Source organism: Lysinibacillus sp. FSL K6-0102 (assembly GCF_038003545.1).
Classification (GTDB): Bacteria; Bacillota; Bacilli; order Bacillales_A; family Planococcaceae; genus Lysinibacillus; species Lysinibacillus capsici.
Genome location: NZ_JBBOPH010000001.1, coordinates 1,729,301 through 1,786,971 on the forward strand (window position 1 = coordinate 1,729,301; position 57,671 = coordinate 1,786,971).

59 protein-coding genes (2 of these 59 running past the window's edge) are annotated in these 57,671 nt (G+C 34.4%); 53 read left to right on the forward strand and 6 right to left on the reverse strand.

Annotation, left to right across the window (positions count from 1 at the left end; genetic code table 11):
• The 50 genes from NYE73_RS08585 to NYE73_RS08830 form a co-directional block, all read left to right on the forward strand.
• A protein-coding gene (locus NYE73_RS08585; protein WP_315054450.1) for a hypothetical protein crosses the window boundary here: on the forward strand, positions 1-128 show its final stretch. The gene continues 277 nt to the left of window position 1, outside the view; 128 of the gene's 405 nt are visible here — the last part of the coding sequence; the start codon falls outside the window, past its left edge; the stop codon is at positions 126-128.
• Between the two features lie 16 nt (positions 129-144).
• Positions 145-516 carry a DMP19 family protein gene (locus NYE73_RS08590; RefSeq protein ID WP_315054448.1) on the forward strand — a complete coding sequence of 124 codons (372 nt, stop codon included), beginning with the start codon at positions 145-147 and terminating at the stop codon, positions 514-516.
• Between the two features lie 43 nt (positions 517-559).
• Positions 560-1,615: a hypothetical protein gene (locus NYE73_RS08595; protein ID WP_315054447.1), complete on the forward strand. Its 1,056-nt coding sequence runs from the start codon at positions 560-562 to the stop codon at positions 1,613-1,615.
• Between the two features lie 748 nt (positions 1,616-2,363).
• On the forward strand, positions 2,364-2,900 hold the full coding sequence (locus NYE73_RS08600; RefSeq protein ID WP_315054445.1) for a hypothetical protein: 537 nt from the start codon (positions 2,364-2,366) through the stop codon (positions 2,898-2,900).
• 25 nt (positions 2,901-2,925) lie between these two features.
• Positions 2,926-3,165, forward strand: a complete 240-nt coding sequence (locus NYE73_RS08605) for a hypothetical protein (protein WP_004224260.1) — start codon at positions 2,926-2,928, stop codon at positions 3,163-3,165.
• A gap of 239 nt (positions 3,166-3,404) precedes the next feature.
• Positions 3,405-3,620, forward strand: coding sequence for a helix-turn-helix domain-containing protein (locus NYE73_RS08610; protein ID WP_340815441.1), 216 nt, complete (start codon positions 3,405-3,407; stop codon positions 3,618-3,620).
• A 264-nt stretch (positions 3,621-3,884) separates the two neighbouring features.
• Entirely contained in the window at positions 3,885-4,772 is an 888-nt protein-coding gene (locus tag NYE73_RS08615; protein ID WP_315063150.1) for a hypothetical protein, read from the forward strand.
• A 69-nt stretch (positions 4,773-4,841) separates the two neighbouring features.
• The gene (locus NYE73_RS08620; RefSeq protein ID WP_315063152.1) at positions 4,842-5,630 is read left to right on the forward strand and encodes a hypothetical protein; all 789 of its coding nucleotides are present in this window, start codon (positions 4,842-4,844) and stop codon (positions 5,628-5,630) included.
• Positions 5,631-5,752: 122 nt separating this feature from the next.
• Positions 5,753-5,914, forward strand: coding sequence for a hypothetical protein (locus tag NYE73_RS08625; protein WP_004224145.1), 162 nt, complete (start codon positions 5,753-5,755; stop codon positions 5,912-5,914).
• Positions 5,915-5,993: 79 nt separating this feature from the next.
• Positions 5,994-6,155: a hypothetical protein gene (locus NYE73_RS08630; protein WP_004224145.1), complete on the forward strand. Its 162-nt coding sequence runs from the start codon at positions 5,994-5,996 to the stop codon at positions 6,153-6,155.
• A gap of 80 nt (positions 6,156-6,235) precedes the next feature.
• Positions 6,236-6,397 carry a hypothetical protein gene (locus NYE73_RS08635; RefSeq protein ID WP_004230910.1) on the forward strand — a complete coding sequence of 54 codons (162 nt, stop codon included), beginning with the start codon at positions 6,236-6,238 and terminating at the stop codon, positions 6,395-6,397.
• Between the two features lie 96 nt (positions 6,398-6,493).
• A complete protein-coding gene (locus tag NYE73_RS08640) occupies positions 6,494-6,697 on the forward strand; it encodes a hypothetical protein (RefSeq protein ID WP_340815442.1) in 204 nt (67 codons plus the stop codon).
• 3 nt (positions 6,698-6,700) lie between these two features.
• Positions 6,701-6,934 carry a pilin gene (locus NYE73_RS08645; protein ID WP_004230916.1) on the forward strand — a complete coding sequence of 78 codons (234 nt, stop codon included), beginning with the start codon at positions 6,701-6,703 and terminating at the stop codon, positions 6,932-6,934.
• 43 nt (positions 6,935-6,977) lie between these two features.
• Positions 6,978-7,955 carry a hypothetical protein gene (locus NYE73_RS08650; protein WP_340815443.1) on the forward strand — a complete coding sequence of 326 codons (978 nt, stop codon included), beginning with the start codon at positions 6,978-6,980 and terminating at the stop codon, positions 7,953-7,955.
• Positions 7,942-9,342 carry a toprim domain-containing protein gene (locus NYE73_RS08655; protein WP_340815444.1) on the forward strand — a complete coding sequence of 467 codons (1,401 nt, stop codon included), beginning with the start codon at positions 7,942-7,944 and terminating at the stop codon, positions 9,340-9,342. The genes NYE73_RS08650 and NYE73_RS08655 overlap by 14 nt, the downstream gene beginning before the upstream one ends.
• Positions 9,343-9,362: 20 nt before the next feature.
• A complete protein-coding gene (locus NYE73_RS08660) occupies positions 9,363-9,788 on the forward strand; it encodes a hypothetical protein (RefSeq protein WP_004230920.1) in 426 nt (141 codons plus the stop codon).
• 59 nt (positions 9,789-9,847) lie between these two features.
• Positions 9,848-11,047 (forward strand): hypothetical protein, encoded by a 1,200-nt coding sequence (locus NYE73_RS08665; RefSeq protein WP_340815445.1) that lies wholly within the window; start codon positions 9,848-9,850, stop codon positions 11,045-11,047.
• A gap of 91 nt (positions 11,048-11,138) precedes the next feature.
• The gene (locus NYE73_RS08670) at positions 11,139-12,965 is read left to right on the forward strand and encodes a hypothetical protein (protein WP_340815446.1); all 1,827 of its coding nucleotides are present in this window, start codon (positions 11,139-11,141) and stop codon (positions 12,963-12,965) included.
• A 200-nt stretch (positions 12,966-13,165) separates the two neighbouring features.
• Positions 13,166-15,388: a VirD4-like conjugal transfer protein, CD1115 family gene (locus NYE73_RS08675; RefSeq protein ID WP_340815447.1), complete on the forward strand. Its 2,223-nt coding sequence runs from the start codon at positions 13,166-13,168 to the stop codon at positions 15,386-15,388.
• A gap of 1 nt (position 15,389) precedes the next feature.
• Positions 15,390-16,097 (forward strand): flagellar assembly protein FlaJ, encoded by a 708-nt coding sequence (locus NYE73_RS08680; protein WP_340815448.1) that lies wholly within the window; start codon positions 15,390-15,392, stop codon positions 16,095-16,097.
• 35 nt (positions 16,098-16,132) lie between these two features.
• On the forward strand, positions 16,133-16,372 hold the full coding sequence (locus NYE73_RS08685) for a YdbC family protein (RefSeq protein ID WP_004230933.1): 240 nt from the start codon (positions 16,133-16,135) through the stop codon (positions 16,370-16,372).
• Between the two features lie 3 nt (positions 16,373-16,375).
• On the forward strand, positions 16,376-17,512 hold the full coding sequence (locus tag NYE73_RS08690) for an ATPase, T2SS/T4P/T4SS family (protein ID WP_340815450.1): 1,137 nt from the start codon (positions 16,376-16,378) through the stop codon (positions 17,510-17,512).
• Entirely contained in the window at positions 17,509-18,249 is a 741-nt protein-coding gene (locus NYE73_RS08695) for a hypothetical protein (RefSeq protein ID WP_305193291.1), read from the forward strand. The genes NYE73_RS08690 and NYE73_RS08695 overlap by 4 nt, the downstream gene beginning before the upstream one ends.
• Positions 18,250-18,309: 60 nt before the next feature.
• The gene (locus tag NYE73_RS08700) at positions 18,310-18,609 is read left to right on the forward strand and encodes a hypothetical protein (RefSeq protein ID WP_004230937.1); all 300 of its coding nucleotides are present in this window, start codon (positions 18,310-18,312) and stop codon (positions 18,607-18,609) included.
• Between the two features lie 99 nt (positions 18,610-18,708).
• Positions 18,709-18,984 (forward strand): hypothetical protein, encoded by a 276-nt coding sequence (locus NYE73_RS08705; protein WP_004230939.1) that lies wholly within the window; start codon positions 18,709-18,711, stop codon positions 18,982-18,984.
• Complete coding sequence (locus NYE73_RS08710) at positions 18,981-19,880, forward strand: zeta toxin family protein (RefSeq protein WP_202341713.1); 900 nt, start codon at positions 18,981-18,983, stop codon at positions 19,878-19,880. The genes NYE73_RS08705 and NYE73_RS08710 overlap by 4 nt, the downstream gene beginning before the upstream one ends.
• 13 nt (positions 19,881-19,893) lie before the next feature.
• Positions 19,894-20,127 (forward strand): hypothetical protein, encoded by a 234-nt coding sequence (locus NYE73_RS08715; RefSeq protein ID WP_202341714.1) that lies wholly within the window; start codon positions 19,894-19,896, stop codon positions 20,125-20,127.
• A gap of 16 nt (positions 20,128-20,143) precedes the next feature.
• Positions 20,144-20,377 carry an antitoxin VbhA family protein gene (locus tag NYE73_RS08720; protein WP_315063176.1) on the forward strand — a complete coding sequence of 78 codons (234 nt, stop codon included), beginning with the start codon at positions 20,144-20,146 and terminating at the stop codon, positions 20,375-20,377.
• Between the two features lie 162 nt (positions 20,378-20,539).
• Positions 20,540-21,658: an S-layer homology domain-containing protein gene (locus NYE73_RS08725; RefSeq protein ID WP_340815453.1), complete on the forward strand. Its 1,119-nt coding sequence runs from the start codon at positions 20,540-20,542 to the stop codon at positions 21,656-21,658.
• A gap of 77 nt (positions 21,659-21,735) precedes the next feature.
• Positions 21,736-23,784, forward strand: a complete 2,049-nt coding sequence (locus NYE73_RS08730) for a hypothetical protein (RefSeq protein ID WP_340815454.1) — start codon at positions 21,736-21,738, stop codon at positions 23,782-23,784.
• A 186-nt stretch (positions 23,785-23,970) separates the two neighbouring features.
• Positions 23,971-26,736 carry a pLS20_p028 family conjugation system transmembrane protein gene (locus NYE73_RS08735; protein ID WP_340815455.1) on the forward strand — a complete coding sequence of 922 codons (2,766 nt, stop codon included), beginning with the start codon at positions 23,971-23,973 and terminating at the stop codon, positions 26,734-26,736.
• Positions 26,736-27,059, forward strand: coding sequence for a DUF5592 family protein (locus NYE73_RS08740; protein WP_340815456.1), 324 nt, complete (start codon positions 26,736-26,738; stop codon positions 27,057-27,059). The genes NYE73_RS08735 and NYE73_RS08740 overlap by 1 nt, the downstream gene beginning before the upstream one ends.
• Positions 27,052-27,693, forward strand: coding sequence for a hypothetical protein (locus NYE73_RS08745; protein WP_340815457.1), 642 nt, complete (start codon positions 27,052-27,054; stop codon positions 27,691-27,693). The genes NYE73_RS08740 and NYE73_RS08745 overlap by 8 nt, the downstream gene beginning before the upstream one ends.
• Positions 27,694-27,715: 22 nt before the next feature.
• The gene (locus tag NYE73_RS08750; protein ID WP_340815459.1) at positions 27,716-29,671 is read left to right on the forward strand and encodes a VirB4 family type IV secretion system protein; all 1,956 of its coding nucleotides are present in this window, start codon (positions 27,716-27,718) and stop codon (positions 29,669-29,671) included.
• A gap of 1 nt (position 29,672) precedes the next feature.
• Complete coding sequence (locus NYE73_RS08755; RefSeq protein ID WP_340815460.1) at positions 29,673-30,278, forward strand: hypothetical protein; 606 nt, start codon at positions 29,673-29,675, stop codon at positions 30,276-30,278.
• Positions 30,275-31,315, forward strand: a complete 1,041-nt coding sequence (locus NYE73_RS08760) for a C40 family peptidase (RefSeq protein ID WP_326141757.1) — start codon at positions 30,275-30,277, stop codon at positions 31,313-31,315. The genes NYE73_RS08755 and NYE73_RS08760 overlap by 4 nt, the downstream gene beginning before the upstream one ends.
• Before the next feature lie 16 nt (positions 31,316-31,331).
• Positions 31,332-32,255: a hypothetical protein gene (locus tag NYE73_RS08765; protein ID WP_340815461.1), complete on the forward strand. Its 924-nt coding sequence runs from the start codon at positions 31,332-31,334 to the stop codon at positions 32,253-32,255.
• Positions 32,256-32,556: 301 nt separating this feature from the next.
• Complete coding sequence (locus tag NYE73_RS08770) at positions 32,557-32,850, forward strand: hypothetical protein (RefSeq protein ID WP_004233224.1); 294 nt, start codon at positions 32,557-32,559, stop codon at positions 32,848-32,850.
• Entirely contained in the window at positions 32,850-33,185 is a 336-nt protein-coding gene (locus NYE73_RS08775) for a hypothetical protein (protein WP_004233226.1), read from the forward strand. The genes NYE73_RS08770 and NYE73_RS08775 overlap by 1 nt, the downstream gene beginning before the upstream one ends.
• Positions 33,178-33,648 carry a hypothetical protein gene (locus NYE73_RS08780; protein WP_340815463.1) on the forward strand — a complete coding sequence of 157 codons (471 nt, stop codon included), beginning with the start codon at positions 33,178-33,180 and terminating at the stop codon, positions 33,646-33,648. Before NYE73_RS08775 ends, NYE73_RS08780 begins: the two co-directional genes overlap by 8 nt.
• A gap of 19 nt (positions 33,649-33,667) precedes the next feature.
• On the forward strand, positions 33,668-34,900 hold the full coding sequence (gene mobP2, locus NYE73_RS08785; RefSeq protein ID WP_340815464.1) for a MobP2 family relaxase: 1,233 nt from the start codon (positions 33,668-33,670) through the stop codon (positions 34,898-34,900).
• Between the two features lie 13 nt (positions 34,901-34,913).
• Complete coding sequence (locus NYE73_RS08790) at positions 34,914-35,345, forward strand: hypothetical protein (RefSeq protein ID WP_004233234.1); 432 nt, start codon at positions 34,914-34,916, stop codon at positions 35,343-35,345.
• The gene (locus NYE73_RS08795) at positions 35,317-35,577 is read left to right on the forward strand and encodes a hypothetical protein (RefSeq protein WP_004233235.1); all 261 of its coding nucleotides are present in this window, start codon (positions 35,317-35,319) and stop codon (positions 35,575-35,577) included. Before NYE73_RS08790 ends, NYE73_RS08795 begins: the two co-directional genes overlap by 29 nt.
• 13 nt (positions 35,578-35,590) lie before the next feature.
• Positions 35,591-37,294 (forward strand): LPD25 domain-containing protein, encoded by a 1,704-nt coding sequence (locus NYE73_RS08800; RefSeq protein WP_340815465.1) that lies wholly within the window; start codon positions 35,591-35,593, stop codon positions 37,292-37,294.
• 165 nt (positions 37,295-37,459) lie between these two features.
• Positions 37,460-38,206, forward strand: coding sequence for a DNA-methyltransferase (locus NYE73_RS08805; RefSeq protein ID WP_340815466.1), 747 nt, complete (start codon positions 37,460-37,462; stop codon positions 38,204-38,206).
• A 101-nt stretch (positions 38,207-38,307) separates the two neighbouring features.
• Entirely contained in the window at positions 38,308-38,544 is a 237-nt protein-coding gene (locus NYE73_RS08810; RefSeq protein WP_340815468.1) for a hypothetical protein, read from the forward strand.
• A 136-nt stretch (positions 38,545-38,680) separates the two neighbouring features.
• Positions 38,681-39,085: a hypothetical protein gene (locus NYE73_RS08815; protein ID WP_340815469.1), complete on the forward strand. Its 405-nt coding sequence runs from the start codon at positions 38,681-38,683 to the stop codon at positions 39,083-39,085.
• Between the two features lie 107 nt (positions 39,086-39,192).
• Positions 39,193-41,328 (forward strand): type IA DNA topoisomerase, encoded by a 2,136-nt coding sequence (gene topB / locus NYE73_RS08820; RefSeq protein WP_340815470.1) that lies wholly within the window; start codon positions 39,193-39,195, stop codon positions 41,326-41,328.
• 122 nt (positions 41,329-41,450) lie between these two features.
• Complete coding sequence (locus NYE73_RS08825; RefSeq protein ID WP_315057152.1) at positions 41,451-41,867, forward strand: hypothetical protein; 417 nt, start codon at positions 41,451-41,453, stop codon at positions 41,865-41,867.
• 188 nt (positions 41,868-42,055) lie between these two features.
• Positions 42,056-42,292, forward strand: coding sequence for a hypothetical protein (locus tag NYE73_RS08830; RefSeq protein WP_315057153.1), 237 nt, complete (start codon positions 42,056-42,058; stop codon positions 42,290-42,292).
• A 394-nt stretch (positions 42,293-42,686) separates the two neighbouring features.
• Here NYE73_RS08830 and NYE73_RS08835 read toward each other — a convergent pair whose 3' ends face one another.
• Together NYE73_RS08835 and NYE73_RS08840 are read right to left on the reverse strand one after the other, a co-directional pair.
• Positions 42,687-43,256: a TIR domain-containing protein gene (locus NYE73_RS08835; RefSeq protein ID WP_315057154.1), complete on the reverse strand. Its 570-nt coding sequence runs from the start codon at positions 43,254-43,256 to the stop codon at positions 42,687-42,689.
• Positions 43,246-44,094: a macro domain-containing protein gene (locus tag NYE73_RS08840; protein WP_315057156.1), complete on the reverse strand. Its 849-nt coding sequence runs from the start codon at positions 44,092-44,094 to the stop codon at positions 43,246-43,248. The genes NYE73_RS08835 and NYE73_RS08840 overlap by 11 nt, the downstream gene beginning before the upstream one ends.
• Before the next feature lie 387 nt (positions 44,095-44,481).
• Here NYE73_RS08840 and NYE73_RS08845 point away from each other — a divergent pair, with 387 nt between their 5' ends.
• Positions 44,482-49,428, forward strand: coding sequence for a hypothetical protein (locus NYE73_RS08845; RefSeq protein WP_340815471.1), 4,947 nt, complete (start codon positions 44,482-44,484; stop codon positions 49,426-49,428).
• A 614-nt stretch (positions 49,429-50,042) separates the two neighbouring features.
• Here the strand turns inward: NYE73_RS08845 and NYE73_RS08850 are convergent.
• Positions 50,043-52,991, reverse strand: a complete 2,949-nt coding sequence (locus tag NYE73_RS08850; RefSeq protein WP_340815472.1) for a Tn3 family transposase — start codon at positions 52,989-52,991, stop codon at positions 50,043-50,045.
• Between the two features lies 1 nt (position 52,992).
• Positions 52,993-53,562 (reverse strand): recombinase family protein, encoded by a 570-nt coding sequence (locus NYE73_RS08855; protein ID WP_076315855.1) that lies wholly within the window; start codon positions 53,560-53,562, stop codon positions 52,993-52,995.
• 644 nt (positions 53,563-54,206) lie between these two features.
• On the opposite strand from NYE73_RS08855, the gene NYE73_RS08860 reads away from it, so the two are divergent.
• Both NYE73_RS08860 and NYE73_RS08865 read left to right on the forward strand, forming a co-directional pair.
• Positions 54,207-55,208 (forward strand): SMODS domain-containing nucleotidyltransferase, encoded by a 1,002-nt coding sequence (locus tag NYE73_RS08860; protein WP_315054443.1) that lies wholly within the window; start codon positions 54,207-54,209, stop codon positions 55,206-55,208.
• On the forward strand, positions 55,201-56,082 hold the full coding sequence (locus NYE73_RS08865) for an S-4TM family putative pore-forming effector (RefSeq protein WP_315054440.1): 882 nt from the start codon (positions 55,201-55,203) through the stop codon (positions 56,080-56,082). Before NYE73_RS08860 ends, NYE73_RS08865 begins: the two co-directional genes overlap by 8 nt.
• A gap of 622 nt (positions 56,083-56,704) precedes the next feature.
• On the opposite strand, the gene NYE73_RS08870 is transcribed toward NYE73_RS08865, so the two are convergent.
• Both NYE73_RS08870 and NYE73_RS08875 read right to left on the reverse strand, forming a co-directional pair.
• Positions 56,705-57,517, reverse strand: coding sequence for an AAA family ATPase (locus NYE73_RS08870; RefSeq protein WP_315054438.1), 813 nt, complete (start codon positions 57,515-57,517; stop codon positions 56,705-56,707).
• Positions 57,510-57,671: the 3' portion of a Mu transposase C-terminal domain-containing protein gene (locus NYE73_RS08875; protein WP_315054436.1), read on the reverse strand. Its footprint extends 1,287 nt past the window's final position; only the last 162 of its 1,449 coding nucleotides appear in the window; its start codon lies off the right edge, out of view — the gene reads right to left on this strand; it ends in the stop codon at positions 57,510-57,512. Before NYE73_RS08875 ends, NYE73_RS08870 begins: the two co-directional genes overlap by 8 nt.

Below are 57,671 nucleotides of genomic sequence, written 5' to 3' on the forward strand. Positions count from 1 at the left end.
AAACAAGATATGCCAATAGCTCTATTGTTAAATGGAATGAAAAAGAATACGTCTTTACAAGACCTGATAAAAGATTTGTTATTACTGATGCCAATGTTAGCACACTATTAAAAGAAAATCGTAATTAGATGGGAGAAGAACGATATGTTAACGGAAAAGGATATTCAATTACTAGAGTATATGGATTATCAAGTTATGAATAATGGGTTCGATGGCTGGTTTGGTAATCGAGCTTATGACAAAATGTTTGAGTTCCTTGAATTATTACATAAAAGAAATTCTGAATTGGATCAGACAGTAGCAGCCATATTTATCAAAGTGACTGTATCAGGATTAGGTTATTACCAACATCAACATTCTACTTTTATTCCTGAAATTAAAGAAATATACAACGAGTATAACGAGGCAATTGAAGAATGCAATAACCAGTATAAACAAGTTGCTAAAGAATTTATGAATAGCTATGGATTGGAAGACTGGGGTACTAAATTTATAGACCAATTCGATACTAAATAGCTGTTTTAGCATTAAGATTAAGAATGGAAGGAGGAGCAGGAAGATGAGTGAAAGAGTAGTAGATGGAATGCAGTTTTTCGATGAAGAATTAAAGTATTTAAAACGTTATGAACATGAGTATGTATATGGCGCAGAAAAAAAACTGACTGCTTCTTCCTTAGTTACTTACATATTACTACGCTCGCTTTGTGATGAGGTAGGGCTTATCTTGGAGCAAGATTTAAATTTAAAGGAAGAATGCGAAAAACATAATCTTCCTTATAGCTCAATACATAATGGTTATCACCGCCTTTTTGACATTGGTTTATTACATATTGACCGTATAAATGGTCGTACATATATTCAATTGCCAGTAGTAGCTGCTTATGTGCCAACTGCAGTAAATACTAGGATACCTGGGTATTTTCTTGTACCCAAAGCAATTTTTAAAAGTGGCTTTTTAAGAGGTTTTATTAAAGGCCGTGATGTACGTGGTTTATTAGGCTTATTGGACCTTATAAATGGCCTGTATAGGGAATCTAAACGTAAGAGTAAACAATGGTTAAAACGTAAGAAAATCACGTTATTCAATAAATTAAAACAGTCTAAGCATGTGTTTAATAAGTGGTTAAAACGTGTATTCTATGGCAAGAATAGTTTGATCCAGGTTAAACAAGAAATAGAAGGTCTATTTGAATTGGCGTTTGTAGAAAACGTCTACAGAGAAAGGAAGCATGATGCCAAGTTCGACCAATTCCAGGCATCTGCACACAATACATTATCTTCTTTATTAAGATCCAGCAGTGTACGTTATACAAGCGATGAGTTACAGGATATGCAGTATGCTTGCAAGCAAGAAATCATTACGCCAATGTATTATGCGGTGGAAGCGAATGAAAACGCAATGTCTACGGTGAAAGCTGTTATGGCCGATATTTTAAGCGCAAGTGTGCGAGAGCTTGAACGTCAAACTTGTAATATTCAAGTTCTAGGGGCGTACTTCCGCAAGACCCTAAGACTTCAGACAAAACGTATTTTCCAAGAGGAGCAGCCGTTACGCTATCTCATCGCCAGCTCGTACAAAGATGCAAATTGGGATGTACCCGAGCAATTTCAATAAGAGCCTTTTCTGAAAAAAGTATTCAGAAAGGGCTATTTGTCATGCAGGCATACATGTATCTTTACCATGTATATCTTTAAAAAATAGAAGAATATAAAATTTGTTGGTAGGACCAGGAGAATATCCAGGAGCCTACCTTTTTTGATGGCATTTCAATCCAATTCGAGCTGTGGAATAGTCGCCTTTTAAAATTTAAATCCATTTAGGAATGTGGATGACTTATCTTGAAGATTGCTCATTTCGTGGATAATTGAAGTGATTATGTGAATAAACCATCCCTTTTCGTCATTTTTAGAGGATAAACCATTTCCAAAAATTAATAAGTCGTCAAGGCCTTGCTATCATTGGCTTTGCAAGCTTAATGATTGCTCTCTATTAATATATGAATACTATTTTGATTACTATGTGCTGTTTTTTCTCTATTATTTTTTCTATTATACTTTCCTCATGGATGACGAGGTTGAAGTTGGTTATGTTTTTCTTTCTATCAAAGAAAGAATGAAAACCTTTAAGTTATAAATAATGACCATAATATCTTATAAGATATTCAAAAAAACTAAACAAAAAAATTCAGATTCTTCTTCTGAAACGATAGAACAAATAAAGTATCTGTACTTTATTTTGGAAGAAATTTTACATACATAATTGTTAATAAAAGTAAAAGTGATAATCACTTAGTGCGGAATTTTGAATTTTTATATAAATATACTAAATAAATGATATAATGTTAAAAAAAGGAGGTAATTATATGAAAAAACTTTTATTTTCTATTTTTTCACTCGTATTAATATTATCACTTGCGCCTCTTAAGCAAGAAAATGTTTCAGCTACTGAGTTGGAACAGGAAACGGAAGATATAAATATAGAACCTCTTGGTATTGATGGTCCAGGGGATGGGATTCCTTATTGCAACCAAACCTTTACTAGTTTTAATAATGATGATTCTTATGTAACAATACAGACAAATACCCAATCAGCTGATCGTTCAATACAGTGGGGTTTTCACATAAGATCATCAGCTTATTCTAAATATAGTCCTACAACAACGGTAGGTATCGGTACTGCAACTGTAAATGGTGTTATGATTAATTCGCCATATTCAAATCACACAGCAGCACCAGATTATAATTTTCATGGTAGTTTGAAAAATTATCAAATTATGTTAACAGGCAAAAGCCAACCTCTTAAAGCCAACGATATTGTAACTCTATTCTTTAGAGCACATTCATCTAACGGTGCAAATAGTAGTGCTACTTCGGTTGACCTGAAATGTAGAGTATCATAAACTTTCCATATAGGGGGTTAAATAGATGGCTCTTAGATGGAATAAGGAAAATATTATTTTCGATAGCTTACATGAAGCAGATGTATGGGCCGACTCAATAGGAAATGAGATTTATGCAAGACTATATGATGGTTATGATACACCAGATTATAAAATAGCTTATTCCTTAGCTTTTAGACTTGCTGAAATGAAAGAATTCAGAGTAATTACTGAGATTTCAATAGATAAGGAAACGAGATATAAAGTCTGGGTAATATCTGCTTAGAATTGATTACACTTATTTAAAAATAATTCCTTAAATACATCTTGAAGCCCCGAATTGTAGACACTTAAAAGTGAAAACTATTCGGGGCTTTTTGTTTTATAGCGAAACACTTTAAATATCTATGGGAATAAATCTGTGATTGGATTCATCTGTTCAATATTAAATTTAAAGCCTATTAATAAATGTTCATTTTAAGTAGACTCTAGCTGAACAAAATAGATTGTAGTAATATCAATGTTGTGACTTTAAGAGATAAATTGCACAAAGGGAAGCCTAGAAAATATCATGCTGAAGCAAAGGGAAAGGATCGTCTTATCTATAATGTAGTGGTCCAATTATTAAAACAAAATGAATCAGTAGTGAATATTCATCGAGAAACAGGTCTTGCTAGGAATACTATTTATTCTATTAAGAAGCAATTAGAATTTGAAAAAAACACATCCCAGTCAAAGTGACTCTAGCCTTTGAATGACTGCTTGGACTTTTTCTGGACTTTTTCTGGACTTTTTCTGGACTTTCTTTGGACTTTTCTTGGACTTTTTCTGGACTTTTCTTGGACTTTTTTTCGGAAAATCTGTGCTAAAGTATTAGTATCAGAAGATTATGTCCTGAAGAAAGAAAAAATTTTGACAGGATACATAAAGGGTCTTTCCTATTTATAGGAGAGATCCTTTTCGCTTTTGAAATATTAATATTTTTGATGGGAGGGAAAAGAGAAAATGGAAGAACGTTCAAAGCAACAAATCTATGGGTATGAACTTGAGCCAGTGGACATTTCAGATATGTTGTCTTTTGTAGAAAGTAGGCAGGAAGTACACGGCAATAAACCAAAAGTTACTTTGAGCATGTACGGAGATGATGGGAAATGGCATGTTGACGCAGCTGTACGCTACAAAGGTCGTGAAGGAAAGGATGAGTTTCAACCTTTCTTATTAAAATCCTATAAACAACTGTGGCGTGCGGAAAAATATGCGAGGGAAATTGCTGAAGAACATGGCTTTTCATATGAAGGACTTAATCCTTCATTAACTAATTCAGATATGTTCTTACAATATCAAAAACGAAAGCATGTAAAGGATACATTCACAAAAGACATGCAAAATGAAATTGAACAACATGGTACTGAATTAATGAAGGTTGTCGAAACACAGGCAGTTGGTGATGAAAATGACCAATCTTTCTTAACTAAGAAAGAGGTGGAACATTTAATAAGTGAGCAATTTAATCGTATTGAAATAGGTATCGAACAAATGCTCAATTCTGTGGATCAACAATCAAAGAAGAAGACATTCGCTGACTATCGTGATGAAATGAAAAATCTTCTAAAGGAATGTCGCCAGCATTTCAAAGATTCTATTATTGAACGTACATTAACATCCAAACAAAAAATGGATGACAAGGTAATTGGGCTACGGAATGGTGTTCGCGATAGTATTTCCGAAGTAAAAGATTCAGCTAAATCAAAGTTGATGCAGAGCATTCTTTATATGAACGAACGCTTAAAGGACTTTACAACTGTTATCGATCAAAAGTTGTACGAGCATGAGCCAGTACAACTTGATCGAAAGCAAAACAAAGCTATGGCTGCACAAGCTCATGAACGATAGGGATTCCCCAAATTTGGGGAGTCCTTTCTATTTTTAAAAACTAAGATACTAAAAAAGGATGGGATTATAGTGAAAATGACAAAAAACCTTAAACGTAAAGTGATGGCTGTGCCATTCGCTGCTGTGGCATCTATGATGCTAATGACATCAGCATTTGCTGCCGAAACAGAAACAAAACCAGTTAACCAGGTAGAACCAATTGTAGAAGTAGCACCAGTAAAAACAACAACTCAGCAAAAACTACAATCAAACAATGATAGTGAGCGTCGACAAGCATTAGAAGAAACGTTTAACGTGAAGCTTTCTGACACAGATATTTGGGCAGATAAAGCAGGTGAGTATACTTATGATATGTATGGAAATAAGCATGAGTATACACCACACGAAGCACTTAAAGCATTAAATGTTTATGCAACAAATGCAAATCGCCAAGAGTTAATTCAATACGGCATTCGAGAAAATGACTGGCAACCATATCGTGCATTTGAAGCTGAAAAAACACCAGCGTACTTTGAACTTGTCGATGGTAAATACGAGTACAATAAAATTTTCTGGGGAAATTTAATTGAACATGATCTTACAAATTTTAAAACAAAATTGGCCGATAACTGGAATGACCTTGAAAAGCGCGCTGTAATTGAGGCTGAAATGAAAGCCTACATTAAAAAGCAGGCTGCTATTTTTAATGAAGCTCCTGGAATCGTTCCTTACGTAATTGGACTTAATCACACTGTAACTTTGGCGAAAGAAAATGGTGTTTCTGAAGTAGCTAAAGATTACTTTGACAGTAAATATAATCATCCTGATGTTATGGCAAAAGGTATCTTTAAAGATGGTTCTAATCCATTTAAAAAATAATGTGTTTGATAGTTTATTAATGTTCGACAGGCAGCTTGGGGCTGGAACTAAATATTAATGCATTCAAGAGAGGGGGCGTTGGCCACTCTTTTTTTATTGCCCTTGAAGGGAGGTGGAGAATTTTGAATAACTACAAAGCAGAGATCACTCTAGCTATTATCGTTTTAGTTTTATTTGGTGGGATGGTAGCCTTTGCTACTGGTGTAGTCGATCCTTTAATGGCGAAAATCGGTGCAGGATGGACGAAAATGGTAGACAACGTATTTGGCGGAATTGGCGTTTAAAAATACAGCCTTTTAGAAGAGAGCGTGAGAGACTCTTCTTTTTTTATTGCTCTAATTCAATTGAAGGGAGGTATAGGAATTGAATAACTACAAAGCAGAGATCACATTAGCCATCATCGTTTTAGTTTTATTCGGTGGAATGGTAGCCTTTGCTACTGGTGTAGTCGATCCTCTAATGGCGAAAATCGGTGCAGGATGGACGAAAATGGTAGACAACGTATTTGGCGGAATTGGCGTTTAAAAATACAGCCTTTTAGAAGAGAACGTGAGAGACTCTTCTTTTTTTTATTGCTCTAATTCAATTGAAGGGAGGTATAGGAATTGAATAACTATAAAGCAGAGATCACATTAGCCATCATCGTTTTAGTTTTATTCGGTGGAATGGTAGCCTTTGCCACTGGCGTAATCGATCCTTTAATGGCGAAAATCGGTGCAGGATGGACGAAAATGGTAGACAACGTATTTAGTGGAATTGGCGTATGATAAAGGCTTAATTCAGCCCTGTAGGGCATCGCAGTCATGAGGAGCAGAAGATAACGATCTTCTGCTTTTTTATTTTATCGAAAGGAGAATTACAAATTGACACCATCAGAAAGAAAACGACAAAGCAAAGTAAAGCCAGAAGGTTTTGCTGAAACTGAGGCCTTAGTAAAGGAAATATTTGAGGTACAGGGACAGTCTTATTTTGATTGGCTACATCAGCAACATCAAGCTCTAATTCTTGAATTTAGCTTAGAAAATAAAGGAATGATAGCTTCTCTAGCTAAGGAAAAGGAGGTATAAAGCATGGATAATGCCATTACACTTATAAATGAGATTGCAAATGACGTACAAAAATTTGCGCCTGCAGTAGCTGGCTTGGTTTTAATTATTATTGGCCTTGTTTGGATGTTTGCAAAAGATCCTCAAAAGAAAGAAAGTGCGCAGTCTTGGATGATGAACGTATTTATCGGATTCGCCATTGTTTATCTAGCTGCATCTTTCGTTGCTTGGATGACAGGAAAAGTATCTGGATTCTGATCTAATATTTTACTGAGGGAAAGCAAGGGAAGGAGAAAACAATGTGTTACGAAAATTATTGATTCGTTTCAAGGATGACGGTGATTACTTTCGAGAAATTGATGAAGAACGGAATTATTTTTTTACCGAAGCAGAAGGAATTATTGATAGGATTCGTGACAGAATTGCAAAAGAAAAAAGGGCAGCCTCTACCAAGTCTTTTGAATTTTGGATTGATGGCCAATGTTTAGTTATCAGCCAAGTTCATTTTGACAAAAAAGATAGCCTCCAAAAACAGCTTGAGCATACAATTCTAACATTTGATAGTTGGGAAGAAGATATACGACATAAGTATGTCAACACCCTGAAGGAGTATGTTGAGGAGGAAAAGCAGCTGTTTATTAATAAAGAGTTTGCGACATTTGCGATTCGCTTTGATCAATTATTCGGTGTTTCTGCTTTTGAACCATTCCCTATTTACTTAGATGGTTCACAACTAAATGAAGTGTATGGAACCATGCAACCACTTGTTAGAACAGGCTTTTATGCAGAACTTGAGCAAATGATGGCAGCTATAAAAACTGCTTTAGAAAAGTTAGTCCTCGATGTTCAAAAGACTTTGCAAGGTGAGCAAACAGACTTTCTTCAACAGCAGAAACTGTTAGAGGAAAAGGTAAATTTGATATTGCAAGAGGATACAGCTTTCAAACAATTTACTCAATATGCTGGTGCAAGTTTTCAGTCTGTAGGAAAACATCGAATTGAGGCTTTATGTCCCAATTTCAAACTATATCAGTCTGTTCAGCTGATCCTTTTCTCTACTTTTGTAGAACAATATAGTTTTGCTGAAGCTTACGAAATTCATTTAACACTGGTTACGGCTTTAAAAGAAAAATATGATGCTATTTTATCGCAAGGCTTCTCGCTTGCTAATGATGAAATGATTGAATCTCTTGTTTTAAGTCCAATTCTACAACAATTTAAGTTGGATATTGAAAAGCAATTACAGAGAGACGAGGTGAAGGAGGATGAGCCACAATAAATTACTTTATCAAGATATAAATGAGATGTTGGCCGAATTAAATGCAAAGGATCGAGGCAGATATTTCATTTGTACGTGTCCAGAGTGCCAGCAACAGGAAGCGTTTATTTATAAAAACAATATGAATTTCATTCAATGCAATCGAGAAAATAGTTGTGGTGAGCGTTTTATTTTATCCTACGAAGAAAAAGAGGCTGAAATCTCTTACTCTACTGATCAAGATAAAAGAAAGGGACTTAGCGTTAAGGAGTCTAAGCAGCTGGCCGACTTTACAAAATTAATGAATCATGTCCTACAAAATATCGAAAGTGACACCTTAGACAAGGGTTATCGAGGACTTTCACGTGCAACTACTTCCCCGTTCATTGCTGATTTTTCTAATCCAGAAGGCGTGAAATTTATGTTTGAATATGCGAATGGATTATTACCGAAAAATTATGCGGATAATCATTGGATGTGTCAAAGAAACCTTGTCTTTCCGTTATTTAGTGAGGATGGTCGTATAGATCGAATTTTGTTACGTTCATCCATTAATCCAAATATTGAACCTAAAGAAATACAACTAGTTGTGAATCCCTCAAATGAAGCGAGGGATTTTTTTGTTGATATTCCTGAAGAGGCAAAAACCGTTGTTATTGGTGAAGCTATTTTGGACAGTTTATCATTCCGTGAAATCGATAAAACGCTTGGAATTATGGCATTAACAGGTTCTCGGAAATACCGAACTCTCTGCAACTATATAAAAGAAAATCCAGAAAAATTTAAGAATAAGCGATTTCTTATTGCTATGGACGATGATGTTGCTGGCTATAAAGCTTCCAAAGAAATCGCTAGTTGTCTGGAAGAAATACATGCTGATTATCAAATTTTTATATATCCTGAAACGTGTAAAGATGGAAATGACTTTTTAGTAAAGGAAAAGGAAAAATTTCAGCGATATGTTCAGTTTTTTGATAAGAAATTTGAGTCAAACAGCAGAAATTATATTGATATTAAAAAATCCATGCAACATGTAGTAATATGCAATTCGAGAATGGATGCTTTATCGTTCCGAAGTGTTGATGCAGAATGTGGCGTATTAGTTTTACAGGGAGAGGGCAATGTTGATTTTAAAGAACCTATCCAGAAACTAATGTTAAACAGGGATTTACAGCGTAAAACATTTATTCTAGCTATGCCACATACAGCTGAAGGTCAGAACAAAACACATGAGTTGATTGGATTTTTTGAGAAAATGAATTTAGAGTACAAAGTTTTTGAATATCCTGATGATGCCTTATCGCCAATAAAATTTTCTCTGGATGATCATAAGTCTTTTGAGAAATGTGTTAATCAACAACTTTTCAAAAAAGAAAATCAAATGCGGAAACTTCAATATGAACGATAAGACACAAGGAAGGAGATATTATGACGACTTTTTTGAAATGGTTTGTACCACTACTAGCGTTCGTAGCTTTTATAGGGTTTATTGCCTACGGGGCATCAGTTCAGAATATAACGACACGTACAATGGCCGAAACTGAAGTGGTTTTGGAAACTGCTCATGTAGGAGCCATTCGAACAGGCTTAAATGAGCAGGGACGATCAGAGAAGGACGCTTTGTATATAGACAAAAAGGAATTAGTAGAAAATTTGTTGACTGAAATTGCAGCAACTCAAAAAAATCTTACCTACAAGCTCCAAGTAAATTATGCATTTGTAGATGCAGGAGGAAAAGTAACATCCATTGATAAAGATATTCGCGGTATCCAATACCGTATTCGATATATTGATGAAAAGGGTAAAGTGAAGGGTACTGCTGAACGACACTTAACACTGAATGAATTAGAGTAGGTACTCACCAAATTTGGTGAGTGCCTTTTACTTTAAGGGGAGGGTGGTGAAGCACAGGCATGTCAAATCTAAAAGGTGCGATTTTGGCGATGGCACTATGGGTTGGTGTAGTGTTTCCTTTCTTATTAAGTTTTGGAATCGACTCTTTGCAACAGCGTGCTTATCTCAGTACAACAGAAAAAATAGCAGAGCTTATTAAACAAGAAGGTGGCGTTTCCGAACAAGTACAACAGGTAGCGAATAATTTAAAGAGCAAAGGCTACATAGTGACTTTTTCTAAACCTAGTTTAGTTCAGTTTGGAGAAGAAATTGTTATTAATTATCAATATGAGTATCAAAATGTACGTGGTAAACAAAAGTTAGCTACACAAAATAAAGTGGTAATAGACAAACGTATATTCGCAGGTGGCGGTAATCCTACCACGCCAAAGGAACCTCAAACATATTCTGTGACAACGCCTGAATCGTTAAATGCCAATGGTGAATTTACGTTTAACATACCAAGATTAAAAAATATACTAAATGTAACTTCCAATACTGGAAATGTTGAAATTGTGCGTGTTAACGGTGAAGAAGTAACAGCGAGAGTTTCTAATGGAGCCATCTCAAAGAAAGTTCAAACAGGTGGAGCATTTATTCCAGCTGATACGAAATTTGTTCGAGTTACAGAAAAACGAAGTAGTCCTAGAGTAGCGAAATACTTGAATTATAACCAAGATGGGTATGTAGGTAAGTTACAATACGTTGGATATTCAGGAACAGCACCAAGTAAACAAGTAACAGGTGATAATTTGTGTATACATTTGGTAGATGGAAGCTCTTCATTTTATGTTTATAAAGATGGAGATTGGACTCGTACTAGCGGAACAACAGGTTGTAGTAACACTGTTTTCAAGTACAAAGAAACAGATCCAAATGGTGTAACTTGGGTAGGCGATTTAATTGATTATGTGGATACTTTCTTTGATGAACCTAAGTATGTCTATAGAGCTGGGGAATCATCACTAGAATTATTAAACAGTGTCGAATATCCAAATAAACCCGATCTTAATTCCATTGTCCCTAACCCTAAAAATGGAGATACCCTTGAAATTTTAGCTACTAAGGGTATTCGTAAATTTACTGGTATAGCTTATGACAATTCTAAAGGTAATCCAAGTTGGGATTACGAAGGATACGTCACAAGATCAGAATCAGATACACGTACTTACGCCAACTACTATCAATATCAACTACAATTTGAGTACATGAGTAATTGAGGACTATAAAACATTCTAACTTTAAATGCTAGAACCGAAAGGTTTAGCAGAGTGGTGAGTCATTTTACAAGAAGGGAGTGAGAGATTCCGTATGTCTAATCTAAAAGGTGCTATTCTGGCCACAGCGTTGTTTGCAGCTGTGGTTTTTCCTTTTCTTCTCATGATGTCTATCGATGCTTTCCATCAACATGCCTTTTTAAAGATGACAGAAGAGGTTACAGAGCTTGTCAAAGAAGAAGGCGGTGTATCTGAACATGTTTCACAAGTAGCTGAAAGATTAAAGAAAAAGGATTTAACGGTGACTTTCTCTAAGCCAGGACTTGTTAAATTTGGAGAAGATATTGTTATTGGGTATGAATACAACTACCAAAATGTGCGTGGTAAGAAAACGCTAGATGGTCAAGATAAAATCGTGATTATGAAGCGTTCCATAGGGAAAAACTGGAATAATTCGAATGAAACCAATCCCCCAACTGTGATCACAAAATCATATTTTGCAAGAACGCCTGAATCATTGCAGCCAGATAAAGAGTACACATTTACGGTACCAGGATTAAAAAATCTGCTGGGTGTATCTTCAGATATGGGGAAAGTAGAAGTTGTACGTGTTGAAGGGGAGAAAGTGACCGTTAAAGTATCAGGTGGAAAAGTAGTAAAGACAGTACAAACAGGTGGAACAAATTCGCTGGCAGATGAAAAATATGTGACAGGTGAAGATACAGCTGCGTATAACCAAAATGGTTATACAGGCACACTAGAACGCTATCTTTATAGTGGAAAACTTATGCCAGCTGATAGTAAGGTGATCACGACAACCAAAACAGCGTTATTTACTAGCATTTTCCCAGGTTCTATTGATTATGGATCAGATGGCTATCATGGCACTTTGTTGAAGAATGGAAATCCAGTTAAAACAATCTTTAGTGGTGAATACACACCTTCAGATACAAAATGGATAGAGGGTGCTACAGCCGAAAAATACAACCATGATGGTTATGTAGGAACATTAGAACGCTATACGGTAAGTGAGGAGTATATTCCAGAAAAAAATATCACTGATTCATTGACAAGTATTACAAATACATTTCCTGACACCATTGTAAAAGATGGGGTTACTTTGTATAGAACAGGTGATTCTAAGAAAAGTATATTAACAGATCAAGAAACTAAAATTATATCTATTGAGGTAGGTGGTCCTAGATGGCATTGGGCAAAAGAAACACCTTCTTCGACTTATAATTATTCAAAAGATGGATATATAGGTACATTACAGGCAATTGGGAACCCAACTTATTCAACAAAACATAGCTCAGAATGGACTCCTGCTATAATAGGAATTCATAATACTAACTATTACTCTAACAATTTAAGTGAATTAAACGGCCAGGTTAAAGATATAAATATCAATCCTAATGGGAGGCTAAATGGTGAAAGCGCAATAGAGTATATTGTTAGAACAAATGAAGCTACTTTAAGAGCACTAGGGAGAGTAAACCCTAAAATAATCGAAAATAGTATACGCTGGAAAAGTAGTATAGAATACGGAAACTTCTTGTATAATGGCATTTATTATCCATATAAGAGGGTAATCACAGCAGATTATACGTTTGATGTTTTCCGATGGTTTCAAGTCTACGGTGGAAACGTAACAAAAGATGCTGTATATCAATATACACAAGAATACAGTGCAGTATTACCAGCATCAGATTCACGTGTATATGCTTATAAGGGAACAGTAACAAAGCCAGCTACTGATACACGAATATATGAATATGTACAGGATTACACTGGTACGGTTACAAGACCTGAAATGGATACGCGTATTTATAAGTACCGAGGAAAAGTGGTAAGACCAGCCTCTGATACGCGTACTTATGAGGATTATTACCAGTATGAATTGAATTTCCAATACAATTAAGGTGAGATATATGAAAAAATTTCTCAAAAAGTCAATTTGGTTTTTGTTTTTTGTATTTGTAGCTGCTATAGCTTATATAAATACGGACTATGGGAATATTGCCCCTCAAAAAGAGCAACAAGAAATCAAACACGTTCAGATGTAACTACTACATCCAGAGCGTGTTTTTTGTTGGAATCTGAAAGAAAGGAGTAAGGTCTATGAATGAAACAAAATATTTACAACGTTTAGCACAACCTAAAGGGCTTCTTGTTTTCTCAATAGTTTTTTGGTCACTCATGTTTTTTGTTTCGAATTTTGTGCTTGCATTCCTTCAATCTATACTGGCATCGTTCCATCAATTCCAGGCAGATCCCAAGAGTGTATCTTTTTCGATTGATTGGCGAAGCTTTTTAGATTTTCAGTCAACTTGGATTCCGTTTTATATAGGGTTTGCAATTCTAAGCACAATAGGATTTGTGAAATTTATCTATAAAATTCGTTTGAATTTTGTGGATTTGAATAAAGGGCAGCACGGCACTAGTGAATTTGAACAGGTGCGTGAATTAAAAAAGCAATACAAAATTATACCTGCTGCAGAAAAAGAATATGACGGTGATGGTGGCGTCATTATTTCAGCTTTACAGGAAAAAGGGCGTCCGTACCGTCTATTAATCGATGAAGGACCCATTCATACGATGGTTATTGGGATTACGAGATCAGGTAAAGGGGAAACTTTTGTATTTCCTCAGATAGATGTACTGAGTCGAGCCAAAAATAAGCCCTCCTTAGTTGTCAACGATCCAAAAGGGGAACTTGCAGCTGCTAGTTATGACACGCTAATTGCTCGTGGTTACGAAGTGCATGTATTTAATTTAATACAACAATACATGGGAATGGGATTTAATCCATTACAAGTAGTTATCGATGCGTGGAAATCAGGAAATACGAGTTTAGCGCAACAGTATGCGAATAGCGTAGGGTTTATGCTATACAATGATCCATCAGCAAAAGATAAGTTTTGGTCCAACTCAGCTCAATCTTTGGTGACAGCAATCATTTTAGCTTTGACTGAGGATGCGTTACTGACTGGTAAAGAAGATACGATTAACTTATATTCTGTGGCTAATTTCCTGTCTACACTTGGAAGTGATACTAACGCAGAAACAGGTGAAAACGCATTAGATTTATTTTTCCAAGCCAGAGATGAGGTCAACCCAGCTCGTATGATGTATTCAACAAGTAACTTTGCTGCTGGTAATACACGCGCAGGAATTTTCTCATCAGCGATGGATAAATTGCAAATTTTCACATTAGAACCCAATGCAAAACTTACAAGTTACAACAGTTTAGATTTAACAGAAGTCGGATTTGGCGACAAGCCAATCGCGATTTTTATGGTAACGCCTGACTATGATAAATCGAACCACGTTTTGGCCAGTATTTTTGTGAGTCAATTATATCGAGTAAATGCTGAGAAGGCTACGATGAGTCCTAGTGGCAAAATGAAACGCCATGTACATGCTTTACTTGATGAATTTGGGAATATGCCAGTAGTGGATGGTATGGACGGTATGGTTACTGTAGGGGCTGGCCGAGGGTTTAGGTTTCATTTAATTATACAAGCTTATTCTCAAATGAAATCCCTATATGGTGATGACGCAGATACAATCATTGGTAACTGCTCTAACCAAATATATATTTTAACGAAAGATAAAGCGACAGCAGAACAGTTCTCCGCGCTCATTGGTACAAAAACAATTACAGATGTGAGTCGTAGTGGAAAATTACTGTCTACAGATAAGTCGCATAGTGAATCCGTGAAAGAACGTGCTTTACTTATGCCAGATGAATTAATGCAGTTAAAAGAAGGGGAATCTGTAGTCGTTCGTGCTAATAAGCGTCAAGATAATGAGCGTAGAAAAATTGTGCCTAAGCCTATTTTTAATACGAGCGTTACAGCTGCTAAGTTCCGTTGGGAGTATCTAGCAGAGGACTTTGATAATAGTAAGTCCATATTATCTCTACCCATTATGTCCACTAAGTATCACAATTTAAAGATGTCTGAAATGGTCTTCACTTCAAAAAGTGAAAGAGACCTTTTTGTATGTATGTCTTCAGCAATGAGTACAGCAGAGTTTTCTAATTTGACAAGTACCTTGTATCAGCTATTACAATCAACGGATGATTATTTAGATGAAATCCCTACCTGGTCATTTTTACAGCTCTTTAGTTATCTTACTTATGGATCAACGATTGAATCAATACCTATTGAACGTAGAATTTTCAAGGAGTTAAAAAAATACTTACCAGATAAAGTTTTGAGGGAATGGACAAGTATTTTACGAGAACAACGTGAAAAAACGATGCAAAATAAAATGTCTTCAGCTCAAGATGAAAAGATAACAACTATTCAAAAATTGATTATGGAAGGGAGTCAATAAGATGTTTAACGAATTGTTAAAGGAACGGTTGCTTGACGCTCATTTGGAGTTTTTCGGAAAAGATAAAAAGAAATTTCTAATCCATCGTATTTTATACGCTGTGGTTGTAACCATGCTGTATACAATGATTATTATGGTGATTAAAAAACCAATATTGTTAATTGGTTTACCAGCTGGCTTTTATCTAGGATGGAAATTTGCTTATATAAAATTGCTGGCAACCAAGAAAAATATTGATGTAAAAAATTCCTTTTTATTTCCGCAATTTTTGCAGAGCTTCATAGCATTACTACCGAGTTCAGGAAATGTCTATCAAACATTGAAAGTAGCGTTGAAATATACGCCTGATCCATTGGATAAAGAATTGATCAAACTTATACAGAAAATCGAGAATGGAAATGATCGAAATGCCTATTTAGAATTTGCGAATTATATAGGTTCTAGTGAGGCTTACATGGTTATGAATATGATTTACCAATTTAGTGAACAAGGTGTAGAAAAGGAATCTATACAGGAATTAGAACGATATATCCAAAACCTTCAGGAAAATAAGGTCGATGAATTGATACAACATAAGATGAATGCTAGCGATAAGTTTGGTTTATTTCCAATTCTAATATCGCTTTTTTTAGTGGGTGGATTTGCTGGTGTCATTTTCTTGCACTACATGACGAATGTGACAGATGCATTAAATACCATGCCTAAATAGATTTTAAACAATTTGACAAAGGAGGATGGTGGTGAATGTCTAAGGAAACGTTTGAAATTATTGAAAATGTTGCCCTTTTGAGAACTGCTGATACGGGATGGACAAGGGAATTATCAAAAGTAAGTTGGTATCATAAACCAACTACGATTGATATACGTTGGTGGTCTCCTCAAAAAGAAAAAGCAGGAAAAGGCGTATCACTTACGATGGAAGAAGCCCAACTATTGTTGGAAGGATTACAAAAATGTTTGTCTATTGAACAAATGGAGGTATAAAAAATGAACGTATTGAGCGATCAGGAACGTCTAGAAAAAAGAATTAATGAAATATTGGAGCAAAGTTTTTTAGGGCCTTACTTGAAACAATTAACTATCACAGATATTAGATATAATGGTACACAATTGAGGATACAAGATAATGAAAAAGGACGATACTTAGCGCCAGACCAGCCAAGTAAAGAAGACGTGCAAAAGCTCGTGAAACAAATATCTGATATTCAAAAAAGGAATTTTTCACATTCTGAACCACAATTAGATACGGAAATTGGAATTTTGCGTATTAGTGCAACACACCAACGTATTAGTCCTGACGGTATTAATTTAGCAATCCGTATCTCTCGTCCTCATTTAGCGATTAGTTCAATTGCTGATTTAGTGACAGGAGATCATGAACCACTTGAGCAATTATTTAAAGTATTAATGCTCTCTGAAAATAACCTAGTAATTTGTGGACGGACAGGCTCGGGAAAAACTGAATTTCAAAAGCTATTAGTAGGATATACAGAAGAGGATTCAAATATTTTCTTAATTGAAGATACACGTGATAGTCATATTAAAGCATTGTATCCTGAAAAGGATATTACGAGTTTAAAGACAATACCAGGAGTATTTGAAATGAGTGATGGAGTAAAGACAGCACTTCGAAATAATCCTGATTGGACTATTATTGCTGAAACACGTGGAGCAGTTTCAGCAGATGTGTTAGATAGTGCTAAAACAGATCACGCCATTATTACAACACTTCATGCCAAAGGAGCACAGAATATTCCATCCCGTTTTATCCCAATGATTCGACAATCCCCAGCATATGCGATTATTGATGATCAACTAATTGGGAATGAAATTGTAGAATTTTTACGTTGGGGTTGTTATTTACAAGGGACAAGAAAGAAAGGAGGTAAAACTGTCCGAAGGGTCAAAGAATTGATGGAATATACAGATTTTACTTCTAAGGGTGCAGTGGGAAATTATGTGTATAGAGAAGTAAAAGTAAGGGACCAAGAGACAGGCGAATATCGTATCGAACAACGTTATCAACCTTTATCAGAAAAGACATTGGCAGAACTAGAAGATAAAGAATTGATTCATTTAGTTCCAGACCAATTTTTACCAAAAGGAGGTAGTAAACAGTCATGAAACAAGTATTAAAAGAAGCACGTGTTTTGTTCTATGGCTGGGAAATCGCATTTTATTTATTAATATGGTTCTTGGCCAATTATCAGTTTTTCTATCTCATTTCAAAAGAGCGCACCATTAGTATTATTGTTGGTTGCATAGGTGCTCTCTTTTTCTTTTTTGTCTTTACGGTACAAAATCGCCAATTAAAAAAGTACCAAATGCATTTAAGTGAGTTATTAAAGTATGTCACAAACATGATTTTCTTTCTACAAACGGGTGAAAATGTGCTTCATGCATTCAAGGAAACGAAAGAAACTGTTCATCCAGACATACAAAAAGCAATTGAAGTCAGTATACAACAGTTAGAAAAAGACGCCCAATTAAATACAAAGCAGTTTGAAAAGTATGATTTTCCAACCTTAGATCAGTTTCATCAAAATTTAAAGATTCAATACGAGCATGGCGGTAATCCAGGTGACTTATTTAGCCAAATACATAAAAACATGATATTTGAGCTAAAGAAACGTGATGAATTATACCGTAAACGTAGAGGTTTCGCGATGGCTGTGTACATGTTGCTAGGCATGGTAATGGGGATCTCATTAATGCTGCGTTTTATCGTTGGAGAACTATGGGACACGTTTTTAAACGTTGGTTATGCTGGTCTAGGCGTGTTACTAATAACACAAGTATTTGCTTTTTTAAACCTATACTTTTTACAGAAAAGAAGTATGGATATATCGATTCGCTACTAAATATATAAAACAAAGGGATTCGCCAATTTTGGGGAATCCTTTTAAAAAGGGGATTATACAATGGTATTGCCGTTTGATACACATGAAATTTATATTTCAATTGACCGTTTTGATGAAGAAGGAGGTTACGCTGATTATTATAAGTTGAAAAGTGATTTTACTAAAATAAGTGTTGAAAAAATACCTATGACAACAAGGGATAAACCTTTAATAGTATTAAACGAGTCGCAATTCCTTTCAGCAAAGTCATTTTTAATGAATAAGCAAAACCCATTTCAAATGAGTAAAGATGAAGCGATTATTTATTATAAAATTGGGTTTATTACTAAAGATGAGCTAGACAACTTCATTCATACCTAGTCATTTACTTTAATTATAAAATTAGTTTTGTTGTAATTAGCAACAAATTAGGTTATACTAATACTATCAAATGAAGTATATACAAAGGGGTGTAAAACGATGGAGAAATCTTTAAATTACGAACAAACTTTCAAAATCGAAGTATTAAACGAATTTTCTAATGGTGTCTATGCACGATTACTAAATTTTATCTTGAAAAATGGTGTTGATAAAAACGATAGTAATAACTTTTATGTTAGTCTGTTACAACAGTTCTCAGAAATGCTTAATGTAGACTTATTTAAAATGTCAAATGTTGAATTAGATAATGTTAAGTCTTATTGGGAGAATATGAACGATTACATTAAAGGAATCACAAAGGAAAAATCAGCATGAATAAGTTTGATCTCGCTTATTTTTCAGAAGATGAGTTCCAGGAACGTTTGCAATTTACCATAGATAGATTAAGTAAAAAAAAGAAGCCTTTTCAAAAGCCAGTTGCTTATCTTTTAGGGGGACAAGCAGGTGCAGGGAAAACTACATTACATGCTATTATAAAGGATAAATTGAACAACGATGTTATAACCATCGATAATGATACCTTTAAACAAATGCATCCTAATTTTGATTTACTGGTTGAAAAATACGGTAAAGATTATGTGGCACATGTTACGCCCTTTTCTAACAAAATGACTGAAGCCTTGATTGAACATTTTAGTAGCCAGGGTTTCAATTTAACTATTGAAGGCACTTTACGAACAATTGAAACGCCTATGCAGACTGCTACATCTTTAAAAGAAAAAGGCTATGAAGTCAACCTTTATGCAATGGCAGTATCAAAAGATTTGTCTTATCTAGGTACAATAGAGAGATATGAATCAATGTATTTGATCGATCCACAAACAGCAAGATCAACTGATAAGGTTATCCATGACACAATAGTTTCAAATTTGCCTGATAACCTCGATATGCTTTTTAATAGTGGTTACTTCGCTGAAATTAGTCTTTTCACAAGAGAAGGAACCAAAGTATATTCTAGTGTTGATACGCCTTCAATTAGTCCAAAACAGATTATTTATGAAGCTTTAAATCAAGAAATACCCAAAGATGTGTTGATTAATAAAATTGATCATATTATCCATTTGACTAAACACAACAATCATCAAGTGCCAGATTTGTTAAATTGGCGAAAAGAACTGATACGACAATCTATTTCTCCTTTCCAAGACAATGAGAAGAAGCAAGACAAAGTATTTAATAAAGTAAATAAAAATAAGGTTTTTGAACGTTAAGGAAGCGATGGCATTGGAGAAAGTATATTTAAGTCAAACCGATATAGGGAAGATGACTGAGAAGGTTGGATGGGGAGATCGTCGGAAAATTGCTGTTCTAATAGGCAGAAATCAATTTCCTCCACATGATGTACGAATTGGGAGTACAAAAGGTTGGAAAAAGGAAACGATTAACCAGTGGTTCGAAGACGTAGTGGAGAAAGATTTAAAGAAAAAGCCAAAAATGCCTCTAAAGCCACAAGTCTAAGGTAGCCTAAAAAACTATGAGAAAAAAAACGCATGAAGAAAATATGGAAGAAGTAAAAGCTGTTTTAGCTTTCGAAGGCTTAGAATTATCACCAGAGTTTGAAGAATTAATTCTAATGGAGGCCAAAGGAGAAATTACAACTTCGCAGATGCATCAAAAGGCAATGGCAATTTTGGAGTTGGATAATGGAAATGTTCAATCAACAATTAAAATAAAAGCCAAATTAAAAAAACACAATCAAGAGTTTTAAATCAAGGATTCACCAAAAATGGTGAGTCTTTTTTCATGGAAATAAATTGATTATTTTAACAGATATGTTATAATATAGTTATAGAAACTTCCTATTTAATAGTTATTGGTTTGAAATATAGATTGAGCAAAAAAATACCATTTGTTGAAGGAGGAAAACGAAATGAGAAACAAATTATTTATGGCGACATTAGCAGCTGCTATTGCTGTTCCAGTGATGGTGGCACCTATTCCGACTCATTATGCTGAGGCTGCAGGAACAAAAGGAACTGTAGTATTGGCCAATAATCCTTTCAAAGATGTAAAAGTAAATTCTCCATACTATAAAATTATTCATGAAATGCGAGATGCTGGGATCATTCAAGGCTATGAAGACGGTACTTTCCGTCCAGATACAACAATCAGCCGTCAACACGCTGCTGCATTAGTTAGCCGTGCGCTGAAAATCAATGATTTAACACTTGAAAAAACAAAGGAATTTAAGCAGCCAAAGGATCTACGTACAGATAGTCCTTTTTACAATGACATCAAGGACTTAGTAGAGGCAGGGCTTTTAGAATTAGACAGCCAGGGCAATGTAAACCCGAATAAGCCTTTGACACGTGGGGAAATGGCGAAAATTATTGCTGTAGCTTTCAATCTTGAAGTGAAGGCAGATTATGTGTTTGGGGATGTAAAAGGTTCAAAATATGAGGAATACGTGAAAGCATTATATTCAAATGGCGTAACGACAGGTTATGAGGACTATACGTTTAAATTGAATGGTTCTTTAACGCGTGTTCACTATGTCCTTTTCATGCACCGTGCTATGAATATAGATGTTGATTTTGTAGCAGAGCCAATTCCAACACCAACACCGCAACCAACGCCAGAACCAAAGCCAGATCCTGCACCAACGAGTAAGAGTCCAGTTAAGTATAGCGATTGGAGCTATCAGGATATTAAAACAAAAATCCCACGTCCAGCTGGCTATGTAGCAGGTGAACATGAGAAGAAGAATGCTGAATCTTTGTCAGAAATTGTGAAAGAGAATGGGCATGGTTTCAGGACTAGTTTTGATATAGAAGCAAATTCTCCAACAAGGACTTCTTCTACATTTTTTAAAGGTTTTGAAGATGAACTGCGTTACAGTGCTGAACAAGTCGGTGTGACTTATGAGGAATATGTCAAGATTATTAATCGAGTGATTGAAACAGGAGAAGTCTATAGTAGTGATACGTTTGCTATGTACTTTAATTACCAGAACGGAAGGATATATCAGTCTGGTGTTCGTAACAACTAATGTATAAATAATAATATTAAAAAGACCTTTTCAATTTGAAAGGTCTTTTTTGTATGAGGAAAGGGAGAATTTTCATGTTGAAAAAGGCATTTTCTTTACTTTGCTTGGTTGTATTATTATTATCAACTTTTAGCTTTGATAATAGTACGACAATTAAAGTAGAAGCAGCTACTACTGTGCCTATTAAAGATACCATTACTCTTACGGTGAAGTTTCCTGATACTGTAGGGGAAGGTTTTGGTGTGGAACCGACTAATCCAGAAGATATTCACATGATGGTAGATAGTCAAGGGCGAAGTCACCCCCACCGTACAGGATGGGGGGCTATTCAGTATTCTTGTGTACGTACTGATACTGAATATATTGCTGGGTATGATAGCTATGGAAATCCTATATGGGATGTTCATACGGTATCAGGTTGGAGACAAGGGAGAGACTACAGCACAGAAGATAGCCATGTTCCCCATCAACCTTCCGAAGTTAAAAAAGAGATCGTTGAAAAGTATGGACAAGAGATGTACGAACTAGCAGAAGCTGCAGGCGCTGTATTCTATTATGACGACACAACACCCATTCCTGCTCGTTTCCTTACAGGAGATATAGGGGACTATAACCGACGAGTAAACGGTACAACAGGTCGCTATTCGATTTATTATAAAGACACTACCTATACTGATAGTCATTGCCAGAATGGAGAAAAGGCTTATTTTTATCGAAATAATGATTTCTTTGTCACAACAACTTTTGATGTTGAGTGGAAGGAGCCAGAAGATAAGCAAGGAACAGGTTTAGGGAGAGCATATTGGGAATTAGAAAGAACGGATAAAAATGACCTCAGTGAAGTAGCTGTCTATAGTAGCTTTAAGGGAGAATACGATAAACATGTTGCAGTTCGAAACATTAAACATACAGTAAATCTTGATACGAAACATGTTGAACAAGAAGGACCGATTGAATTTACGATAAACGCAAAACAAGTCCAAAATAAGGACATGCAGTATGGCTTTGAATATGAGTATACCAACAAAGAAATTGGGTGGGTTTGCACAGGGAAAGGCGAAGATCAAGAATGTCATTGGGATGATCGTCCCGATTGGCGAGCTGTCCAAAAATTTGAGTTGAACGGTTCTATACCAGTTGACCATCAACAAAAGAAAGCTGAAAAATCGGATAAACTAGATAGCATTTTAGTAAAAAAATGGGTCGTTGGTAGAGAAGATAAGTATGGTCCATCGAAAGAATCAAAAGCGTATTATGAACAATATCATCGTGCTGAAGGGAATGAATGGCAGGATGAGATAAATTTAAAAACACAAACTACTTTGCCTATGACACCGGGAAAATTATTGTATAGCGTAGAGCTACCTTCAGGTAAACATAAAGACGGTGACTTTTATCCACTTATGAAAACACAAAGTTCGGGTACTTATAAAGCAGCTGAATTAGACGAAAGCCTACAATCTGAGTTTGAGGATGGAGTACAGCTTCAACAAAAAGTAATGAAAGATATGGGGATGAAAGGTGATCAACGGCAGTTCGAAGGGGAATTTGTTTCTGATTTGTTTTTCACGGCCTCTGGAACAGGCTTTATGTCGGGCTATAACTATGCGGAAAAGGTGAAGCAAGCGATTAATAATGATCAAGCACTACCGAGTTTCGCGCAAGTAATACAAGAGGGTGCAGCTAAAGGGGAAGCAGACTTTGTTCAATATACAAACGTGCCATTTGAGGATGAATGGGTCTTTACAAGTTCAGAAGAGGATCTTCCTCACTTACAACGTTATTCTTTACCAATTACACCGTATTCTCAATTAATGCCGAATGAAACGTACAAAAATCAATTAGAGTTAGTGGATATGGGATTAAGCGATCTGAGCTTTACATTTGATCAATCCTTTAGCTTTGAACATTTCTTATTTGGTTCGGGGTATGATGATGCCTGGATTATTGAGCAGCCAGAATCAAGAGTGCCTGTGACTGAATTTGAGACGGTGGAGTTAACGCATGAACAAGTGAAAAAACTTGCTAAAGCTGAAAGACAACACTCTAATAACAAAATTCATAACTTCCGATTTGTGGATCGGACTTTCCCTGATAAAGTAAGAGAAATCCGAGGCGCGCGATAAAATGACTATGATTTATCTGATAATTACTCCTATCCTAGTCTTTGTTATTTCATATTTTTGCGCAAGATATGTCGTATGGCCAATTTTTAAGATAATTAGTCAAATAGATAAGGATTCACCAAAAATGGTGAGTCCTTTTTCTATTAAAAAGTTTGAATGTAGAAAATAAGAAGGGAGGATTCGTTCATGGAAGATAATGAAATTATCGAGAAACATAAGATACTGGAATCCATTTTGCATGTGAGTGATGGTTTTCTTTGGCAAGATGTGTTTAGGGCGCTTGGAAGTGGCATTATCTACACATTAAGCTGGTTGAATCAATTATTAGAAGACATAGTGACCAAAATTATTACATTGAATGACTTTTATGCTACGGGCGCAATGGGAGAGTTTATGGATAAAGCAAGACCATTAATATGGATTGTATTCTTTATAGCTCTTGTGGTCCTGGGCTTTCAATTTATGTTAAATAAAGTGGAAAAACGGAATGAAATTCTCTTGAATATTGTGATGGCCGTATGTTTTATCGTCATCATTCCAGATTTAATGTCTAATATGCAGAAGATTATTGGTGTCGGAATTGAACAAATGAATCCTGAAAATGAGACGCTTGCTAGTAATATGATCAAAAGTAATGTGGCTGACGTTTTGTATTATGCCGAACATGATTTTCAATTTGCTAGTAGTACACGTGGGGATGAAAGTTCACCTCCACGACCAGCGAGCAAAGAAAATAGTTCAGTAGGAACTACAGATTATACTTATGCAAATCGTTTTTCTGATTCATCAGCCTTGCACATCCCCTTTTTACAAAAGCTTGACTTGCACGAAGATGATGGCTGGCTTTTTAAAGAAGATTGGGTAAAGCAATTAAGTGATGAGTCAAAAGAGGTTTTAAAAACGAAATCAGTTCCGACAGGTGTTGGCGACAGTTATCAAGTCGAAGAATTACAAGATAATGCCGTCCCTATGACGAAAATAGGTCGAGAAACTTATTATCGTTATCATGTCAATTGGCTGTCTTTAATTGTGTCCTTACTGGTAACGTCTATTGCGTTAGGTATCACAGTTTTAAAAATTGGCCGTGCAATTTTTGATCTAGCGTTCCATCAAATTTTTGGTATGTTCATTGCAGCTAGTGACCTTACAGGTGGACAACGGACAAAAAAAGTATTGGTGGAAATGGTCAATACTTTTGTCGTGATCTTTATAATGACGGGCCTCCTCCAACTATTCGTTTTGTTTGTTAATTGGGCAAACGGATTAAAGACGGATATTGGGATGTTTGGTGTCGTCATACTCATGATTGCTGGTGCTTGGGCATTGATTGATGCTCCTGATATTGTTCAACGTATGCTTGGTATTGACGCAGGTTTACGCAATGGATGGCAAGCGATGATGGGAGCTTATGCAGGAGGTAAAGCATTGACAGCTGGCGCACAGGCTCTTAAAAACGTAGCTCAAAAAGGTGCTGCTACTGTAGCAGGTGGCGCAAATATGGCGAAGAGAACTGTCGAAGGAATGCGTACAGAAACACCGTCAGAGGTAGGAAAACGTACTTCTGTGCCAGCGATACCTGGAAGTGGCGATGTAAAAACTATGCCAAAATCAGATGAACAGCATTCAAATTCTACTATGGGGGGTACTTCAGATTCTATACCGTCATCAGGTGAAAGTGATGGATTGAATGCACATGATCAGATAGCTGCAACTTCACAAGATTATGAGCCAATTCCGTCTAGTGATAACAGTAACCAGGTGGGTATGCCAGGCAGTATGGGAAGTGTTCAACCTGGTCAAATACCAAGTCAAGGTGGAAAGGAAAAAGGAAGTCCATCAATCCAACCAAAGACAGTAACAACACCAGCTAAACCACCAACAAATACAAGCACAAGTGATGTTTCACAACGGGGTGCTATGCAACGTCAAGAAAGTCAACCTATATCAGGAAGTCCTAGTGTTGATTCTTCAATACAAAGTGTAACTGGTCATGATGGCGACATGCACCAGGGACCAATTCAGCGACAAGAACATGTGCCAATTCCATCTAGTGAAGCAATCCCGTCTGAAGGGATCTCACCACAGCCAAGTACACCAGGCGTGACAAGACAAGTAGATACAGCAGCAACTATTCCAACAGGAGGTCCAAACGTTCGTCAAACAAGTGAGGCAATCCCGTCTGAAGGGATCTCACCACAGCCAAGTACACCAGGCGTGACAAGACAAGTAGATACAGCAGCAACTATTCCAACAGGAGGTCCAAACGTTCGTCAAACAAGTGAAGCAATCCCGTCTGAAGGAATCTCACCACAGCCAAGTACACCAAGTTCGACAAGTTCAGGAAATGTTCCAATGAGGTCGAACGTCCGACAAATGAGTGAAGTAATCTCACCTGGAAGGGTTACACAACAGGCAGGCACATCAGGAGTAATAACACCATCGAGTACAGGAAATGTGTCGACAGGTTCTAACAAACGTCAAACAAATGAAACAATCCCATCTGTAGGAGTTGGACCACAGCCAAATACACCAGGAGTGACAGCTCCAACGGTTATAGGAAATGGGCATCAAACTGTTACTAGTGGAGTAGTTCAACAAGGTTCTTCAGGAAATGTCCAACATGTTGCACCCCAAAGTTCGACACAGGCACAAGTAGTTAGTCAACCAACAGGAGGATCAAACGTTGTACAGCAAGGACCAGTTGTTTCGACTGTAGGAGGACAAGGTGGTACTGTTCAGCCTAATCAAAAGTCAACTACCATTGATCCTAAAACATATGGACATAAACAGGTGGTGCATACAAATACCATTCTTGGTGGTAATCCATCTGTCCAACAATTGAAAGAAAGCGTGACACGTGCTGGTAATAGTGGTTTTACACTTGGTCAAAATATTCGTCGTATGACCAATAATATAGGAAAAGGAAAAAGAAAAGGGAGTGACCAAGAATAATGTATGACATTCCAAAAGAAATTAAGGCAAAGCCTAAAATTGTTGGTTTAGAAGTAAAGGAGTTAATCATTTTATTGGTTAGCTTCTTTCTTTTTTTCACCGTATTAAAAGATTTAGTACATGGTATTTTGTTTATTCCTTATATATTGATGGCAAGTGGTACCTTGTTTTGGATGGTGTTGCCTTCCAGGAATAACCCACGACTCAAAAACTACATGTCATTGTATTTATATTTCAAGCGCAATAAATACACCTATCATGCATTAGATGTCAAAAAAATTATGAATGATTACTTATATGGAGAGGGGGATTATCGTGAATAAAGAGGAAATCAAGCCAATTATTGTCCCTTCTTATACCGAGGAAAAAGTGTCTAAAAAAAACTTCCTTAAAAAGTATCCTTTTTTTCTAAAGAATAAAAAGGCAAAAAAGAAGGTTGAAAGAAAATCTCATGTTTTACGGAAGACCCCTATGATTATGCCATTTATCGATATAACTGACGAGTGCATTGTGATGAAAAAAGGCTACTTTATGGAGATATTTCAAATTATGCCTCATGATTTACACTCACTAACAGATAACGATATAACAATAAAACTTTTAGAAAAAGCACGATTTTATCGTAGTTTTTCATCTCAGCACAAAGTTGTAGGGTTAAACTTTCCAGCCAATACAGAAAAGCAAAGGCTTTATTGGGAAAGAAAAAAAGAAAAAACGACAGATCCATTACGTTTACGTTTTATCAACAGAAAGTTATTTGAGTTAGAGTTTTTAGAACGCGAACGGACAAACCGTGAATTTTTCTTGTTTATCTATGCGAAGTCAACTCAGACTTTAGAGGATGAAAAAAAACAAGTAGTGCGAGGGATGCGACAATCATTCCCTTTGCAAGCTTTAACAAAAGAAAAGAAGCAAGACATTTTATTTATGATGTCTAATCAAAATTCTAAATTATAAGTAGAGGAGGGGATGTTTAACAATGAAGCTATTAGACTCTCTTATGAAGATGAAGCAGCCAGATAAAATGAAGCAAGAGGAGAAACAAGAGAAAGTGTATAATCCCACTTTTTTAGCTGCTATACAACCGCAAGGCGGAATTCAATTTAAAGATAAATACATTCAAAAAGGAGACGGTTATGAGGCCTGTATTCACATATGGGACTATCCAACGAATGTATCAAAACTATGGTTAGAAAAAATATTCTCCATGCGTGATGTCATTGTAACGATGGATAATGCAACAATGCCTAAAGATGAAACCGTTAGCGCGATTAATAAAAGTATGTTAGAGCAGACCGTACGTTATTCAAGTGGTAAACATCAATCTGAAAAAATGGATGCTCAAAATAGTTATCAAGAGTTAGAAAGACTTTATCAGGAAATTTCACAAATGGGTGAGGTCGTAAAGCTGGTCGATATTCGTTTATTTGTACATGCAAAAACGATTCATGAACTGGAACAAAAAGTACAAGCAGTTGAAACGGATTTAATTAGTTATGGATATAAGGGAACGATATTTCTTAATGAAAGTAGTTGGGAATGGCAGTCCCTTTTTGTCCCTTATCAAGAGCAACAAACATTTCCAAATAAAAGAGAAAGTAAAGGCATACCAGCGCTTTCATTAGCTGCAGGTTTGCCTTTTCATTTTTCAGAGCTTAACGATCCAACAGGAAGTTATCTAGGTACAACATTTAGTGGTGGTAATGTTATATACGATTTGTTCCATCGGGATAAAAAGCGTCGATACTATAATGCTGTTGCAGTTGGGACAATGGGAGCTGGTAAGTCAACATTACTAAAAAAGCTTTTTACAGACAATGGCTGCCGAGGGAACTTTATTCGAGGATTTGATGTAACAGGCGAATTTGAAACAACTGTCAAAATACTAAATGGCCAATTAATTAGTCTTGACGGTTCGCATGGTATTATCAATCCTTTACACATCTATCGCGTAAGAGATGGTTCGGATCAAAAAAGTGAAAAATTAAGTTTTATGCAACATCTATCAAAATTATCAACGTTTTATCAATTTTTAGCCGTCAACCCATCCACAGAGGAAATGGAAGAATTTCAGAAAATAACGCGAGAATTTTATTATTCTCTGGGGTTTGAAGAGCGTATTGAAACAACAGGTGTGACACAGTTAAAAAATGAAGAGTACCCAATTTTCAGTGATTTTTTAGTGTATGTTCGTGATGAGTTATACGAAAATGCTGCAAGACGTATCATCCGACCTGAATTATCTATTGCACGGGCTAATCGATTAGAAAAAATCGAATTGGTCATCGATAACTTGGTAAACACATATGGCCATTTATTTAATGGTCATACAACGTTACCAGCATTTACGAACGAACAAATCATAATGTTCTCTATTAGAAATCTGACAAAATTATCAAAGAATATTTTTAATGCACAAATGTTTAGCGCACTTTCACTTATTTGGGATAACCTCATTCAAATTGGTGCGCCCCAATTGAAAGCTATCTATGAAGATCCTAATTTTAATGAAGAAGACGCTATTCGATTTTTGGTCTTTATTGACGAGTCTCACCGCATTATCAATGCGGAAAATGTGCTGGCCGTTGATTATTTAATAGAATTCGAAAGGGAGGCTCGGAAATATCTTGGTGGATTGGTATTCGCCACACAATCCATTCGTGATGTTGTACCAGAGCATGCGGATTCAGAAGTTGTATCTAAGATTCGTACCTTATTTGAACTAACGCAATACAAATTTATTATGCAGCAAGATTCCAATACATTAGATGCTATGCGGACTATTTTTGAAGGACAAATTAGCGAAAGTGAGTTGGCTCAAATACCTCAATTGCAACAAGGAGATTGTTTATTGTCGATTAGTGGTGTTGGCAACCTGATGTTTTCCGTAGAAGCATCTGAGGAAGAATTAGCTATCTTTAGAGGGGGTATGTAGTATGCAACGATCTACCATGTCAAAATTAATTTTGGTAGTATTTATTGGTTTGGTCATGTTAGGTTTCATGATAAAAATGTTCTTCTATGATGGTAAAAATAAAGATGATACAGGCTTTGAGGGAGAAAATGAATACAGCTACACAGAACCAGTAGAGGAAGAAAGAACAGACTCAAAGATGGAAACTGATAAAGATCAACAAGTAACTGTAGGGAATACTGAAATCGATTATGACGCTGAGTATGGGGCTAAATTCGGTGAAGATAAGGTACAGGCAGCTGAGAAACTAGCGGAAAAAGTTATGCAAGCTTGGCTAGAAAATAATACAGATATGGAGATGTGGAAGGAAATTTCTACAGCTCCTTTTTTAATTGTTGTGCAAAATGAAGTAATGGCTCCAAAGGATCAACTAACAAGGAAAGTCCAGTCACTTGATGTTTCTCCTACAAAGGCTTCAGGAGATCAAGATATACAATTCATGGTCTATGCGACATGGGATGTGCTGTCTGCAGGTAAAAAAGTTAGAGAACAATCCAACATGTATAAAATATCTTTGACACTTTCTGAGTCGGGAGAATGGTTTGTAAAAGAGTTGAGTCGTGTATGAAGCAACTCATTAATTTTATTGGACAGCAGATTGGTAAAAAGATTTTGGTATGGATTGCTGGGTCGTTAGGGTTTTCATTCTTTGCTATTGTGGCTGTCATTTTGTTGGCCATCATCATGATAATAGGTGCAGTAGGAGGCTCAACAAACAATCATTCTATTGGAGGGAATGGTTTATCAGCTTGTTCTGTGACAGGAGAAATTGATGAAGTAAGTTGGAATGCAGCCTTTTCCAATGCAGGGGCTTTCACTGGAAAAGGAGATTTATTTATAGAACTTGCAAGATTAAATGGCATTGATCCTGTATTGGCTGCAGCCATTGCTTTTCATGAAACAGGGCGAGGTACATCCAATGCGGTTGTAAATAAAAACAATCCAGGAGGCATCATGGACCCAGCTACAGGTTGGTCCAAGTTGATGCATTTTTCCTCATTAGAGGAAGGGTTGTCATACACAATGGCGAATTTAAAGCGTCGAATTATTGATGATGGACTCTCAACAATTGAGTCATTAGGGAGTGTTTATGCACCCATCGGGGCAGCAAATGATCCGAATGGATTAAATGCACATTGGGTACCAACGGTCACGAAATTTGCTAGTGAGTTGGGTGGATTAACGATGAATTGTTCGCCTATGGGTTCTCAAATTGTTGGAAATGAAGCTTTTAAAACGATTTTAAACGAGATGTTAAAGTACGAAGGATGGTCCTATGTTTGGGGTGGTTACAATCCAAATATGGGCTTTGATTGTTCAGGATTAATGCAATGGTCTTACGCAAAAGCAGGCATCCAACTTCCACGTACAGCCTATACACAATACAAATTTGCTCAACCAATAACACGGGATCAATTGCAACCAGGCGACTTAATTTTCTTTAAAAGTGCTAATTACGCACCAGTTACACATGTCGGTATGTATGTAGGAAACGGAAAAATGTTTAACTCGCAAAACGATGGTGTGCGTTATGATGACGCGTTAACAGGTTATTGGGGATCTGTCATTGTGGGTTATGGAAGAGTGGCCGATTTCTCTGAATAAAGGAGGGCGTTAAATTGTGAAATTAAAAATAAATAAAGGCTTAGAAAATAAATTTTATGTAAGTCTGATGTCGTTTCTCATCATTAGTTTTTTGATTATCTTCACATCCAAGTTGTGGATGTATGATGATAATCCAATTAAACAAACACCTTTTAACAAAGACATAGTTGGTTTAGAACAAACGACATTAATCTTAAAAAAATGGCACTATAATCCCGAAAAAGGGTTCATGGAAGTATTGCTGGAAACACGACACACAGGTTCAGATAACGTAAAACCTACATTTGCATTTGCGGCCAAAGCGTCGAAATCATTGGAGTCTTACCCTGTGAAAATTATCTACCAAAAAGATAATCAGTACGTTCTTCATATTTCTAAAGTGCCTGAAGAGTATTCTGTTATTGGTTTATTTGTTAAGGAAATTCGTGATCAAAAAATACTTGAAAGTGAGGCAAGGGACAAACTGTTGGCTGAAAAAGGCGCTGTCGATCCATCAGCTGTTTTAGATTTACCACAGCCGAAAGAAAAGATTATTGTTGGCGATTATCGAAAAATAAGTGAGGATAAAACCTTGAAAGAAAAGACACAGTTCGCCTATCAAGAAGAATTTATTGCGCTTGAAATTGACCAAATTGATAAGAAGATTCGTACGTTGGAAGGAGAACAGATTCCCTTACAAGATGACATTATTGCTTCAATACAAAACGAAATGAAGCATCTAGAAAGTGAGCTTGCCTATAAGACGGAAGACGAAAAACAAGAAGTACGTCTACAACTTGTAAAGAAAAAAACAGCGATTGAAAACGTCAATGAGAAGAAAAAAGACTATCAAAATCGACTAATAGAATTACAAAATAAGCGAAAGAAGTTGCAAGAAAAAATTGACATGATTGGCTCCGATGAAAAGAAAAAAGATGTAACTAATGACAAGTCAGTATAGTTGATTAAGATGAAATATATCTGCAAGAGTGGGAAAAATAGCTTGAATTTTTATTGAAAAACTATATAGAAAATATATAGAAGGGAATATATGTTTGTATAGAAAACATGTAGAAATGCACTTTTTTATGGGGACACCGAAATACTAGGCTCTGCCTAGTCTATCACCCCAGGTGATAGCAGATTTCCCTTATGCTCTTTCACTCAATAGCCTGCGTTCGCAGGCTATTTTCAGTTTCGCCTCTTTTAGAGACGAAACGCTCAACGCCCTAGCGACTTTGAAGTAAAGGAGAGATTGTACAATGGCCGAAATAAAGGCAAGGGTTGATCCAGCATTAAAGAAAAAAATAACAAGCATGGCCAAAAAAAAGAAGATGACACAAAATGATTTTATTAATCTTCACTTGAAACGAATAACGACTCCAAATTTATTTCAAGAAGAAAAAAATCGCTTCGAAGAAATGCTGGGGATGCATATAGAAGTGTTTGCGACTTTTGCAAAATCGAATGAAGAGTTGCTGAAGAAACTGATTTCAATTGAGGGCATTTTAAACCAAGAAGTGCAAAAAGTTTTTGGGCAAGAGGTGAACGAATAATGGGTGCTATATTAATTCGAGATGTCGATGAATTAGCAATAGATAAAATTGATAAAGCTGCTAAAAAAGCAAAAGTGTCACGCCAGGTTTATTTAAAATCTTTGCTTGAACGGATAGCTTATTTTGATGTGTTCATTGAGGAACGAGATCGCTTTGAAAAAGTTGTAACAGCTTCTCAAACACAGATGGAGCAATATTTATTACAACAAAGTGAGCTATATAAACATGTATTGCAAATTGAATCGATGTTGTACCTACTATTTGACAGCGATGAGGAAGAAATTCAACAACAATTATTGGAAGTTGGCGGAAGGGAGTTGAAACAAAATGAGTAATGAAAATAAGAAGCAACAAAAAAATCTCTTCTTAACTGAGTCCACTATTAAAAAAATTGAACAGTTAAAGAAGGATAGAAAATTATCTTCACATGGGGCTGTTATTGAGTATCTAGTTGATTCATATTTTGCTAATGAATCTTCTCAAAATCAAACGTTACTAACTGAAATAGATGCAATAATGTTACAACACCTGCAACGTTTATTGGAGCCACTAACAGAGGATTTAAAGCGAGTACGTGTAACAAGTAATGTTATTGATCGTAATACTCAAATGATGCTTGAATTTTGGAATCACTATTTCATTATGACAGATGCAAAACAGTTAGGTTCTACTGATCGATTAAAAACAGTGCCTTTTAATCAAGCTGAGGAATTAATAAAAAATCGTATTGCACATAATCGTCAAAAGAAAATCGATCAGGAAACCAAAAGAGCGTTGCCAGATAATCAAAGTTCTTAATGGATAGAGGGAGATAAATATGAATAATTCTCCTGGCGTTGTTTTAAAAAGTAGATTTGTTATGCCATCAAGCGATGAATATCAGGATTTTATTAATTATATTGATCGTGATGCTGCGAAAGTGAACGAGAAAATTATTACTGATGAAAATGATTCCTTTTCTGTTTTTTATCAGTATATGGACTATATGGGAGATGAAAACAAGCAAGGTGCATTGTTTTCATCTACTGAAGATATTATCAATATGGATCAAAAAAATTCATTAAAAGATTTGTTCAAGCAGGCTCAAGAAAATGGTTCTCCACTTTGGCAAGATGTGATTAGTTTCGATAACACTTGGCTACAAAAGTATGGATTAATGGATGAAGGTGGACAGGTCAATGAAGTGAAAATGAAAAATATTGTGCGCGCTGCAGTAAACGAAATGTTAAAAGCAGAGAATATGATCGATAGTGCGGTATGGTCTGCAGCTATTCACTACAACACAGACAACCTTCATGTTCATATAGCGACAGTTGAGCCGATACCTACACGGGTTAAAAAGTGGACAAAGAATTTTGAAACAGGTAAATGGGAAGAACAACTACGTGCCAAACGAAAACAAGGTTCCCTTGATAAAATGAAGTCGAAAGTGGCCAACCTTATTATGGATCGCACAAAAGAACGTAATCTTATTACCGATTTGATACGAGGTAGTGTGAATTTAAAAAAGGAAAAGGGGGTCGATTTATCTACACACCGTCAAACGAAAAGGCTTTTTCGAGAGGCACTTCAACGATTACCGCAAGATCGTTCTCAATGGAGGTATGGTTATCAGTCAATTGATGGGGCAAGGCCGTATATTGATCAGATCGTTGATATATATTTAAAACGTTACTATAAAAATGAAATGAAAGATCTTCATCGGCTACTGGATGAAGAAGTTGAAGTCATGAAAGAAAAGTACGGAGAAGGTAGCAAGTATCAAAACTATAAACAAACAAAATTAGAGGATTTAAAAAAACGTATGGGTAATGCGGTTTTAACTGAAATGCGTGCCTATCAAAAGGAAGCTGATCATCGTTTGTTTGAACTATCTAAATCCCAAAGGAAGTATCAAGCTCCTATGTATCGTCAAAATTTACATGTTTCTAAAGGGTTAAACCAGGCACTAAATAATTTGAATTATCGGTTACGAAAAACGTATCACGACTTTAAAAAAGAACGAAACATGGAAGAATTTGACCGCATGTTAGATGGATATGAGCGTTAGAGGAGGTTATTAAATGTCCTATCAAGTCAGATGTGAATCATGCAATAAAGTGCTTGATGTAATAAAAGAACCATATCAAGGAGTAATGTGTATGTCGTGTATTGATAATAATCTAGATATTGTTGTGATGTCTGCTCCAAAAGAAATTGGTTTCTTTGACGAAAATAGTAGATGGATTTCCCCCATGAGCTATTTAATTCAGAACCTTGATGGAAAAAATTATCTTATACATCGAGAGCTGGCTTTGGATGAACTATGTGAGTACGATGATGACCAAACTTTTTATTATCGATCACAAAAATATCTAAAAGAACTTACAAACATGCCCTCGAAAGAGGCTGCAGAAGAAATCATTAAAAGCTGGTGGAATGCATTTAATGAATTAAAAAATTTTGAAAATAAGAGGGATGGCAAAAATGAACAACATTCAATATGCGTTTATTAAAGAGTTAGAAGAACAGCATGTTACGCTTCGAGTAAATAGTGTAGACCTAAAAGTAGAGCTAACAGAGGATAATCGACAGTTTATCTTTGGGGCAATTCAACAAGGTACATTTATTGTGCCATTCAATCAAGAAAGCCATGAAATAATTATGGATACCTCATTACTTGAATATTTTCCTGAAACAGAACGTCATGAATTAGCAGATGCCCATTTGGTACCTGAAGAACTTTAAAGGAGTAGAGATTATGGTGATGACACGTAAAAAATATACAGCAAAAACAGCAGAGGAAAAGCAAAAAGAGATCGAAGAATTATCAGAGAAAATGACCAATCAACTAAGCTCCTATTTTATAACTGAGGATGCTTTAAAAGAGCATTTAGCTTTTATGTCAATATTTTATAACTATTCCTTGCGTAACATGGCTTTGATTCAAAATCAGTTCATGGGTGCAAAAGCAGTAGGTTCATTTAAGTTTTGGCAGGACAAGGGTGTATCTGTTAAAAAAGGTGAGAAGGGGATTCAAATATTTGTCCCTACACCTGTCACATATTTTAAACGTGATGATGAATGGATACAGATGCAATTCGCTAATTCAAGAGAGAAAGCACAAATTAAAAATGGCGTGCTAGAAACTGAAAAAAAGTTGTTTTTTAAAATTGGCCATGTATTTGAATATACCCAAACAGATGCAAGAGAGAAAGGGATGCCTGTCTCTGAAATCTTTGGCCAGTATCACCAGGATGGAGTGATAGAAAATGAAGGTGAAATGTTAGCAGCCTTGCATAAAGTATCTAAAAATATTGGGTTTGAAATATTACCAGTACCTCCACGTGAATTAGGAGTAGCGAAAGGTGTTGCTTATCCATATGAAAAAATAATTGCCTTAAACCCACGAAATACAGCTTACGAAAATGTTACTACGTTACTTCATGAGTTAGCACATGCTAGGCTGCACACTCCTGATGTTCGAGATAGCTTTACTACAGCAGAACGTGAATTTCAAGCAGAAATGGTGTCCTATGTCGTGGCCAGTCGATATGGGATTGATACTGAAAATTTTAGTCTTTCTTATTTGGCCAGCTGGACACAACAAGGTAAAGAATTAAAAGATAAAGAAATGTTACTAAATGGTGTGAGAACAGCAGCGAGTGAATTTATAGAAACCATCGATAATCATTTTTTAGAAATTCAACGTGCAAAAGAGAACGAATTAATGAAGCCTGTGCAGCTGCTATTAATCGAGTACGGGGCCTTATCGAATGCCAGCTTGCGTGCAATTGAAGCTGAGGACTTAAAAGAAATTATTCATGACATAATCACTAATAAGGTTGAGCAATTACAACATCCAGCATTTAAACAGGAATTGGATCAACTTAGGAGTGTCAGTGATGATTTACTTACCTTTGAGCAAGTAAATGCAGATTTTATCCAGGTGTTTAATAATACGTTTAAAGATAATTTTGCCCTCATTAATCAGCAAGAAGTGACTAATCCGAAGATCCTAATCCAATGGTCTGAAAGTGAACTAATGTCTAATGAATTAATGGGGTTTGCTGAAGGAAATGAACGAATGGCGCTGCTTGAAAAGGAAGTGTTTTCTGATAAAGAAAAAGCATATAGTTATCTCAAAACTCGATACCATGTATTAATTCCAAACGGAGATACAGTCGATCTAGTTAATCCAGATCGACTGGATATTGGTGATGGAGAGTACAAGAGTCCATATGATCAACTCATTGCAGAAAATAAGCTAACTGATCCGCAACATCAGGAAATTTTAAAGGAACTCGCTTTGTATGCTGATGAAAAGCAGCGTGGTGGCCAATTAACTGAGTCAGTCCAGGTAAAGAAAGAGTTGCAACAAAAAATACCTGGTGCTCATGATGAAGTATTGAAAAATGAAGTGGGTACCAAACACAAGCGAAGATGTATTGCATATGAACGTTAAGGAAGCGCAGTCAATTTGACTAGCGTTATTTTTATTGAAAAATTAAAGAGGCTTGTCCCTTCAAGCCTCTTAAAAAGTATGTAAAAGAACGTTTGTTCTCCTGATTTAATTTAATATGTCGGGAGGAAAAAAGCTATTAACATTAACAAAAATACTATTTATAACATGGATTGCCTAGAGGGTATGCAGTACATACCAGACAAGTCGGTTGATTTAATCCTGACAGATCTTCCTTATGGAACGACTACCTGTCGTTGGGATACGATTATTCCGTTTGAGCTTTTGTGGGAGCAGTACGAGCGAGTTATCAAAGATAACGGAGCTATTGTATTAACGGCAAGCCAGCCATTCACTAGTAAATTAATTATGTCCAATCTTAAACTGTTCAGATATGAGTGGATTTGGAAGAAAGGAAAGCACACAACAGGATTCCCAAATGCCAATAAGATGCCACTAAAAAATCATGAAAATGTATGTGTCTTTTATAAAAAACTGCCGACATACAATCCGCAAGGAGTTATATATTGTAAGCCTGTATTAATAAAAAATTCTCCTAAAATGAAAATACTAGGAGATAGAAATAAAACATTAAGTAAACCACATATCGTGAAAAGGAAAAACTACCCTAAGTCAGTAATTGATTTTCCACGTGACAGCAAAACTTGGCATCCAACACAAAAACCTCTTTCATTGTTTGAATACTTGATTAAGACATACACAAATCCAGGTGAAATAGTCCTGGACACTTGTGCAGGGGGGTTTACGACAGCAGTAGGTTGTGATAATACAGGGCGTAGTTGGATTTGCTTTGATACAGAGGAAGAATTTTGTTTGAAAGGTAAGAATCGCATAGATGAAAATAGACAAAAGTTAGGTTTAAAACCAGTTGAAATTTTGTCCTTAAAAAAGTAAAAAGTAATATTTAATTTTAAAAAGATCAGGACTCATCAAAATTGGTGAGTCTTAGCAGTTAAACGACTATTTTTTATCATTTTATCGAGGGAGATGAGTGTATGGCTGAAAAAATAAAAATGATTGCGGTAATAGAAGTTGATGAAAAAATAGCGAAAGATCACAATTATAACATTGAAGAGGAGTTCAAATGGCTAGTTGATAGTGGTATATCATTAAAAAATCTTGTGAGTGTTCCTCCTGATTTTGATATTAATGATTATCTGCAGCAAGAAAATAAACTAATGAAAGAGAAAAAAACAATTAGAAAACAAGACAAAGGATTTTATGAACGTTAGTGAAAAGATTCTTAAAATCTAACAAATATTAAAAGGTTAAGGATTCATCAAAATTGGTGAGTCCTTTTTCTTATCAAAGGGAGTTTTTCAGGTTTTGTAGAGCGAATTTAATTATAGAACGGTAGGAGCGTGTAATATGGCAATTTTAAATCCTTTAAAGAGGTTGAGTGAGTGGTTTTTGATAATAGCAATGCTTTATTTAAGTATTGATGGGATGTGTGTTTTAACAACCATTATTAGTGGATTTGGTGGGAAAGAACGAGAATGTGTTGAGGGCCTTATGAGTATTTTAGTGACGATTTCCTTAACCGTGTCACTAATTTTAAAATTTGTGTTTCGGATGCCAAAAAGCTTATTAGAATACCTTTTGCTTTATTTTTCTTTATTTACATTGTTAGGCTTATCGTTTTTAGGAAACGAGGGACGTACAACATTAATAATTGTAATTTATCTTGTTTTAAATGGGGTTCTATTTTTAGTTCAGAAAATAATATTTCATAAAAAGCAGAAAAAACATAAGTTAAGCAATCAACTAGGATAATGGCTGCTGTGCTTATCTACTTGTAAAACGAGTTCTTGATAAATTTGACATTCTAACTTTTAAGACAGCAACTAATCATATTAAATTTCGAATAGGTGGTTATTAAAATGGGATACGTATGTATATTTGCAGAAAAACCTTCTCAAGCAAAAGCTTATGCCGAAGCTTTTGAAGTAGCAAAAAGGGAAAAAACACACATTGAATTAAAGCCATGCAGTACATTTCCAGATGGAGCAGTCATCACATGGGGAATTGGACATCTTGTTGGCTTGAAAATGCCAGGAGAATATCGAGAAGAATGGAAGAACTGGGATATTAAAAATTTACCTATCATTCCAGTGCAATTTGAGTATAAGGTTTCAGAGGATAAAAAAGAACAATTTAATGCTGTAAAGAAGCTAATTAATAACGCTGATGTAGTGATCAACGCATGTGACATTGATCGTGAAGGTAGCAATATATTCTATTCTACTTTGAACATGACAGGTGCAAAAAATAAAACGATTAAACGGCTCTGGATTAACTCACTTGAAGTAGATGAAATTGTCAAAGGCTTTCATTCCTTACAATCAAATGAGAAAGATTTATTAATGTACAGCGAAGCAAAAACACGTCAGATTTCTGATTGGTTGGTCGGCATGAATGCTAGTCCATTGTATAGTTTGCTCATACAAGGAAAAGGTCTTAATACTAGTCTAAGTGTTGGTCGTGTACAATCTCCGTTGGTTTATATGATTTATCAACATCAAAAGGAAATTGAAAATTTTGTATCTAAACCATTCTTTGAATTAGTTGGTCATTTTAAAACAGTAAATGGAGCATATTCAGGAAAGGCAAAGGTTAAGACCGATACATTAGAAGAATTAACTTCATTTTTACTAGGAAATAGCCTTTCACTTGAAGAAAAAAACGAAGGTGTTGTCCTGGATTTAGATAAAAAAGAAAAACGTACAAAATCCCCCAAACTACACTCCTTATCGACTTTACAGGAGGTTGCGAATAAAAAGTGGAAGTATAGTCCTGCAAATGTCTTAAAAATAATGCAGTCACTATACGAAAAAAAAATCTGCACTTATCCACGTACCGATACAAACTTTATCACTGAAAATGAATTTTTATACTTGTCAAATAACGTAGAGCAATACATGAAATTAATTAATGTTGACTTTTCACCTATTAAAGAAGCTAATAAACGTTATGTAGACGGTTCTAAGGTCCAGGAGCATTATGCCATAATACCAACTAAGACAATACCAAATGAAAGTACAATAAATGCTTTATCTGCTGAAGAAAAAAATATTTATGATGAAGTGCTGCGAAATACGTTGGCTATGTTCCACAACGACTATATTTATGAGGAAACAAAAATTGTAACAGCTGTACATGATATTGAATTTGAAACAGTTGGAAAAATCGAGTTAAACAAGGGTTGGAAATCTTTATTTATGCAATCAAGTAACAATGAGAATAATAAAATAGAAGCCGATAAGGTACTTCCTAGCGTTTCAAAAAATGAAAAGGTGTTAAGTGTCCTCCAAAGTAAAGAAGGACGTACAACGGCTCCAAAGCCCTATACAGAAGGTGATCTAGTTAAAGTAATGAAAAACGCTGGGAAAACAGTAGATGATGAAAGTGATAAGGAAATCTTAAACGAGGTAGAGGGGTTGGGGACTGAGGCCACACGTTCTAGTATCATCGAAACCATTAAGAAAAATGGGTATATTACAGTAACGAAAAATATTGTTTCTGTGACGAATAAAGGCAAGATTTTATGTGAAGCAATAGAGGGTACTTTACTTTCAAGTCCTGCAATGACTGCCAAGTGGGAAAGTAAATTAAAAAAGATTGGAGAAGGTCAAGGTTCCCAGGATGAGTTTCTGCAAAATATTAAAAATTTCATAGCTGGAATTATTGAAGATGCCCCTCAAAAAATTGGTACAGAAAAAATTTCACTACCAGCTGAAGAACAACGCAACGCTCAATTTGTTGGTAAATGTCCGAAATGTGGTAATGGAATTATAGAGAAAAAAGGTTTCTTTGGGTGTTCAAAATATCCTGATTGTAAGTTTACCTTATCTGATAACTTTCGTAAGAAAAAATTGACGAAAACAAACATTAAAGAATTATTAGATGGGAAACAAACTACAGTCAAGGGTATAAAAAAAGCTGATAAAAATACCTATAATGCTGTTGTCAAATTAAATGCCAAAGGCTTTATTGACTTTGTTTCATTTGCAAAGTAAGAGTAAAAGGTTGTCTACTGAAATAAATAGTAGACAACCTTTTTATTTCAATGTTATTAAGCCTAAATGAAGATTTTATCGCTACAAAGTATATTGAGCTATCGAGTAAGGAGGCTTAAAAAATGGTATCTAAGATTATATGTCGAAGCCTGTTTGATAAAAGCTTTAGATGGAAAACTTTGGATGAATATGCTTATGATGAGATTGACATGATATATTGCGCTCATTGTGATGCTTTTAATACAGCTAGTTATTTAAGCGAAGGACGGTATAAAGTTTGTTGCCCAAATTGTCAAAAGAAAATAATTAATGTGCTGCATAAAGATTATGTATATGTAAAAAAAGTCTATTCTAAAATTTTTGATAAGGAAGATAAATTAATATTTAGTTGTGCTTTTTATCATTATGTTTTCAAATATAATTTCAAAAAAAAATCATTTAGAAAAATGGCGATACTTTATAGGTACAATATTACCTACTATAATTACCTATCGTTGTTTCTAATTTACTTTTTTTTTTTCGGTATTGGTACAAGCTAAAGCAAATTATAATCAATGCCCAACAGAATATGATTGTTTTGCAATTCTTGAGTATTGTTATAATCGAAAAATAAAAGTGAATACTTATGATATTAATTCTGATATAAAACTAAAAATTAAAGAAAGTATTATACAAACAGCTTAGAAATTTGTCAGAAACAATTGAACGTTAAGAAAGGAGAATAAACGTGCTAGGAACTAAGGCAAGACAAAAAATAAAAAATCCTACTTTAATTTTGGGTTATATAATTGCTGCTCTAGTTGGATGTTTAGGTAGTTACCTGGTCTTTTTATGTTTATGGTCATTATATGGTGTGCCATACCTGATGTTTTCGTTATTGGCTATAAGTAGTGGTGGAATTATTAGCTTTATTTTAGCTATTTTCTCGATGGGTAAAATATTTGATAAGCTTTATTTTGACTGACTATATAGTGAGTCTTTTTTTGTTTTCAGGAGGTGATTTTGAAATATTATTTTATGATCACATAATTATGGACTGTTTTTAAGGATTCACCAAAATTGGTGGGTCCTTTTTTAGTTTGGGTTAACAGAGTAAATCGAGGGAGATGAGAGAATGGAAAAAGATAATCAGTTGTTAGATGAATTTTTAAATATACATATTGCTATTTAAATTTGAAAAAATAAAACATACTAACATTAGTAGCACAAACCATGGCCTTGGTTTTTTACTACTAATGTTAGTATGTTTTAACAAGTGAAATTATTGTAAGAGCTGCATCCCTGTTGGATCTGTAGAGTCAGTAGAAAGATGACACCTTCTATTATTAAATATTTAATAATAATATTACTACCTTGCTTTAGCACTTATAAAAGTATGCACCTGCTTTACATTTTGAATTTATCATAAAGTCCGTATCATTTAATGCACTTTTAATTAAATCTTTTTTATAAGGTAAATGAATAGTAGGAACCTCTGCCATCGAATCTCTGAAAGCAGGTAATTTATCCCACAAACTCTTAATCTCATCTTTAATGGTATTTGTTTTACAATCGATAATATCACTCTTATCCTTATATTCAGGATAAACAACAATTACTGGCAATCCCTTTGTACCTATTCCATAGTTTATTTCTTCACGCAATGCTTTACTATTCTTTGTCACAGAACTTAAAAACAAAATTATATTTTTTGATTGGCTCAGTCTATCATGTAAACGTGGTTTCAAAGTTTTTTCCCAGTCACTTCCGTCTCTCACATTATAGTTTTTATTATGTGAGTCATTAAAGGGAAAACTACTATCTGCACCTTTCCATGCTCTTAACATGTTATAAGATGAAAAATCCTTTGTGGCAGATGCCCCCAGGTTGCTTTCACTAAAAGGTTCACTAACATAAAATGCTGTATAATTACCATTTCTATATGCCATTTTTTTCAAACTCCTTTAATTTATAAAAATTTATTTCTTTATGATGGTTTCCATGAAGAAGAATAGTAATTTTAGAAGGCTCTCTAAATTTAACTTTACTAATTTTAAAAGTCCAAAGCATAACTTCTAGTAATTGCTGAGGATTGGCAGTAAAATCCTTATGTCTTGTTATACCAGAACCTAGCAATGGGACAACAACTTCTTGTTGAGCATAGAGACCATTTACTTCATTCCAAAAATTTATTAAGCAATTTGCATATTCATGTAGCATTAAATTAGCTTTATTTTCATCATCAAATTTTGAAAATGCTACGAGAAAGAAGTCCATATCTTTATATATAGAGCCTAAACGATAACGAGTTTTATTCCCTCCTAAAGGACGTGTTACGTTTTTTTCAACAATTCTAAGCTGCATTCGTGAATCTTGAATAATTTTTTTATCTAATTCTGATGTATCTGGATAAAACTTGTTTAAATACTGTCCGTTTAAAGATGCTCTAGATATTATTTGGTCATCTACTATAGTATCAAAAAATTCATTAAAGGAAATTACCTTATAGATATTTCGAGGAAATGTGAAAATATCGCCCTTTTTTATTTCAATCTCGGAACCATCAATATTTAAAATGATTTTCTTTAACAATAAACTTTTTAAAAGTTTATATAGTATATGTATAAAACTTATAACCAATAGTCCGAATAAAATGAATTTCTTGCAACTTTTATCAAACTCAATAAAGGTTAGTACGGTTGTAGCTATCCCAAATAAAGCACCAGGAATAACGAAAGTACTAATCCAAAAATCCTTATCTGTAACAATTTCTTTTAATTTCCACATAACATACTCCTGTAATAGTCTATTTAAATTTCATTATTCAATTAGAAGTAGAGTACCTGAATACTTCTTTCCGTATACTTCACCTTTTAAACATGTATCAAATTGTATATTCCTAAATTATACAATTTAAGACTATTTTCGCATTATGATGATTTATTTGCAATAAAATTCATTTGTTTGTTGAATAGTTCTTTTGGATATTCCTAAACCAATAGCTGGTATTCAATAATCTGGCGAGTATGGAACTTATTTGGAATATAATACTTTAATAAGTAATTTAATTATAAAATACATTACTATTGAATTATATTTTTTTGAAAATCAGAGTGTTTATAACTATTTAAAATGGTATAATTTTATAAAAATTACATAAAGGTGGTCATTAAAATGGTTATGACAGAAGCTTTATTAGATGTTGAAATACTACATACAAGCTCTTTGCCGTTAAATTTAGAATATACAATTAGTAGAAAACCTTTTGTAAGTACTGTAAAAAGCTTGTTTGACGAGGATAATTTAATTGTTATCATTGAAGGGATGGAATTTACCGGAAAGACATATTTTTTAAAAGAGTTTTATGAATTAAACCTAGACTCATCGGTTGCCTATTTTGCTACACAAGAAAGATGGACCTCTAATATAGAAAGTATTTTTATAGATTTAATTCAACAAATGAGCAATTTTTGTTCAACTAAACTTAAATATAATTTGAGAAATATAAACTACTTAGATTTAAACTTTGAAAAGTCAAAACATTTATTTAGAGAAATGTATAAAGATTTAATAAGTACAGTCTCAAAAACAAGAAAACCATTTTATTTCATATTTGATGGTATTGAAAAGATGGAAAAAGAATCTAGAGAAATGCTTTTACAGCTAATACCGAAAGGTGACCCTAGAGGTATATATATATTAATGAGTAGAAGAAGTGAGTCAGATTTTTCATTGGAAGGAAAGTTTAAAAACATACCTTTATCCAATTTTTCTCAACCTGAAGTAAGTGATTTGCTTACTAAATATGGAATAACAGATTACGATACTGTTCAGAAAATTTATGATAAGAGTATGGGTTTGGCTGGATACATAGGTGAAATAGTAAAGGGAATTGAAAAGGGTAAATATACTCCTGAGTTTTTAACTGAACATTTGCCTGAAAATATTCAGTTGTTATTAGAACGAAATTGGAAATGTATCGATTCTACACTATTAAAAGAAATTATAAAAGTTATAGTGTTCAGCCCTGAAAAAATGGATATTAAGGACATGTCACAGGTCTTAAATGTTAGTCAAGATGAATTAAAACCATTAATTAAAGACAGCGATTTAATTAAAATTGATCAAGAGAGACAACTATTTTTAGAAAGTATATATGTAAACTTTCTATATGACTTTCTTAGTGAAGAAAAAATTGAAACAGAGCAAAAATTAATAGAATATTACGAAATACAATCTGAAGTAAAAAGATTTGACTATTTACCTAAACTATACGCGAATAAGGGTAACTATGAAAAAATTAAAGCTCTGATAAATTTTAATAATTTAGATTTACTGTTAAAAGAATCACAAATAACGTCACAAGTGTTTGAGAATATTAATTTGTTGAGAAATATGTCTTATGATTATAAGGATTGGGGTAAAATGACTAGTTCTATGATCTTGGAGGCTATTTTCAAACAAACGTCTGCGTCGTTACCTAGTTTAGATAGAGAAGTCAGCTCTTTATTGGCTTTAAAAAAATATAATGAAGCTTTGAAATTAGTTTCATTGTGCAGCTTAGATGAAGATAGATTAATTTTATTATCTAAAATATCGAGAAAAATGAAAGAAGATGGAGTTGAGTTAAGCGAAAAAATAATCAAGGAAATTTCTTATTACGTAAATGGCTGTCGTATAAATATGGATTTTGGAATTGCACATGCTGAAAAATTTATTATAATTGGCAGTAATTTATATGCAATCGATGTAAAGTTGACATTAGATTTGATTCAAAACTCTGTCAAAGAAATTGAAGGCAAACAAATTAAGAAGTATCTAATTGATTATCTATTAATAAATATTTTTATTAACTTAAGAGAAAATGAGGATGACAAAACAAACCTTCATCAATTTGTAAGTTATTTTGAAAATGAAGATTTAAAGCCTTTAATAAGCACATATGCACATAGTAGTTTAGAATATGAAGGTTTGATTAGCACGATTGATAAAGTTACTAATCCTAATATTAAATCATTTATAATTTTAAACTGGTTAGAAATTAACAATGAAAATTCATATTTTTTAGATGTATGTACTAAGTACATTGATTTAATTTCTAGTGAATTAGAATATTCCATAACGTTAAAAGATTTACTCAAACTAATTGACTGTATAGAAAAAAGAACAAATGAAAATGAGGCCCAAAAGTTAGAATATATTTTGACTAGTGTAAATAACATTTACCAATTGGTTCAGCCTAGTGCATTTGTTGAAAGGATTCAAGTCGAACTTGGTTTAATGAGAATAATGGTGAAAAATAACCATTATAAAGCAGATGATCAATTTTTAGATTTACGCATAAAAGTCGATGAAATAAAAGATCTAGATATTAAGTGCTTTAGTAATGTATTTTTGTTAAATACTTTATGTAAGGAAGGCTTTGAGGATTTAAAATCAGTTTGGTATACAGAAATAAAAAATATGTTGAATAAAGATATAAATTACTTATTATTACATTCTTCTAACCAGTTAGGTGATGTAGGGGATATTTTGTATAATTTTGCACTTGTTGAACATACAACTGCATTGAGTATGGCATATAAAATAAACACAGAAAAAAGTAGAGTGTCAGCTTTTGTAAAAATTTTCCAAGCTATGATTGAGAAAAGTATATTTAAAATAGATGATTTTATTGTGGTACTAAAAACTATTATAGATAAGGGTTATAAAGATCATTTAATTATAAGTTTAATGAAACATTTAGCAACTAATCAACCTAAAGATGTATCTAGCGAGGATATAAATAAATATTTTAGTTACTCTAAGGGTATTGATACAATCCAAGGTAAATTAATTGCGCTAAGTTATTTGTTAGATTTAGATAATATTAATGTGGAAACAGGTGACCAAGTTAAAGAGTTATTAATCTTACTACTAAAGGGGATATCAGATGTTACTACACGGGAAAATGCAGGGACATACCTGATACAGAGGTTATCTAAAAGATCCAACGAAGTTGCAGAAGATATTTTTGATATCATTTTCTCAAATAATGTTTTGAATTATAAAGAAAATAGATTAGAGTCCTTTTACAAAGAGTTGATAATAATATTAAACAAATCTTTAGAGAATGTACTAAAAGGAATCAATTCTTCTTCGGTTGAAATATCTGAAAAGATGTATATAACTAACATTTGTTCCTTTATAGACAATGTAGCCTCTATAGCTGAAAAAGCATATCTATATTGTGATTTATCTTTAAGATGTTTGGCGTTTGATAGAAGAGATTTAATAATTCATGTAGTTGATAAATATAAAAAAATAGTGATGAACGATAGATTAGATACAGATACCTTAAAAAATATCCTTTTAAGAACGGGTGCCTTATTATGCACAGAATCTATTTTAGAGTACAAAGAAGTCCTAACTAAAATAAAGTCATCTTCACAAAGAAATGCTATTTTAACAAGCAACATTCATCAGTTAATTATAGGAAGACCTTATCATGATGATGTAGAAATAAAGAATTCTGCTTCTTTAATAAATGACAATACATTAAAACTTGTATTAGAATTATTAGATTTAATTGATTACGATGCTAATTTATATCAATGTATAGATACATTGACAGATGCTGTAATTCGATCTTATAAAGAACTTTCAAAAAAATATGTTAATCAAGCAGCGGTAATGTATATGATAGATGAAATAAAAAGAATTTCCTCAAAACTTCCTTGTGAAGACGTGGGAATTAAACATGAGGGCTATATTCTTGCTATTGAATCATCTTTACTAAAATTAAAAAGATTAAATTTAAAACCTGCATTAATGAACAAGAAAAAACTGATGACATATGAAGAATTGAAAGAAAAAGCAAATAAAATTACTAATATTTCTGACAAAATTTTTGTGCTAACAAGAATTAGTGCCCATATGGGTGAACATGAAAAAGATTTTTCAAAAAAAGTTTTAGAACTTGCCGATAAATCTTTAACAGAAACAGTATCTTCAGTCGATTATATATCTCATTCTAATACTATTGCTTCAAGATTCTATCAAATTGGAAATGAAAGAGCTGCACTATATGTCATAAATAAAGCAATCGAAAAAATAAGATTTTTGAATGATGAAGAAGATAGTGAAAAGGACCTTGAAGAATTTATTGATTTATGTTATGAAATTAACCAAGATCAAGCAAAATCTTATGTAGATTCAATTAAATCAAAAAAGTTAAACTATGAATATAAACAAAAATTTAAAGCTAAAAAGTATCACTATGAACCTAAAAAAATATTAGACGAAGAAATAAATCAATCCGATGTCCTACAGAACTTTTTTAAGTATTCATTAAAATCAATCTATGCTGATAAAGGTAGTATACAATCTGAAGAAATTATTGGAGAGTACCTCTATCAAATATCGACTGCAAATCCAGAACTTTTGTTATATGGGCTTACATGGTATGTAGAAAATGTAAGATTAGGTTCTAATATTAGTGCTTCAAGGTTAGATGTTTTATTTAATGATATTATTATGAGTTTGAGCCTAATTCAGAAACTTAATGCCTTCTTGTTTAATGTCAATCAGTCTAAAATTGAGTTTGATGAGAAATATTCTTTTAGTAAAACATATGATCTATATTTTAATGTTGGCGAGGGTGATAGAGCACTTGAATTTATAGTGAAATGGATTAATGAAAATGTTTCAAACACATTATTTATTTATGATGCTTACTTTGAGCCAAAGAATCTTAAAATGTTCAAGTATCTAGTGAATAATATAACTACTACAGTTTTAACAAGCTGCAAGGAGTCTGAATACATTCAAAAATGTGAAAAAGTATATAATAATCAATGGAAAGATATTAGTGATCAAAGTGCTCCATTTATTACTATAATGACCTTTGTAACTAAGAATGGTTCAACTCCAATACATGATAGATATATATTGGGAGAGAAAGAAGGACTTAATATTGGTACCTCTCTAAATGGTGTAGATTCTAAAGATTTTGGTATTAACATTATCGATGAGGAAAAAGTAGAAAGTATAAGAAATAAGTTTATTAATCCATTAATTTATACACCTAAAAACGAACATTTAGGGTTACCAATGCGTAGAGAAATATTTATGGTGAGATAAGTTTATTTTTAAAGTTATTATTTTCTATTCTAAGGCGAAAATTAAGTTTTATTACCGTACGGAATTTAACTTCTTGGTGTTTATATATATCTTTGAATGGAAAAATAAACTAAAATTTAAGAAAGATAAATAAGATGTTTTATTTGAAGAAGACAACTTATAGATTAAGATAGAAAATAATAAATTGTTTTACTTTCATGTACTAAATTTAGATTGAAATTTCCAAATTTATATGTTAACGTAAATATATATTCATATTGGAAACTGACGGGAACACCCCGCTTTAGGCATGACTTATTCTTTGTAATTTAGCAAAGTATTAGTCTAATGTTTGAGGCGGGGGTTTTTGATGTTTTTATAACAATCAATTGCCTTCAGTATTCTGGTAATAATATGGTAAAATATTTTTTAGGAGTAATACTCGAGTACTAAATAATAATGGGTTTTTCTCGTCAAAATAAATGGTGCATACACATTTTTATAAATTTATTAGAGAAAATGATTAAACTTTTTTATGGGGTACTGCCGACAAAACGCGGATATTATACGCTAAGACATTTTTTGGATATGAAAACCCTAATTTTTCTACGCTAAGCAGAAAAATTAGGGTTTTTTTATATCCTAAGTGGACTTAGGGAATGTATTGAGTTCAAAATCTCAGGTATAAATGAATATTCTCCTAGAAAGTTTATATGTTCCCATCCTAATGGTGATATGTGCGGGAGCAATTCCTCTTGATACTTTCCTGTATTTTTAAAATGTTCAATTGCTTGTGATAGATACACGGTATTCCAAATACTAATAGCATTAATAATTAAGTTTAAGGCGCTGGCACGCTGTAATTGATCTTGTAATGCTCTTTCTCTAAGTTCCCCATGTTTCCCAAAGAAAATAGCTCGTGCCAATGCATTCATAGCTTCTCCTTTATTTAATCCACGTTGAATTCGCCGACGCAATGTTTCGCTAGAAATATAATCTAATATAAACAAGGTTTTATCTATGCGACCCATCTCTCTTAAAGTTGTCGCAAGGCTATTTTGACGAGAATAAGAACCTAATTTCCCCATAATGAGAGAAGCAGAGACCGTTCCTTTACGAATGGAATGTGCCAACCTTAATACATCATCATAATTTTCCTGAATGATCTTGGTGTTAATTCTTCCACGAAGCAACTTCTCCATTTCTGGATATTGGTCTGGCTTTTCAAATGAATAAAGTTTTGAATCTGCAAGGTCTCGTAGTCTTGGGGCAAATCGAAATCCTAACAAATTAGTTAATCCGAATACTTGATCCGTATAACCAGCCGTATCTGTATAATGTTCTTCAATATGCAAGTCGGTTTCATGATGCAATAAACCATCTATAACATGAACAGCGTCTCTTGCGTTTGTATTAATCACTTTCGTATAGAAGCTAGAAAATTGGTCACTAACAAACCGATAAATGGTTGTTCCTTTCCCTGTGCCGTAATGTGGATTTGCATCAGCGTGTAAGGATGAAACTCCTACTTGAACACGCATTCCATCTGAAGAAGAAGTTGTACCATCGCCCCAGTACGACGACAAGTTTAACTGGTGTTGAAAATTCACCATAACGGCTTGTGCTTTATTCATAGCATCTTCATATAAACGCCACTGTGAGGCTGTGGACATTTGCCGGTAAGAAACCCCTTGTGTCGCTTCTGCCATCTTAGTAAGACCTATGTTTGTTCCCATAGCCATAATCGCTGCCATGATCGCAGGCTTTTCTTCTTCTTTCGGTGGATTCAGCGTAGAAGCATGGAGGAACTGCTTTTCGAATCCCGTCCAACTTGCTACTTCCATAAGCAAATCTGTCAACTTCACACGAGGTATCAGTTGATATAGAGATAAACTATATTCTCGTGCTGTTTCTGGAACGTTTTTCTCCAAACGATGGAGATGCAGCCGTCCGTCTTCAAAATTAACCCCATCTAATTCTGTGATATTCGCTTTAATCCATTCAAGCCGATCATGTAATGCATCTATTTTCAATTTTAAGTATTCATCAACAGAAGGTGGTGCGGTAAGTCCATTAAGGTGCTTGTTTTGCTCCCATGCTTCTTTTGTCACTAAATAATTATCAAAATCTTGATGCTGACGACTTCCTTTAATAGAAACGTTACCTGAGCGTACAAGATTTCTTAACTCGGTAAGAACAGACATCTCATAATATTGGCGATTTATATTACCATCATCATCATAAACGTGCTTTTGCCAGCGATTCGAGATAAAGTCCAAAGGAGCTCCTTCTGGAATTTTTCGTTTATTATTTTTGTTCATCTCTTTAATGGTCTCAATAGCTTGAAGCAATGGCTCTCCTGATTTTGTAGAAGTGAATTCTAGGGCTTCTAACAATGTTGGAGTATATTTACGTAAGTAGTTAAAGCGAAATTTTAGTAAGTCTAAGTAATCGTAATCCATAGGGCGTGATAATTGCTTCGCCTCTTCTATTGAGTTTACGAAGTCCTCCCAAGGCATAATAGCTTCTAAGGCTTCAAATGGGTCCTTCCCTTGTTCTTTTGCTTGAATCAATGCTGTTCCCAAATCTGCAAAGTGAATAACCTTTTCATTAACTGATTTACCATTTAACCTCTGAATCTCTTCTTGAGCTTTACGTCCTTTTGATAACAATAGGCTAATTTGCCGATCATGTATCTCAAAGGCATGATCAGTAAGGTTTTGGCTAAGTTGTAGGAGGTGTAAAACTAAAAGCGCAAATTTCTTATTCTCTTTAAATCTACGGAATGAACGGGGTTCATATTTGGAACCCAATCGTGCTAGCTGTAAGACCCTATTTGGATGAATTTCTTTAATATCCACATTAAGTTGCAAAGTTCGTATGACTTGAAGACGTTTTATAACCTTTAAGAAGGCATCTGGAGAAGATTGACCGGGAACTTCTCGCAACCAAGCAAGGGGTGTCTTTGAATTGGTGGAACTTGCATCAAGTAAGTGATCTAACTTTTGTTTTTGAGATTCACTTAATGTAGAGATGATAGATTTAAAAATTCGTTCTTCTGCCCGTTGACGAGCTTCCCATACAATCCTTTCTATTGTTGTCAGTGCTGGCAAAATTACTTTTTGTCTTCGCAATTCTTCAATTGTTGAGCGAATCAAGTAGTCTGTATTTCCGTTCTCAAGAGCAAGTTTAAGAGTAAATTGTGCAATTATTCGATATGCCCCAAAGGATAAGTTTTGGTAGCCATAATGTTGCCGAAGTTCCTCTAGATGTTCATTTCGAGTTGCTACCCGTTTTGCATACTGTGTATATTCTTGTGGGGAGACATCAATTTGTTTCGCAATATAATCGAGTATTTGGTTGGGAATGTCTTTAATCTGAAATAAAGTCCAACCCGGATACCGAAGAACTGCAAGTTGTAAGGCAATCCCTAAGCGATTATGGTCTCTTCGATGCTTATTAATAAATGCAAGATCTTCTGTGGTAAAAGTATAGTGCATTTCCATATCATGCTCAGTCATATCATCAGGAATAGACATAAACATATTTCGCTGATCAAGGGTTAATAGTTCTTTCCCTCTCATGTTACACCTCCTCGCTGGATAGCCCTTTCTTTCCCAAGTAACGATATAGCGTTGTTGCTCCTATTCCTGTGGCTTCTTTAATTTGAGATAAGGAGTAGTCTTTACTTTCATACATCTTCATGGCAAGCATAATTTTTTTTGATTCAACCTTCGGTCTACCTCCATTTCTTCCCCTAGATCTAGCTGCCACCAACCCATCTTTCGTTCGTTCACTAATGATATCCCGTTCTAATTCAGCTATGCTAGCCAACATTCTGAAAAAGAATCGCCCCATAGCTGTTGTTGTGTCAATTTTATCCTGAATAGACGCGAAATGGATTCCTTTTGCTTCAAACTGTTCCATGAGTTCGATTAAATGTTTGGTACTCCGACTGATACGATCTAATTTATAGACAACTACTGTGTCACCCTTACGTAATACTTTAAGAAGCTCCTCCAACTGCGGGCGATTTTTCCTTTTACCAGATTCTTTTTCTTCAAAAGTTTCGTCCACTCCATGACGATCCAATGCATCAAGTTGTAATGATAATGACTGATCTTGCGTACTCACACGTGCATAACCAAATTTCAATTTGAAACTCCCCTTTCCATACAAATTAATTATACCAAAAAGGGGGTTAAGGCTGATGTATTGGTATTCTGTTTTTGGTTATAGTTTTGGGTATGTATTTTAGCACTATTTGAGACTTTTTGTCACTTTTGAAGTTATTTTGCACCTGTTTTAATCGATATTCTGCACTATAAGGTAAATGTGGCTTTGTAAAAGTTTGTTTAAAATGAACGGTTGAAAGTTGAAACCTAAGTTACGGTACCTGATGTGATCGATGGACCATTAAAGCTTTCATCTGGTATTGTCCAAGTATGCCCCAACTAATCAAAGTGGCCGTGATTGATGTGATCACTAAATAAAAAACAATCAACTGCAGACCGGAGCCAAATGATTATCAGTGTACTTGGACCATAGAAAAGTACGCCACCAGTATTGTCCGGTCATGACGCCAGCTGATATAAAAGTTGTTATTTGTTACGAATCCCCATTTTACGCTCCAAAATGCTCTTCTCACACACCAAATGAGGCGTTTTACTAACCAAATGTCGTCTTTTAATAAAACTGGATATGATTATATTTTTATATTGGAAAGGTAATATGATGGTAAAAGTTAGCGAATAAGGGTGAACATTGTTATAATTTATTTTAAAAAGGGAGATAATTCAGTGGCGAAAAGCATATTTACATCTATTAGCGATTTTTCTAAGAACTGTGTTGATTTAGATTCGACTAAGCTGGGAACAGCAAGAAGTAGTCGAAATTGGTTGGTTGAAAAAATTGAAAAATTCGAAAATAACGATGAGTACTTTCCGGAAATTTACACCAAAGAAAACAACGTGCAAATGGGGTCATTCGCAAGAAAGACAAAAATTCGCCCGTTGGATGACATTGATTTTATTATAGTATTTACAGGAAACGGAAGTACTTATAACACAACTTTTAATAACGGTGAAATTACTATTTCCGTTCCTGAGAAAGCAACCAATTTAAGGCGTTTGACAAATGATGACTATACCTTAAACTCTATTAAGCTTTTAAATAAGTTAAAAAGCTCTTTACAAAATGTCCCTCAGTATTCTGCTGCAGATATTAAACGTAATCAAGAAGCTATAACACTTAAACTAACTAGCTATGATTGGAATTTTGATATAGTTCCGGCTTTTATAACAGCTCCAGATAGCCTTCAAAAGACATATTATCTGATCCCCGATGGTAATGGTAAATGGAAAAAAACTGATCCGCGAGTAGATGCTAAAAGAGCCACTGAGATAAATCAAAAGAGGGACGGGAAAGCATTAAGGATCATAAGGCTTATAAAGTATTGGCAAAAAAGACCGATTGTTCCGGGCATTGGCTCGTACCTCATAGAAAATTTAGTTTTAAATTACTTTGATACTAACGAGGTATCTGTCACTGACCAGTACACTTTAAGAGATGTTTTCTATTATTTAAGCAATAGCATCTATTCTAGTTGCTATGATCCAAAAGAAATACAAGGGGATTTAAATACACTTCCTTTGGAAACCAAACAAAAATTCTCTGAAGCAGCTACAAAAGCTTGTTCATGTGCACAAAATGCAATTGATTTCGTGGCTAAAGGTGACCATAAAGCAGCCCATGACGAATGGAAAAAAGTTTTTGGAAGTGAGTTCCCTGACTATGAATGAAATTATTCCTATTAATGTAAAACAAAATGAACCTGAATCATTGCGTCTTTTGGCTGCCATGCGATTTCTGTATGGTAGAGCTAAGATTTTAAGGTCTTTTAGAGTCTGTATAACAGTAATTCTTCCTATTGTAAGTATTTTAAGTTTAAACTATTTTTCTAACTTTAAGGAAGGATTAGCTTTCGCAGCTGCAGTTTGGCTGGTTCTTAATAGGGTAATTTTTATAGAAATTGAAAAAAGAATGGTGAAAGATGCAGCAAAAATCCAGGAAAACTTTGATGTGGATTTATTCAAGATTTCTTGGAATAACCTTTTAGTCGGTGAGAAGATTCATAGTGAACGGATAAGGAAGTTGAATGAAAAGTCACAGGAAAAAGAGGGAAATCTTAAAGATTGGTACCCTGGATTAAAAAGTTCTTCTGATCATTTTTTTAATGTTTTATTGGCTCAAAAAACAAGTATTATTTGGGATATAGAACTAAGGAAGTTTTATAAATGGATATTATACATTATACTTGGTTTGTATATTGGAATTATATTCGGAATTTGCTTCTTTATGGATTTTACTACACAAACATTGATTATTTCCTTTTTAGTTCCATCCTTTCCTTTGATTCTGCACTTATATGAGACAGCAATAGGGCATAAGCAGCGACATGAATCATTAGAAAAAGTCTTATCGAAAGTTACAGCAGATGTTGAAAATTATTCAAAAACTGATGATGGCATAGTAAATAACACCAGGGGTTACCAAGATATTATTTTTTTAGCACGTTCTAACGTGAATATGATACCTGATAAAATTTACTGGTTGAAGAGAAATCTGTATGACAAAATAGCAAAAGAGACAAATGAAGCACATAGCGATAAATAATAAACAAAAATCCTCCGGTTATTGTGTAAAAAAACAATAAAGTGTTATTTAGCATAACCCCGTTCTAAATTTAGGACGGGGTTAAAATATAGTTACTAAGGACAAGCCACAATTACTGCTAATCAAGTTTACAATGAAGCTGATGTTCAGGTAGTAAAAGACATTGCACAAGAGTACGCTCAAGCTTTGTTTGCAGTTTCATCTATTTCTACTTTAGATAAAGAAGACGCGGTGGAGTTACTGGGGGCTGCGGTTCAAGAACTAGAGTACGTGGATGAACTGGTCCCATACTCGGCCAATATCAGATAAATGCTTTAATGATCCGTCGATAACACTAGGTACTGCAGCTAAAATTGATTAAGTGATCACATCGATCATACCAGGTACTGCAGTTAAAATTAATTAAGTGATCACATCGATCACTGCCACGTGGATTAGTTGGCCATGATTGATGTGATTATAAGAAAAAAAAATTAACTGCAGACCGAAGCCGAATGATTGCGATGAACCAGGTGCATCGAAGAACCATTAAAACTTTCATCTTTTGATGTACTTTAACAGGATAAAAGCCCATTTTCTCAATTTTAATGCTGAGAAATTGAGAAAATGGGCTTTTATATATTTACTTGATTCCGATTACTAAACTATCTCGTGCAGCTTCAACAACTTCTGTTGTTATCTTTTCAAGCTTATTAATTTCGAGTATTCTTTCAATTTGAGTGAATAGTCTCTGTATAAGTCTAAAGTTCCCTCCAGTAATTTTTATTATACTGGTTATAGCTTCATAATCGGAAAAGTCTTCAAGTTTTATAGAAAGTCCTAACTCTTCCCATTTGTACTCTAGAATATGATGGGCTTCATCTTTACTTAATTTATCAAATTCATGAGCAAATCCTATTCTGGAGTAGAGTTGAGGGTATCGTGCTAATCGTTTTTCGATGCCAGGCATTCCAATTAATATCATTGCAATGTCATTTCGATCGTAAATATCCCTAAGTTGCTCTAAATTTTGCACTTTAAGTCGGTCTATCTCATCAACGATTATCAAGTCGATATCTTCATAAATGTTGGTGGAATACGTTTCTTCTTCTTCTCCTGTAAGTACTTTATACATATTCTTTACCATATTCATTCTGGATCCAATAGAATAGATCTGTTCAGTCATTTTAGTCGCTCGCACTGCTGGTGCAGTATAAAAAATTGTTCTAGCTTCAAGTATCTTTTTATCTGCATCTACGCGAATTTCATTTGCTGTTTTATAAGCTATTTGTTTTTCGATGGAATTCCAATTTGAATAATACCTTGAGGATAATGTTTTTCCTACACCCGGTAATCCATAACAAATGCCTATATATTTGTATTTAATACATGCATCACAGAACTCGGCAAATCTCTTATATTCTTTTGTTTCAATAAATTTCTGGCCTTTATTCATTGAAATACCTCTTTAGTTTCGACTTTTTAGAATTAAGTTCATTTTTTTTGTTTTCTAGATCCTTTTGCTTTGACAAGGCAATTTCTTCTGCAACAGCTTTACCAGAGTCAAGTTGTTTTTTTAAATTTTTCCGCACTTTATTTCGTGCTGAAAC

Bases quoted from the DNA above. Each gene is read 5' to 3' on its own strand.
- NYE73_RS08590 (WP_315054448.1), top strand. From the start codon at position 145: ATGTTAACGGAAAAGGATATTCAATTACTAGAGTATATGGATTATCAA.
- NYE73_RS08595 (WP_315054447.1), top strand. From the start codon at position 560: ATGAGTGAAAGAGTAGTAGATGGAATGCAGTTTTTCGATGAAGAATTA.
- NYE73_RS08600 (WP_315054445.1), top strand. From the start codon at position 2,364: ATGAAAAAACTTTTATTTTCTATTTTTTCACTCGTATTAATATTATCA.
- NYE73_RS08605 (WP_004224260.1), top strand. From the start codon at position 2,926: ATGGCTCTTAGATGGAATAAGGAAAATATTATTTTCGATAGCTTACAT.
- NYE73_RS08615 (WP_315063150.1), top strand. From the start codon at position 3,885: ATGGAAGAACGTTCAAAGCAACAAATCTATGGGTATGAACTTGAGCCA.
- NYE73_RS08645 (WP_004230916.1), top strand. From the start codon at position 6,701: ATGGATAATGCCATTACACTTATAAATGAGATTGCAAATGACGTACAA.
- NYE73_RS08655 (WP_340815444.1), top strand. From the start codon at position 7,942: ATGAGCCACAATAAATTACTTTATCAAGATATAAATGAGATGTTGGCC.
- NYE73_RS08660 (WP_004230920.1), top strand. From the start codon at position 9,363: ATGACGACTTTTTTGAAATGGTTTGTACCACTACTAGCGTTCGTAGCT.
- NYE73_RS08665 (WP_340815445.1), top strand. From the start codon at position 9,848: ATGTCAAATCTAAAAGGTGCGATTTTGGCGATGGCACTATGGGTTGGT.
- NYE73_RS08670 (WP_340815446.1), top strand. From the start codon at position 11,139: ATGTCTAATCTAAAAGGTGCTATTCTGGCCACAGCGTTGTTTGCAGCT.
- NYE73_RS08675 (WP_340815447.1), top strand. From the start codon at position 13,166: ATGAATGAAACAAAATATTTACAACGTTTAGCACAACCTAAAGGGCTT.
- NYE73_RS08680 (WP_340815448.1), top strand. From the start codon at position 15,390: ATGTTTAACGAATTGTTAAAGGAACGGTTGCTTGACGCTCATTTGGAG.
- NYE73_RS08685 (WP_004230933.1), top strand. From the start codon at position 16,133: ATGTCTAAGGAAACGTTTGAAATTATTGAAAATGTTGCCCTTTTGAGA.
- NYE73_RS08690 (WP_340815450.1), top strand. From the start codon at position 16,376: ATGAACGTATTGAGCGATCAGGAACGTCTAGAAAAAAGAATTAATGAA.
- NYE73_RS08695 (WP_305193291.1), top strand. From the start codon at position 17,509: ATGAAACAAGTATTAAAAGAAGCACGTGTTTTGTTCTATGGCTGGGAA.
- NYE73_RS08700 (WP_004230937.1), top strand. From the start codon at position 18,310: ATGGTATTGCCGTTTGATACACATGAAATTTATATTTCAATTGACCGT.
- NYE73_RS08705 (WP_004230939.1), top strand. From the start codon at position 18,709: ATGGAGAAATCTTTAAATTACGAACAAACTTTCAAAATCGAAGTATTA.
- NYE73_RS08710 (WP_202341713.1), top strand. From the start codon at position 18,981: ATGAATAAGTTTGATCTCGCTTATTTTTCAGAAGATGAGTTCCAGGAA.
- NYE73_RS08720 (WP_315063176.1), top strand. From the start codon at position 20,144: ATGAGAAAAAAAACGCATGAAGAAAATATGGAAGAAGTAAAAGCTGTT.
- NYE73_RS08725 (WP_340815453.1), top strand. From the start codon at position 20,540: ATGAGAAACAAATTATTTATGGCGACATTAGCAGCTGCTATTGCTGTT.
- NYE73_RS08735 (WP_340815455.1), top strand. From the start codon at position 23,971: ATGGAAGATAATGAAATTATCGAGAAACATAAGATACTGGAATCCATT.
- NYE73_RS08740 (WP_340815456.1), top strand. From the start codon at position 26,736: ATGTATGACATTCCAAAAGAAATTAAGGCAAAGCCTAAAATTGTTGGT.
- NYE73_RS08750 (WP_340815459.1), top strand. From the start codon at position 27,716: ATGAAGCTATTAGACTCTCTTATGAAGATGAAGCAGCCAGATAAAATG.
- NYE73_RS08755 (WP_340815460.1), top strand. From the start codon at position 29,673: ATGCAACGATCTACCATGTCAAAATTAATTTTGGTAGTATTTATTGGT.
- NYE73_RS08760 (WP_326141757.1), top strand. From the start codon at position 30,275: ATGAAGCAACTCATTAATTTTATTGGACAGCAGATTGGTAAAAAGATT.
- NYE73_RS08770 (WP_004233224.1), top strand. From the start codon at position 32,557: ATGGCCGAAATAAAGGCAAGGGTTGATCCAGCATTAAAGAAAAAAATA.
- NYE73_RS08775 (WP_004233226.1), top strand. From the start codon at position 32,850: ATGGGTGCTATATTAATTCGAGATGTCGATGAATTAGCAATAGATAAA.
- NYE73_RS08780 (WP_340815463.1), top strand. From the start codon at position 33,178: ATGAGTAATGAAAATAAGAAGCAACAAAAAAATCTCTTCTTAACTGAG.
- mobP2 (WP_340815464.1), top strand. From the start codon at position 33,668: ATGAATAATTCTCCTGGCGTTGTTTTAAAAAGTAGATTTGTTATGCCA.
- NYE73_RS08790 (WP_004233234.1), top strand. From the start codon at position 34,914: ATGTCCTATCAAGTCAGATGTGAATCATGCAATAAAGTGCTTGATGTA.
- NYE73_RS08795 (WP_004233235.1), top strand. From the start codon at position 35,317: ATGAACAACATTCAATATGCGTTTATTAAAGAGTTAGAAGAACAGCAT.
- NYE73_RS08800 (WP_340815465.1), top strand. From the start codon at position 35,591: ATGGTGATGACACGTAAAAAATATACAGCAAAAACAGCAGAGGAAAAG.
- NYE73_RS08805 (WP_340815466.1), top strand. From the start codon at position 37,460: ATGGATTGCCTAGAGGGTATGCAGTACATACCAGACAAGTCGGTTGAT.
- NYE73_RS08810 (WP_340815468.1), top strand. From the start codon at position 38,308: ATGGCTGAAAAAATAAAAATGATTGCGGTAATAGAAGTTGATGAAAAA.
- NYE73_RS08815 (WP_340815469.1), top strand. From the start codon at position 38,681: ATGGCAATTTTAAATCCTTTAAAGAGGTTGAGTGAGTGGTTTTTGATA.
- topB (WP_340815470.1), top strand. From the start codon at position 39,193: ATGGGATACGTATGTATATTTGCAGAAAAACCTTCTCAAGCAAAAGCT.
- NYE73_RS08825 (WP_315057152.1), top strand. From the start codon at position 41,451: ATGGTATCTAAGATTATATGTCGAAGCCTGTTTGATAAAAGCTTTAGA.
- NYE73_RS08835 (WP_315057154.1), bottom strand. From the start codon at position 43,256: ATGGCATATAGAAATGGTAATTATACAGCATTTTATGTTAGTGAACCT.
- NYE73_RS08840 (WP_315057156.1), bottom strand. From the start codon at position 44,094: ATGTGGAAATTAAAAGAAATTGTTACAGATAAGGATTTTTGGATTAGT.
- NYE73_RS08845 (WP_340815471.1), top strand. From the start codon at position 44,482: ATGGTTATGACAGAAGCTTTATTAGATGTTGAAATACTACATACAAGC.
- NYE73_RS08850 (WP_340815472.1), bottom strand. From the start codon at position 52,991: ATGAGAGGGAAAGAACTATTAACCCTTGATCAGCGAAATATGTTTATG.
- NYE73_RS08865 (WP_315054440.1), top strand. From the start codon at position 55,201: ATGAATGAAATTATTCCTATTAATGTAAAACAAAATGAACCTGAATCA.
- NYE73_RS08870 (WP_315054438.1), bottom strand. From the start codon at position 57,517: ATGAATAAAGGCCAGAAATTTATTGAAACAAAAGAATATAAGAGATTT.